Annotated in this window: 58 protein-coding genes and 1 tRNA gene (1 of these 59 running past the window's edge); 24 read left to right on the top strand and 35 right to left on the bottom strand. The window is 32.7% G+C overall.

The window, feature by feature from the left end; all coding sequences use genetic code 11:
* The 10 genes from BM053_RS00300 to BM053_RS00255 form a co-directional block, all read right to left on the bottom strand.
* Positions 1-307 carry the beginning of a hypothetical protein gene (locus tag BM053_RS00300; protein WP_091472626.1) on the bottom strand. The gene continues 362 nt to the left of window position 1, outside the view, so only the first 307 of its 669 coding nucleotides appear in the window; its start codon is at positions 305-307; the stop codon falls past the left edge of the window.
* A 31-nt stretch (positions 308-338) separates the two neighbouring features.
* Entirely contained in the window at positions 339-641 is a 303-nt protein-coding gene (locus BM053_RS00295; RefSeq protein WP_091472622.1) for an antibiotic biosynthesis monooxygenase family protein, read from the bottom strand.
* A gap of 29 nt (positions 642-670) precedes the next feature.
* Positions 671-1,444 (bottom strand): nucleoside triphosphate pyrophosphohydrolase, encoded by a 774-nt coding sequence (mazG, locus tag BM053_RS00290; protein ID WP_091472618.1) that lies wholly within the window; start codon positions 1,442-1,444, stop codon positions 671-673.
* Positions 1,445-1,629: 185 nt separating this feature from the next.
* Positions 1,630-2,169, bottom strand: coding sequence for a DUF5606 family protein (locus tag BM053_RS00285; protein ID WP_091472615.1), 540 nt, complete (start codon positions 2,167-2,169; stop codon positions 1,630-1,632).
* 66 nt (positions 2,170-2,235) lie between these two features.
* Positions 2,236-2,820 (bottom strand): peptide deformylase, encoded by a 585-nt coding sequence (gene def / locus BM053_RS00280; protein WP_091472612.1) that lies wholly within the window; start codon positions 2,818-2,820, stop codon positions 2,236-2,238.
* A gap of 224 nt (positions 2,821-3,044) precedes the next feature.
* Positions 3,045-4,535, bottom strand: coding sequence for a malate:quinone oxidoreductase (locus BM053_RS00275; RefSeq protein ID WP_091472609.1), 1,491 nt, complete (start codon positions 4,533-4,535; stop codon positions 3,045-3,047).
* 101 nt (positions 4,536-4,636) lie between these two features.
* The gene (gene ruvX, locus BM053_RS00270) at positions 4,637-5,053 is read right to left on the bottom strand and encodes a Holliday junction resolvase RuvX (protein ID WP_091472606.1); all 417 of its coding nucleotides are present in this window, start codon (positions 5,051-5,053) and stop codon (positions 4,637-4,639) included.
* A gap of 119 nt (positions 5,054-5,172) precedes the next feature.
* The gene (locus BM053_RS00265) at positions 5,173-6,753 is read right to left on the bottom strand and encodes a M56 family metallopeptidase (protein ID WP_091472604.1); all 1,581 of its coding nucleotides are present in this window, start codon (positions 6,751-6,753) and stop codon (positions 5,173-5,175) included.
* Between the two features lie 4 nt (positions 6,754-6,757).
* Entirely contained in the window at positions 6,758-7,117 is a 360-nt protein-coding gene (locus tag BM053_RS00260; protein ID WP_091472602.1) for a BlaI/MecI/CopY family transcriptional regulator, read from the bottom strand.
* 65 nt (positions 7,118-7,182) lie between these two features.
* Positions 7,183-8,427: an MDR family MFS transporter gene (locus BM053_RS00255; RefSeq protein WP_091472599.1), complete on the bottom strand. Its 1,245-nt coding sequence runs from the start codon at positions 8,425-8,427 to the stop codon at positions 7,183-7,185.
* Positions 8,428-8,513: 86 nt separating this feature from the next.
* Here BM053_RS00255 and BM053_RS00250 point away from each other — a divergent pair, with 86 nt between their 5' ends.
* From BM053_RS00250 to BM053_RS00240, 3 genes are read left to right on the top strand one after another with little or no spacing between them, the layout of a single operon-like run.
* Complete coding sequence (locus BM053_RS00250; RefSeq protein WP_091472597.1) at positions 8,514-9,113, top strand: DUF1684 domain-containing protein; 600 nt, start codon at positions 8,514-8,516, stop codon at positions 9,111-9,113.
* Positions 9,113-9,766 (top strand): TatD family hydrolase, encoded by a 654-nt coding sequence (locus BM053_RS00245; RefSeq protein WP_091472595.1) that lies wholly within the window; start codon positions 9,113-9,115, stop codon positions 9,764-9,766. Before BM053_RS00250 ends, BM053_RS00245 begins: the two co-directional genes overlap by 1 nt.
* A gap of 7 nt (positions 9,767-9,773) precedes the next feature.
* The gene (locus BM053_RS00240; RefSeq protein ID WP_091472593.1) at positions 9,774-10,484 is read left to right on the top strand and encodes a tRNA threonylcarbamoyladenosine dehydratase; all 711 of its coding nucleotides are present in this window, start codon (positions 9,774-9,776) and stop codon (positions 10,482-10,484) included.
* Positions 10,485-10,615: 131 nt separating this feature from the next.
* On the opposite strand, the gene BM053_RS00235 is transcribed toward BM053_RS00240, so the two are convergent.
* Together BM053_RS00235 and BM053_RS00230 are read right to left on the bottom strand one after the other, a co-directional pair.
* A complete protein-coding gene (locus BM053_RS00235; RefSeq protein ID WP_091472590.1) occupies positions 10,616-11,314 on the bottom strand; it encodes an Lcl C-terminal domain-containing protein in 699 nt (232 codons plus the stop codon).
* A 40-nt stretch (positions 11,315-11,354) separates the two neighbouring features.
* Entirely contained in the window at positions 11,355-12,383 is a 1,029-nt protein-coding gene (locus tag BM053_RS00230; protein ID WP_091472587.1) for a GyrI-like domain-containing protein, read from the bottom strand.
* Positions 12,384-12,710: 327 nt separating this feature from the next.
* On the opposite strand from BM053_RS00230, the gene BM053_RS00220 reads away from it, so the two are divergent.
* Positions 12,711-13,094, top strand: a complete 384-nt coding sequence (locus BM053_RS00220) for a pyrophosphohydrolase domain-containing protein (protein ID WP_091472581.1) — start codon at positions 12,711-12,713, stop codon at positions 13,092-13,094.
* A 57-nt stretch (positions 13,095-13,151) separates the two neighbouring features.
* Here BM053_RS00220 and BM053_RS00215 read toward each other — a convergent pair whose 3' ends face one another.
* Positions 13,152-14,219 (bottom strand): branched-chain amino acid aminotransferase, encoded by a 1,068-nt coding sequence (locus BM053_RS00215; protein ID WP_091472578.1) that lies wholly within the window; start codon positions 14,217-14,219, stop codon positions 13,152-13,154.
* A gap of 217 nt (positions 14,220-14,436) precedes the next feature.
* Between BM053_RS00215 and BM053_RS00210 the strand changes: the two genes are divergently transcribed.
* From BM053_RS00210 to BM053_RS00190, 5 genes are all read left to right on the top strand, one after another.
* A complete protein-coding gene (locus BM053_RS00210) occupies positions 14,437-14,937 on the top strand; it encodes a DUF4920 domain-containing protein (protein ID WP_091472575.1) in 501 nt (166 codons plus the stop codon).
* Positions 14,937-15,368, top strand: coding sequence for a hypothetical protein (locus tag BM053_RS00205; RefSeq protein ID WP_091472572.1), 432 nt, complete (start codon positions 14,937-14,939; stop codon positions 15,366-15,368). Before BM053_RS00210 ends, BM053_RS00205 begins: the two co-directional genes overlap by 1 nt.
* A 2-nt stretch (positions 15,369-15,370) precedes the next feature.
* Positions 15,371-16,036: a tRNA (5-methylaminomethyl-2-thiouridine)(34)-methyltransferase MnmC2 gene (gene mnmD, locus BM053_RS00200; protein ID WP_091472569.1), complete on the top strand. Its 666-nt coding sequence runs from the start codon at positions 15,371-15,373 to the stop codon at positions 16,034-16,036.
* 75 nt (positions 16,037-16,111) lie between these two features.
* On the top strand, positions 16,112-16,309 hold the full coding sequence (locus tag BM053_RS00195) for a hypothetical protein (protein WP_091472565.1): 198 nt from the start codon (positions 16,112-16,114) through the stop codon (positions 16,307-16,309).
* A gap of 193 nt (positions 16,310-16,502) precedes the next feature.
* Positions 16,503-16,700 carry a hypothetical protein gene (locus BM053_RS00190; protein ID WP_091472563.1) on the top strand — a complete coding sequence of 66 codons (198 nt, stop codon included), beginning with the start codon at positions 16,503-16,505 and terminating at the stop codon, positions 16,698-16,700.
* A gap of 150 nt (positions 16,701-16,850) precedes the next feature.
* Here BM053_RS00190 and BM053_RS00185 read toward each other — a convergent pair whose 3' ends face one another.
* The 15 genes from BM053_RS00185 to BM053_RS00115 all read right to left on the bottom strand — a co-directional run bounded on the left by BM053_RS00185 (position 16,851) and on the right by BM053_RS00115 (position 32,144).
* Positions 16,851-17,315, bottom strand: coding sequence for a hypothetical protein (locus tag BM053_RS00185; RefSeq protein WP_143076446.1), 465 nt, complete (start codon positions 17,313-17,315; stop codon positions 16,851-16,853).
* Positions 17,316-17,365: 50 nt separating this feature from the next.
* Positions 17,366-18,319 carry a LysR substrate-binding domain-containing protein gene (locus BM053_RS00180; protein WP_091472557.1) on the bottom strand — a complete coding sequence of 318 codons (954 nt, stop codon included), beginning with the start codon at positions 18,317-18,319 and terminating at the stop codon, positions 17,366-17,368.
* Positions 18,320-18,376: 57 nt separating this feature from the next.
* Positions 18,377-19,576, bottom strand: a complete 1,200-nt coding sequence (locus BM053_RS00175; RefSeq protein WP_091472554.1) for an LETM1-related biofilm-associated protein — start codon at positions 19,574-19,576, stop codon at positions 18,377-18,379.
* Positions 19,577-19,660: 84 nt separating this feature from the next.
* The gene (locus BM053_RS00170) at positions 19,661-20,230 is read right to left on the bottom strand and encodes a YdeI/OmpD-associated family protein (protein ID WP_091472551.1); all 570 of its coding nucleotides are present in this window, start codon (positions 20,228-20,230) and stop codon (positions 19,661-19,663) included.
* Positions 20,231-20,238: 8 nt separating this feature from the next.
* Positions 20,239-20,760: a superoxide dismutase family protein gene (locus BM053_RS00165; protein ID WP_091472549.1), complete on the bottom strand. Its 522-nt coding sequence runs from the start codon at positions 20,758-20,760 to the stop codon at positions 20,239-20,241.
* Positions 20,761-20,992: 232 nt separating this feature from the next.
* A complete protein-coding gene (locus BM053_RS00160; RefSeq protein ID WP_091472546.1) occupies positions 20,993-22,783 on the bottom strand; it encodes an acyl-CoA dehydrogenase family protein in 1,791 nt (596 codons plus the stop codon).
* Positions 22,784-22,802: 19 nt separating this feature from the next.
* Positions 22,803-23,987, bottom strand: coding sequence for an acetyl-CoA C-acyltransferase (locus BM053_RS00155; protein ID WP_091472543.1), 1,185 nt, complete (start codon positions 23,985-23,987; stop codon positions 22,803-22,805).
* A 3-nt stretch (positions 23,988-23,990) separates the two neighbouring features.
* Positions 23,991-26,381, bottom strand: a complete 2,391-nt coding sequence (locus BM053_RS00150; protein WP_091472541.1) for a 3-hydroxyacyl-CoA dehydrogenase/enoyl-CoA hydratase family protein — start codon at positions 26,379-26,381, stop codon at positions 23,991-23,993.
* A 19-nt stretch (positions 26,382-26,400) separates the two neighbouring features.
* Positions 26,401-26,859: a MarR family winged helix-turn-helix transcriptional regulator gene (locus BM053_RS00145; protein ID WP_091472539.1), complete on the bottom strand. Its 459-nt coding sequence runs from the start codon at positions 26,857-26,859 to the stop codon at positions 26,401-26,403.
* A 123-nt stretch (positions 26,860-26,982) separates the two neighbouring features.
* Entirely contained in the window at positions 26,983-27,369 is a 387-nt protein-coding gene (locus tag BM053_RS00140) for a hypothetical protein (RefSeq protein ID WP_091472536.1), read from the bottom strand.
* Positions 27,370-27,490: 121 nt separating this feature from the next.
* Positions 27,491-28,537, bottom strand: coding sequence for a proline iminopeptidase-family hydrolase (locus tag BM053_RS00135; protein WP_091472534.1), 1,047 nt, complete (start codon positions 28,535-28,537; stop codon positions 27,491-27,493).
* Positions 28,538-28,572: 35 nt separating this feature from the next.
* Positions 28,573-30,345 (bottom strand): AMP-dependent synthetase/ligase, encoded by a 1,773-nt coding sequence (locus BM053_RS00130; protein ID WP_091472530.1) that lies wholly within the window; start codon positions 30,343-30,345, stop codon positions 28,573-28,575.
* A gap of 62 nt (positions 30,346-30,407) precedes the next feature.
* Positions 30,408-30,794, bottom strand: coding sequence for a peptide-methionine (R)-S-oxide reductase MsrB (gene msrB / locus BM053_RS00125; protein ID WP_091472527.1), 387 nt, complete (start codon positions 30,792-30,794; stop codon positions 30,408-30,410).
* Positions 30,791-31,279, bottom strand: a complete 489-nt coding sequence (gene msrB, locus BM053_RS00120) for a peptide-methionine (R)-S-oxide reductase MsrB (protein ID WP_091472524.1) — start codon at positions 31,277-31,279, stop codon at positions 30,791-30,793. The genes msrB (BM053_RS00125) and msrB (BM053_RS00120) overlap by 4 nt, the downstream gene beginning before the upstream one ends.
* A gap of 10 nt (positions 31,280-31,289) precedes the next feature.
* Complete coding sequence (locus BM053_RS00115; protein ID WP_167357258.1) at positions 31,290-32,144, bottom strand: alpha/beta hydrolase; 855 nt, start codon at positions 32,142-32,144, stop codon at positions 31,290-31,292.
* A 155-nt stretch (positions 32,145-32,299) separates the two neighbouring features.
* Here BM053_RS00115 and BM053_RS00110 point away from each other — a divergent pair, with 155 nt between their 5' ends.
* The 15 genes from BM053_RS00110 to BM053_RS00040 all read left to right on the top strand — a co-directional run bounded on the left by BM053_RS00110 (position 32,300) and on the right by BM053_RS00040 (position 47,538).
* Positions 32,300-33,115, top strand: a complete 816-nt coding sequence (locus BM053_RS00110) for a M48 family metallopeptidase (protein ID WP_091472522.1) — start codon at positions 32,300-32,302, stop codon at positions 33,113-33,115.
* Between the two features lie 106 nt (positions 33,116-33,221).
* Positions 33,222-34,532 carry an MFS transporter gene (locus BM053_RS00105; protein ID WP_091472519.1) on the top strand — a complete coding sequence of 437 codons (1,311 nt, stop codon included), beginning with the start codon at positions 33,222-33,224 and terminating at the stop codon, positions 34,530-34,532.
* Positions 34,533-34,567: 35 nt separating this feature from the next.
* Entirely contained in the window at positions 34,568-35,302 is a 735-nt protein-coding gene (locus BM053_RS00100) for a hypothetical protein (protein ID WP_091472516.1), read from the top strand.
* Positions 35,303-35,499: 197 nt separating this feature from the next.
* Positions 35,500-37,950, top strand: a complete 2,451-nt coding sequence (lon, locus tag BM053_RS00095) for an endopeptidase La (protein WP_091472514.1) — start codon at positions 35,500-35,502, stop codon at positions 37,948-37,950.
* 53 nt (positions 37,951-38,003) lie between these two features.
* The gene (locus BM053_RS00090; RefSeq protein WP_091472511.1) at positions 38,004-38,561 is read left to right on the top strand and encodes a GNAT family N-acetyltransferase; all 558 of its coding nucleotides are present in this window, start codon (positions 38,004-38,006) and stop codon (positions 38,559-38,561) included.
* 85 nt (positions 38,562-38,646) lie between these two features.
* Positions 38,647-39,678: a type IX secretion system protein PorQ gene (gene porQ / locus BM053_RS00085; RefSeq protein ID WP_091472508.1), complete on the top strand. Its 1,032-nt coding sequence runs from the start codon at positions 38,647-38,649 to the stop codon at positions 39,676-39,678.
* A gap of 144 nt (positions 39,679-39,822) precedes the next feature.
* On the top strand, positions 39,823-40,503 hold the full coding sequence (gene cmk / locus BM053_RS00080; RefSeq protein WP_091473716.1) for a (d)CMP kinase: 681 nt from the start codon (positions 39,823-39,825) through the stop codon (positions 40,501-40,503).
* Between the two features lie 84 nt (positions 40,504-40,587).
* Entirely contained in the window at positions 40,588-41,841 is a 1,254-nt protein-coding gene (locus BM053_RS00075) for a nucleoside permease (RefSeq protein WP_091472506.1), read from the top strand.
* Between the two features lie 476 nt (positions 41,842-42,317).
* Complete coding sequence (rpsA, locus tag BM053_RS00070) at positions 42,318-44,108, top strand: 30S ribosomal protein S1 (RefSeq protein WP_091472504.1); 1,791 nt, start codon at positions 42,318-42,320, stop codon at positions 44,106-44,108.
* 267 nt (positions 44,109-44,375) lie between these two features.
* Positions 44,376-44,903 (top strand): isopentenyl-diphosphate Delta-isomerase, encoded by a 528-nt coding sequence (gene idi / locus BM053_RS00065; RefSeq protein ID WP_091472501.1) that lies wholly within the window; start codon positions 44,376-44,378, stop codon positions 44,901-44,903.
* 65 nt (positions 44,904-44,968) lie between these two features.
* Complete coding sequence (locus BM053_RS00060) at positions 44,969-45,379, top strand: 6-pyruvoyl trahydropterin synthase family protein (RefSeq protein WP_091472498.1); 411 nt, start codon at positions 44,969-44,971, stop codon at positions 45,377-45,379.
* On the top strand, positions 45,379-45,837 hold the full coding sequence (locus tag BM053_RS00055) for a peroxiredoxin (RefSeq protein ID WP_091472495.1): 459 nt from the start codon (positions 45,379-45,381) through the stop codon (positions 45,835-45,837). The genes BM053_RS00060 and BM053_RS00055 overlap by 1 nt, the downstream gene beginning before the upstream one ends.
* A 230-nt stretch (positions 45,838-46,067) precedes the next feature.
* Positions 46,068-47,036: a type I phosphomannose isomerase catalytic subunit gene (locus tag BM053_RS00050; protein WP_091472492.1), complete on the top strand. Its 969-nt coding sequence runs from the start codon at positions 46,068-46,070 to the stop codon at positions 47,034-47,036.
* An 82-nt stretch (positions 47,037-47,118) separates the two neighbouring features.
* The gene (locus BM053_RS00045; RefSeq protein ID WP_091472489.1) at positions 47,119-47,385 is read left to right on the top strand and encodes a hypothetical protein; all 267 of its coding nucleotides are present in this window, start codon (positions 47,119-47,121) and stop codon (positions 47,383-47,385) included.
* Between the two features lie 79 nt (positions 47,386-47,464).
* Positions 47,465-47,538, top strand: a tRNA-Thr gene (locus BM053_RS00040).
* A 172-nt stretch (positions 47,539-47,710) separates the two neighbouring features.
* Here the strand turns inward: BM053_RS00040 and BM053_RS00035 are convergent.
* The 7 genes from BM053_RS00035 to thrS form a co-directional block, all read right to left on the bottom strand.
* Positions 47,711-48,421, bottom strand: coding sequence for a DUF4369 domain-containing protein (locus BM053_RS00035; RefSeq protein WP_091472486.1), 711 nt, complete (start codon positions 48,419-48,421; stop codon positions 47,711-47,713).
* An 85-nt stretch (positions 48,422-48,506) separates the two neighbouring features.
* A complete protein-coding gene (locus tag BM053_RS00030; protein WP_091472483.1) occupies positions 48,507-50,366 on the bottom strand; it encodes a M61 family metallopeptidase in 1,860 nt (619 codons plus the stop codon).
* Between the two features lie 189 nt (positions 50,367-50,555).
* Positions 50,556-53,474, bottom strand: a complete 2,919-nt coding sequence (locus BM053_RS00025; protein WP_091472480.1) for a M16 family metallopeptidase — start codon at positions 53,472-53,474, stop codon at positions 50,556-50,558.
* A 271-nt stretch (positions 53,475-53,745) separates the two neighbouring features.
* Positions 53,746-54,090 carry a 50S ribosomal protein L20 gene (gene rplT, locus BM053_RS00020; RefSeq protein WP_091472477.1) on the bottom strand — a complete coding sequence of 115 codons (345 nt, stop codon included), beginning with the start codon at positions 54,088-54,090 and terminating at the stop codon, positions 53,746-53,748.
* A gap of 133 nt (positions 54,091-54,223) precedes the next feature.
* Entirely contained in the window at positions 54,224-54,421 is a 198-nt protein-coding gene (gene rpmI / locus BM053_RS00015) for a 50S ribosomal protein L35 (protein ID WP_022827375.1), read from the bottom strand.
* A 79-nt stretch (positions 54,422-54,500) separates the two neighbouring features.
* Positions 54,501-55,049 carry a translation initiation factor IF-3 gene (infC, locus tag BM053_RS00010; RefSeq protein ID WP_071948519.1) on the bottom strand — a complete coding sequence of 183 codons (549 nt, stop codon included), beginning with the start codon at positions 55,047-55,049 and terminating at the stop codon, positions 54,501-54,503.
* Between the two features lie 22 nt (positions 55,050-55,071).
* Positions 55,072-57,018, bottom strand: coding sequence for a threonine--tRNA ligase (gene thrS / locus BM053_RS00005; protein WP_091472473.1), 1,947 nt, complete (start codon positions 57,016-57,018; stop codon positions 55,072-55,074).
* Between the last annotated feature and the right edge of the window lie 653 nt (positions 57,019-57,671).

The raw sequence follows: 57,671 nt of genomic DNA, 5'->3' as shown, positions 1-57,671 counted from the left end.
CTCCGCCTTTAATTTTAGCGTTTTTATTTAGCTTATCAGCAAGCATTTTTCCAGGATTCAAATCACTTATTGGCGCGTTAAATTTGTTCGGTTTTTCTATCTGCGGAGCATCGTAAATTTTAGAAGGTTTTTTAAATTTTGTGATTTCAAATGGTTTCGAGATAGAATATTGTGGTGTTGTATTTGAAGTGTTCGGAATAGTCATATCAACTCTAGGAATTCCAGTAGACGGAATAGAAGAACCTTCCTGAGCAAAACTATTTGCAGAGAAAATAATACCAAAAACGAATACATAAAATAACTTCATTACATTTATTTATCAAAAATTATTCCAATTATTAAAGCTCAAAACTATATTCTCTTTCTACCAAAGCTATTCTTGTCGTATAGGATTTGTACCAAGAATTGATGCCTTTTTTCTGAGCTTCTAAATGGGCCGTGTTTTGTTTCCATTTTTTTATCGATTCTAAATCTTTCCAGTAAGAAACTGTAATGCCAATTTCATTACTAGCCGATTCGACACCTAAAAAACCATCTTGCTTTTTAGCTAATGATTCCATTAGTTCAGCCATTTCGTTATAACCTTCTAGGTTTTCAGTTTTTACTGATGTAAAAATTACTGCGTAATATGGTGGTTTCATAATTTTAAAAATCAATATCAATGTAAAACCTACAATTTCTTTGCTTCTTCCCAGAAAATATCCATTTCGGCCAATGTCATTTCAGATAAATTTTTTCCTAATTCACCAGCTTTACTTTCTAAATACTGAAAACGTTTTATAAATTTTTTATTGGTTCTTTCTAAAGCATCTTCTGGATTAATGTTCAGAAAACGAGCATAATTTATCATAGAAAATAAAACATCGCCAAATTCTGACTCCATTTTGTCTTGATTTCCAGCTTCGACTTCAACCTGTAATTCTTGTAATTCCTCTTGTACTTTATCCCAAACCTGATGCAGTTCTTCCCAATCGAAACCAACTCCTTTTACTTTATCTTGAATTCTTGAAGCTTTAACTAATGCAGGCAAACTTTTGGGAACACCTTCCAGAACTGATTTTTTTCCTTCTTTTAGCTTTAGTTTTTCCCAATTTCGTTTTACTTCTTCTTCATCAGCAACTACAACATCTCCATAAATGTGTGGATGGCGGTGTATGAGTTTTTCGCAAATATCATTGGCAACATCACCCATATCAAAACTATTGGTTTCGCTTCCTATTTTGGCATAAAAAACAATATGCAACAACAAATCTCCCAACTCATTTTTAACTTCGTTTAGGTCATTGTCTAAAATAGCATCACCCAACTCATAGGTTTCTTCGATAGTTAAATGACGTAAAGTTTGTATGGTTTGCTTCTTGTCCCAAGGGCATTTTTCACGCAATTCGTCCATTACATCGAGTAATCGATTGAAAGCGTCGAGTTGTTGTTGGCGGTTATTCATATTTTTTAATTCAAAATTCGTTGTTCGAAATTCGTTGTTCAAAATTTAAAAAGGTTGAATTGTGAATAACGAATTTTAAATTTTGAACAACCAACAATATTACTGAAATAATCATTTTCTGTAAAAATAACAAATCCTGCAAATGAAACTCAAATGCAGGACTTATAATTATGTTAAAAATCAACTTATTTCTTTGTTGACTTCGTCGCTTTTTGTGCTGGAGCTTTTTTGGCAGCAGCCATTCCTGCATTTTTAGGAGCAACTGTTTTAGGTGTTTTTGCTGGTTTAGCTTCGGTAGAAACGACTACTTTTTCTGATTTTTCTTCAGTTGCAGCAGATTCTTCAGAAGAAACTAATCCTCTAGCTTGCAAAATATTGTACCAGTTTAATACTTTTTTAATATCTGAAGCATACACTCTTTCTTGATCGTAATCTGGAAGAACTTCTAAGAAATAAGCTGATAATTGTGCTTTATCATCTTTAAAAGCTGGTGTTGGTCCGTTATTTTCTTTTTTAGCAATGTTTCTCATTACATCAACCAACGGCTTTTCGTCGCTAGTAGTGTACATCGAAACTTCCGATAATAAACTTACGTTACTACGTAAACCTACTGTTATTCTTTTTCCGTCGATAAAAGATTCGGCAACAAAACCAGTTCTTGTTTGCACTTTTAGAGAGTATAATCCTGGTTTTCCAGAAATCGCTAATATTTTTTCTAAATTCATTTTTATTATTTAATCGTTGAATCGTTAATTTGTAAAAATCGAAATTAATAAATTATTTATTAAAACCTATCTTTTTTTTGTTACTAATTTCATTCTATAATCAGGATGTGCTTTGCCTTCCATGATATTTTGTAATTTCTTTTTGATGAGTTGCTTCTTGAATACCGAAATTTTATCGGTAAACAAAATCCCTTCAATATGATCGTATTCGTGCTGAATAACTCTAGCAATCAATCCGTTATATTCTTCGGTTTTCTTGTTAAAGTTCTCGTCGTAATATTCAATTGTGATATTTGGATTTCGGTAAACATCTTCACGAACATCAGGAATACTAAGGCAACCTTCGTTAAAACTCCATAATTCACCTTCTTCCTTAAGCATTTTTGCATTAATGAAAGTTTTTTTGAAACCTTTTAATGTTTCTGCTTCTTCTTTAGAAATATCGTCGCTATCGCTAAACGGATCTGTATCTACAATAAACAAACGAATGGGAAGCCCAACTTGTGGCGCAGCCAATCCCACACCGCAAGCATTGTACATCGTTTCGTACATCGTTGCAATGGTTTCTTCTAAATTAGTGTAATCTTTGGTAATCTCCTCGCATACTTTACGTAAAACGGGGTCACCGTAACCTACAATTGGTAAAATCATTCTTAATGTATTATATAAAGTGCAAAAGTAAATAATTTAAAATGATAGTCATAAAACTTAACAGAATAAAACACAAATTTCACGAATTTTCACAAATCATTATGATTTTTAAATGTTTTTTTGAACCATAAAAGGCATATAAGTTCATTTAAGCTAGATTTTTAATCTGTGTAAATTAGTGTAATTTGTGTTAAATGTATGGTGTAGAATTCTATTTTTTTAAACTAAACTTTCAATTTTAGAACTTCGTTTGTTTTTGCTCTAATTTGGTCACACAAAACAGGATTTTCGTTTAATGATTGTCCGTACGAAGGAATCATTTCTTTGAGTTTAGTTTGCCAAAGTGTTGTTTTTACTTCTTCTGGGAAACATTTCGTAATTAAATCTATCATGATTTGAGCCGCTGTTGATGCGCCCGGCGAAGCACCAAGTAAAACCGCTAACGAACCATCATGAGCTGTAACGACTTCGGTACCAAATTCGAGAACTCCATGACCGTCTTTGTCTTTTTTAATAACCTGAACACGTTGTCCTGCGTTTTCGAGAACCCAATCTTCTTTTTTAGCAGAAGGAACATATTCTTTTAGTGCTTTTAGTCTGTCGTCTGAAGATTGAATGACTTGTTCAATAAGGTATTTTGTGAGCGGAATATTTTTTGCTCCAGCACCAAGCATTGGTTTTATATTGCTAAATTCTATCGATTTTATCAAATCAAAATAAGAACCATTTTTTAAAAATTTTGTCGAAAATCCGGCATAAGGTCCAAATAACAACGCTTTTTTGCCATCAATCATGCGAGTATCAATATGAGGAACGGACATAGGTGGCGCGCCAACCGATGCTTTTCCGTACACTTTTGCACTGTGCTTTTTTATGACATCTGGATTGGTACATTTTAGCCATTGTCCGCTTACTGGGAAACCGCCAAAGCCTTCTCCTTCTGGAATATTAGCTTTTTCTAACAATAATAACGAGCCACCACCAGCACCAATAAATACAAATGGTGTGTATATTTTTTTCTTTTCGCCAGTTGTAATATCTTTTACTTTTATTCTCCAACGACCATCATCACGCTTTTTTAAATCATAAACATCATGATGAAAATGCATTGTAACGCCTTCTAATGATTCTAAATACTTGAATATATTTCTGGTTAATGTACCAAAATTGACATCAGTTCCCAACTTTATCGATGTGGCAGCAATTTTGTCTTTGCTGTTTCTGTTTTCCATAACAAGCGGCGCCCATTCTTTGATTTTTTCGATATTATCGGAGAATTCCATAGTTTTAAACAGATGAAATTGTTGCAGAGCTTCGAATCTTTTTCTTAGATAATCGACATTTTCGTCGCCCCAAACAAAACTCATGTGTGGCACACTTTTGATAAAGTTTTCTGGATTTTGAAGTAATCCTTTTTCGACAAGATATGTCCAAAGTTGACGAGAAACTTCAAATGCTTCCGATATTTTTACAGCCTTTTTAGTTTCTATAGTTCCGTCTTCGAGTTCTGGAGTGTAGTTTAGTTCGCAAAAAGCGGCGTGACCAGTTCCTGCGTTGTTCCAAGCGTCAGAACTTTCGGCAGCAGCAATATCTAAACGTTCAAATATTTCTATTTTTAGTTTTGGGTTTAACTCTTTGAGCAACAATCCTAGTGTAGCACTCATGATTCCTGCACCAATTAGAACAATATCGGATTCTATTTTTTGTCTGGCCATTAAAAATATAAATTACGAATTATGAATTACGAATTACTCGAATGTACTTTTTTATTGAAATTGATTTTTGACATTGACTTTTGCTATTGCCATTGATTTTTCTAAAACATTTTACGAGTTAAATAATCCTGAAGCATTATGGTTGCTGAAATCTCGTCGACTAATGCTTTGTTTTGACGTTGTTTCTTTTTGAGTCCGCTATCTATCATGGTTTGAAATGCCATTTTTGATGTAAAACGTTCATCGACTCTTTCTATTGCCATATCAGGAAAATTCTTTTTGAATTTGGTAACAAAACCTTCAATAATTTCGGTGCTTTGTGATGGTTCGCCGTTCATTTGTTTAGGTTCACCTATGAGTACTTTTTCTACTTTTTCTTTAGCAAAATAGTCTTTTAGAAATGCTATCGATGTTTCTGAAGCAATTGTAGTAAGTCCTGACGCGATGATTTGCATTTCGTCGGTAATGGCGATTCCTGTGCGTTTTTGTCCGTAATCGATGGCGAGAATTCTTGGCATTTTTTTTACAAAAATAGTTTATTTACAGATTTGTTTAAAATATTAATGAGTATTAAAATAAAAATTATTTTAATACTCATTACTTCATTCAATTCTTAATTATCTCTTTTTTGAGAAATTTAATCTTTATGAGATTTATGAATTCTCTCTTGATAAGCTTCCATTTCTTCTTCGAATTTTTCCATTTTAGATTCAAATTTTTCCATTTCTTTTTCAAAAGCAGTCATATCTGGCTCGTAGGCTTCCATTTCTTTTTCGTAAGCTTTCATATTATTTTCATATTCTTTTATCTCTTCAGTATTCCAAGCTTGTTCAAACTTTTCCATTTTTTCTTCAAATTTTCGCCATGCTTTTTTATCATTAGGATCATTTGGAGCCTTTACATTTGGTGGTGTAGGAAAAGTAGGCGGAGTAGGTGGTTTAGGCATATTTACCATTTTTGTTATTGGCGGAGTTGGTGGTGTTGGTGGAGTAGGCGGTTCAGGAATTGACAATTCTTGATTTAAATTGTCCAGTTCGGCTAATTCACCTAAACTAACTTTAGTATTGTCATTTGCGTCTATTTCTTTACGTAAGACAATTGGTTTAATTGGTGTGTCACCAGAATATAGTAAACTACCTGTTTTACCACTTTTATCTTTGAATGCAATTTTAATGGCTGTAATTTCACCTTGAGAATTTCTTTTAAGATCAGAATAATTAACTTCAACACCGATTTTTTTCATTGACTGAACATCGGTTTTAATTTCATCATCTGGAGTATCTTTCGTCCAAGTCATTTCTGAGACTTGTTTTGTGCCTGAAGATCTATCTTTATGATGTGTTATTTTTTCTTGTGCAATAACTTTTACCTGAAAGAAAATTACAAAGGCAATTAATGCTGGAATTACGAGAGCGTATTTCCAAACGTTTTTCTGTTTTGATTGATTTTTGTTTAACATAACAATTCGTTTTTTGATTAATGATTGATAAAATGAGTTGGTAATCGACAAGCAGTTGTGATCAGTAACTACTTTTAAAAGCGTCATTTGATACGCTTTTTTATCTTCAATATTTTTTATTGCTTTTTGGTCAGCAATATATTCTAGGTTTTGAATTATGGCTTTTTTGTACAACCAAACAAATGGATTGAACCAAAAAAGAGTACAAAATACTTTTGCGATTAAAACATCTAACGAATGTTTCTCTTTACTATGTACTTTTTCGTGATTTAATATATTTTCTAATTCTGAATTGGAGTATTTTGTTGAATTGAAAACAATGTACTTAAAGAACGAAAATGGATTTATATTTTCATCGATATCAACCATTGCAAATGGTTTGTTTACAGTTATTTTTTTGTTTTTTATTAAGCTGAAAAATGAAACTAATTCGGAAGTTATTTTTAATATCAAAATGATTGAAATCAAAATGTAAATAACTAGTAATATGTTGTACCAATCTATTGACTTATCAATTACAGTATTAATGTTGGTGTTTTTTATTGATGGTAAATTTGTTGCAATTAATTTTGGAGCTTCAATAATTACTATTTTTTTTATAAAAAATAACGGAATTAATACTGATGTGAATAAGCCCGATAACAAAAACCAACGGTTACTATTGAAAAATGTTTCTTTTTGAACCAAAAAATAATAGGCCAAATAAAAAATGTCAATTAGTAAGTTTGCTTTTAATAAGTAAATAAAAATGGCCTCCATAATATTACTTTTTTTGTTCGATAATAGCTAATATTTCACGTAATTCGTCGGCAGATATTTTGTTTTCTTCAGCAAAAAATGAAACCATATTCTTGTATGAACTGTCAAAATAGTTGTCTATTGCAGTATTCATAAAACGTTTTCTGTAGTCTTCAATACTTATAACAGGAAAATATTGATGTGTGTTTCCGTAAGCATTATAAGACACAAATCCTTTTTCTTCTAAGTTTCTTATAATGGTTGAAAGTGTGTTATAATGAGGCTTTTCTTCAGTAATTTCTGCTAATACTTCTTTTACAAAAGCTTTTTTTAGCTTCCATAAAATGTGCATTACTTCTTCTTCTTTATTAGTTAGTTTTTGCATGTTCGATATTTTACACACCAAACTTACAACTGTTTTTTTAGTTACACAACTATTTTTATAGTTATTTAACTATTTTTTAAGTTTATCACATGTGATTTACTTTCACTTTGAACCAATTTATAAACCCAAATTCCTAAAAGTGTGCCAATTAATCCTAAGGTTCCCATGAAAAACCAGTTGGCCTGATAGCTATATTTTTCAACTATTGAAAACCCGATTTTTGGACTTAATATTTGAGCGAAACTATAGGTCATCGTAAAAATCGCCATATATCTTCCTTGTTGGTGTTTGGGCGCTCGACTCATTGCAAATCCGTTCGAAAAAGGAAACGAAAACATCTCGGCAAATGTCATAAATAACATCATAATTAATAAAATTCCTGCCCATGTGTTTATGAGTAGTAAAAACAAGCTAATTGCCATTAGAAAACAACCAAATGTGATTACTTTTATTTTATCAATTTTCTTTCTTTCAATGTAATTTACCAAAGGCATTTCAATAAAAAACACTAAAACTCCGTTGAAAGTAAGTAATAATCCTGTTTGAAATTCAGTAAGACCAAACTGATGTTTATGATAAATTTGAATGGTATTGAAAAGTTGAAAAAACATAACTCCTACGATTAGTGTAGAAGTTAGAAATATCCAAAATATTTTATCTCTAAAAACCGATTGGGTTAGCACTTCTCCCGGATGTTCTTTGTCTAAATAAGTAGATTTTTTCTTTTCTTTTACCATAAGCCAAAATATTAATATGGCTAAAATACAGGTTAATCCGTCTATCCAAAATAAACTTTGATAGCCCAAACTAACAATAATTAATCCGCCAATTGCTGGTCCAGCAGCAAAACCAAGATTGATAGCAAGTCGTACTAAAGTTAGTGACTTTGTTCTGTTTTCTGGTTTAGAATAAGCTGCAATAGAAACAAACATTGCTGGCCTAAACATATCAGAAACCACCATAATTAGAAACATTCCCACACACAATCCTTCAAAACTTTTAATATATTGTAAACAAATGAGTAATATTCCGCTTGTAAAAAGACTAAAAAGCATTATTCGATAAAAACCCATTTTATCGGATAATTTTCCACCAAGCCAAGAACCAAGCATCGAACCTGCTCCGAAAAAGACCATAATTGTTCCAACTTTTGATAACGAAAAATGCAAATCTTCGTGTAAATATTTAGACAAAAATGGTAAAACCATTGTTCCAGCTCTATTAATAAAAGTAATTAACGTGAGTATCCAAATCTCTCTCGAAAATCCTCTGAAATTATCAATGTAGCGGCTAAAAATTTTTTGAAACATAAATTGGAAGTATAATTTTCAAAGTTACAAAATTGCAACTTTGTAGCTTTGCAACTTTTAAACTATTTTTGCATAAAATTCTTCCAATGAAAAAATATTTCTCAATTATTACTATTCTGTTTTTTGCAATTTCTTCTGCTCAAGAGAAAAAAGCAGAAACTTCTCAAGATTTTCAAAATAATTTGAATAAAGAATATGCTAATAAAACTGAAAGTCCACTTACGGAAGAAGATTTCAAGGTTTTTAAAACATTAGATTTTTATCCGATAAATGAAAAATTTACTATCGAAGCAAAGTTCGTAAGAACTCAAAACGAGAAAGTTTTCGAAATGAAAACATCGACAACAAGGCTTCCTAAATATATAAAATACGGAGAATTATCATTTATTATTGATGGTAAAAACTTTAAATTAAATGTTTATCAAAACATCGATTTATCTAAAAAAGAAGGATACGAAGATTATTTATTCTTACCATTTTCAGATTTAACTTGTGGCAAGGAAAGTTATCTTGGCGGAAGATATATCGATATGCGCTTTCCAAAATCGGAAACTGTAATTATCGATTTTAACAAAGCGTACAATCCGTATTGTGCCTACAATCACAAATATTCTTGTCCAATTGTTCCTCTAGAAAATGATTTGAAAATTGAGATTTTGGCAGGTGTAAAAAAGTTTCACGACTAATGCAATTCATCAATTTACATACACACAAATTTACTAATGACGCAAACGTGTTGGAAATTGTCAATCAATATCCACAAGAATTTGATGATAAAATTCCGTTTTATTCTATAGGAATTCATCCTTGGTATATTAATGAAAGTAGGGTAGAAGCCGATTTGCAAATTATTGAAGAAAAATTACAACTGCAAAATTGTTTGGCTCTTGGGGAATGTGGATTAGATAAAAGAATTGAAATTTCGATGGAAATTCAGACGCAAGTCTTCGAAAAGCAATTAAGATTAGCCATAAAATATAAAAAACCTGTAATTTTGCATTGCGTTTCGGCTTATCAGGAAATTATTGAAATAAAAAAACGATTGAAAGTTGATGTTCCAATGATTATTCACGGATTTTCTAAAAATTTGCCAATATCAAAATCACTTTTAGACAACGGATTTTATCTTTCGTTTGGGAAATATTTATTGCTAAATCCAGAATTAGAAGCCATTTTTAAATCAGTTCCTAACGATAAATTTTTCTTAGAAACAGATACAATCGAGGAAACTCTGGAAGAAGTGTACGAATTAGCAGCAAAATACAAAAACATTAAAGTTTCGGAATTACAGGAACTAGTTACAAATAATTTTGAAACGGTTTTTCAAATAAAAAAATAAATATATTATGGCAGAATGGACAGAAAGAGCAGAACTTTTATTTAAAAAAGAAGGTTTAAATAAATTACAAAATGCAAATGTTTTAGTTGTAGGATTAGGTGGTGTAGGTTCATTTGCAGCCGAATTTTTAGTTCGTGCTGGCGTAGGAAAAATGACCATTGTAGATGGTGATGTCGTCGATATTACCAATATAAACCGTCAGTTGCCAGCTTTACATTCTACAGTTGGGCAACCAAAAATAACTATTGTTGGTGATAGATTGATGGATATAAATCCTGAATTAAAACTAACCAGAGTTCAGGAATTTCTTTCTCCAGAAAGAGCTTTCGAAATTGTTACTGATGAGTTCGATTATGTTCTAGACTGTATAGATAGTGTTACGCCAAAACTAAATTTGATTATTGCAGCCAAGCGCAAACGTGTAAAAATAATTTCATCAATGGGCGCTGGTGGAAAAATGGAAGCTGCAAAAGTAAAAGTTTCTTGCATTACCCAAGCTACAAATTGTATGTTGGCAAAAACTATCAGAAAAAGATTAAAAGCGGTAAAAATCGATAAACTTAAAGTAGTTTCTTCGTCAGAAATACAAGATGAAACCAGCCTAAAAATGACTGATGGTTCTAATTACAAAAAATCATTTTACGGTACAAATAGTTATATGCCAGGACTTTTCGGGCTACATGCTGCAGAAACTGTAATTAGATATTTGTTGAAGTAAAAAAATACAATTTTAAACGGCTCTGTGATTGTCTTCGATATCACAGTGTCTATTTTTTTGTGGTTGTGAAGTCAGAGACATTCACAAAACAGTTCTAAAAAATTATACTCTTAGCAGATTTGCAGTTTTTATTAGAAATTTCTAACAGCTCTAACCATATGGTAAAAGCTTTTAAAACCAACTTCAAAGTCAAGCTGTAAGCCATTTTCAAAACTTTGAACCCATGCTTTATCTATATCTGTTGATGATTGAGTTGACGACCAGTAGTATGCAGAAAAATATATTGAACTCCCTATATGTACAGTAGTATTGTTTTTAAAATCTCCAAAGCCATTCAGATCTAGATTTTGGTACATTAGATTTAATTCATCTTTACTTGGTAGATACCAGTCGGAATAACCATTTAATATTAAAAAATCACAAACACTAGCGGCAGTATCAAGTTGTGAGCAATTAGTTACAACAGCTGAAGTATTTGCTTGTCCAAAGCCAATTGATGAGTTTTCTGAAGCTGAGATATCTAAAGTTTCACAGCCCCAATGCATTACTTCAGAGCCTTGATAGGATTGATTTATTTCAGAGGAAATCAATCCTGTACCATTTGATGTATTCAAATAAAAAATAATTCCACCTTGATAATGTAGACCATATAATGAATTTAATAAAGAGTTATTACTTAAATATATTTGATATGGAGTTTCTCCATTATCTAATCTTTGTTGAAGAGTTACTTCTGCGGGAGTATCATTAATGATTTTTTTATCATCGTTGTCAGTACAAGACAGGATAAAGCTTATAAAAAAAAACATTAAAATTTTTAGTTTATTCATCTAGGAGCTATTATTTAGGGTATTTAAAAATTGTTACAATTTAAGGATTCGAAGAATTCTTAATATTACTTTCAATAACAGTATTTACAGTATCTTTTTTTACAGGTTCCACTCTTATAGCAATTTTTATGGGTCTTACAGGAATATAAATTTCGGTAACCCATTTTGCTGCCGATTTTTCGGTTGAGTTATTTATAGGTATAATTTCGAAAATTTTATTACGATCACTTCGCTCTAATTTGTTTTTAGACATAAAGTCATATATTTGGGTTAAAGCCTCTTTTTTGTGAAGGTAATTTCCCGTAAGGGTTGCTTTTACTGCCTGAAAAGGATTGGTTTGTCCTGTGTGAATATCACTTCCCGCCGATGTGAAAACTTTATGCTTAGTCGGAATCGCAACAGAAACAACGATTTTATTTGCCAAACTATCTACCGAATGATAAACAATAAATGGTGCTCCATTGCTAGGCGTATTTGTAATTTTCAGCAACTCATTAAGTTTGGGAAGAATGTTTTTAATTTTTGCAGGCAATTCCTCTACTTTGCAACTCATAACTCGTTGTATATAAAAAACGGTGTCACGATTTACAAAACCATCAACTTTTACAGAAAAAGTATTAATTTCGGTAGTAAGAATAGTATTTAAGATTGTCAGTCCATTCTCGAATTTTTCAGCAAAATTATTGTGAGTCCCACGGTTTATAATACTTAAAAATTTATCTTTAAAACTCAATTTCCCGCAGGTGGTCCAAGTAACTATTGTTTTTTTAGATAAAGTATCTTTGAAAGTAAGCTTCAGTTCGGCAGGAACTTCATTTATAATAATGTTTTGCAAAATGGTTTCTCCATCAATTTTCTGAATAGATTTTACTTTTGTATTTTCTCTTTTCCAAGGATTTATAGTTTCCCAGTTTTTAGAATCTGATACATAATTAAAAACTATTTCTTTAGAAACATCTATTTGTTTGCTTTTCGTGACCGTATAATTCCCGTCTTTTGTGGCAACAAAAACAGAGATTGTAATGGAAATTAATAAAAGCAACAAGAAAATATATTTTGCAATTTTCATGTAGGAATGAATAAAATTTTTGTTAAAAATATAAAAAAATATTCAAAAAATGTCAGATTTTAACTATTCTTTCATTAATGATTTAATTATAAATAAAAAACTAATAAATAATATAAACCCAACCAATATCCACAAACTGCCTTTGTAATACTGTTTGTGAATTTTTAAATCTTTTCGGTAAGCGAAAATCATGATTATTATAAAGCTAATTGCAAAAATGGCTGCAAAAAGTAATTGTCCAGAACTAAACATAAATATTTTTTTGTAAAAATAATCAATTGTGATTTCATTTTAATAATTTGCAGCTTAAATTAATTAAGATAAAAAATGCAAAAACAAATAAAATCCGTTCATGAGTTTCATTCTGCTTTTGGGCTAGGAATAAACACAAATCCTACTGGAGATTTAGGCGAAAACAAAAACTTACTTCGTTATAATTTGATGAAAGAAGAAAACGAGGAATATCTCGAAGCAGTTGCTAATAATGACATTGTAGAAATTGCCGATGCACTTGGCGATATGCTTTATATCCTTTGTGGAACGATTATAGAGCACGGTTTACAGAGTAAAATGGAAGCTGTTTTCGACGAAATTCAGCGTAGTAATATGAGTAAATTGGGTCATGACGGGAAACCTATTTATCGTGAAGACGGAAAAGTACTAAAAGGACCAAATTATTTTAAACCAAATTTTGAAGAAATCCTTAAGTAGTAAGCAAAAAAAAGGCAGAAGTAAAACTTCCGCCTTTTTTGTATTTATATAAGAAATCTAAACTTTAACAGTCCAACCAAAAGTGTCTTCTGCTAGTTTGTGCTGAATATTAGTTAGTTTCTCTTTTAATTCTAAAGCGATTGAGTTTTCTGTTTTTGGTAATTCGTAGTAAACATCTTGGTAAGAAAATCCTACAATTGGGTTTACAACTGCGGCAGTTCCTGCTCCAAAAATTTCTTTTAGCGAACCATTTTTAGCAGCTTCTACAATTTCTGAAACTAAAACTGGCTGAACAGCTACGTTTATTCCTTCGCGTTTGGCTAAATCTATTAAACTTTTTCGAGTCACACCGTCCAGAATACGTTCGCTAGTTGGCGCAGTATATAAGGTGTCATTTATTCTAAAAAACACATTCATTGTTCCAGCTTCTTCAAGCGTGGTGTGTGTTGCATCGTCAGTCCAGATAATTTGCTGAAAACCTTGATCGTTAGCTAATTTTGTTGGATAAAATTGTGCCGAATAGTTTCCTGCCGCTTTTGCAGCACCAATTCCGCCATTTGCAGCGCGACTATAATGCTCGGCAATGATAACTTTTACTTCACCAGAATAATAAGATTTTGCTGGCGAAAGAATAATCATAAATCTATATTGTGTAGATGGTTGCGCAATAACACCAGTGCCAATCGCAATCATAAACGGACGTATATATAATGTATTTCCTAAACCTTTTTTAACCCATTCTTTTTCGATTTTTAAAATTTCTTTTAATCCATCAATAAAGATATGCTCGGGAACTTCTGGCATTGCCATTCTTGTCGCCGATTTGTTAAAACGATCTAGATTTTCGTCAGGTCTAAACAACCAAATATCATCATTATCGTCTTTATAGGCTTTCATTCCTTCAAAAATGGCTTGACCATAATGAAAAACTTTGGCAGAAGGATCTAACAAAAATGGTTCGTATGGTTTTATAGTTGGTCTTTCCCATTTTCCGTCTTTAAAATCGCACATAAGCATGTGATCTGTAAAAACATTACCAAAAGCTAGATTTTCAAAATCTACCTGATTAATCTTTGAAGAAGCTACTTTCACTACATCGATTTCGCTTTGAATATCTAAACCCATTACAGAAAATTATTTTTGGCTAATTTAGTAAAAAACAAAGTGTTTTGTAAAAGTTAAGGTAAATATTTAACCTCGAGACATCAATTTTTATTTTAAAACAATTCCCACAAATAATTGTTTGAGTTTTTAGTAATAAATTTAGTTTATTGTTAAACTAAATTTACTAAGTTGTGATTTTCTTGTTAGATTTGTACTTTAATAATTAATATTCAAAAAAATGAAAAAGATACAGATAATCCCTTTTTTAATGATACTTTTTTTAAGTTTCAATACTAACGCTCAAGTATCATCCAAAAAGAAATCTATTGATATAAAGGATTATGTTTTATTTGGTGAAAAATTTTCGTCTACAAAAGTGTATTCGAACAAGCAAATGCTAAAAAAATATGAATCTTTGAAAAAAGGAGATACAATTAAAGCTCAATTTAGGTCAGATATCAAAGAAGTTTGCAAGAAAAAAGGCTGTTGGATGTCTATGGATTTAGCCGATAGCAAAGAATCCTTCGTACGATTTAAAGATTACGGTTTTTTCGTTCCGTTGAATGCAGACAAACAAAATGCGATTGTTAACGGAATTGCTTATATTGATGTTGTTTCGGTTGATGAATTAAGACATTATGCAAAAGATGGTGGGAAATCTCAAGAAGAAATTAATGAAATTACAAAACCTAAAATTACCTATGCATTTCAAGCAACTGGAGTTTTAATCAAAAAATAATGAAAAAATATTTAATATTATTTTTAGCTTCGATAGTCTTATTTTCTTGTAATAAAAAACAAGAAAAGTGTGAAAAACCTTCGTCAGAAAAAAAGTTCGATATGTACGAAATGTCAGAAATGGCAGTGCTTATGGAGCAAATGTATGTAGATAACGAACGATTAAAACAGAGGATTATAAAAGGTGATACGATAGGAGAATTTCCGAGTCATTTCTTGAAAATTCACAGTTCGGTAATGACTGATAAGCAAGAAAACGACACTTTTTTTAAACAACACGCTTCAGAATTTATACAAGCTCAAGAAGAAATTTATAAAGACACTAAAAATGCAAAAGCACATTTTAATGCAAGTATCGATGCTTGTGTAAAATGTCACGAAGTAAAATGTGGCGGTCCGATTGTGAGAATTAAGAAATTGTATATTAAGTAGTTTTGAAAAGAGAAATCATAAAAACCCTTGACGGTTCTACAACCATTCACTTGCCCGATTGGGACGAATGTTACCATTCTAAAAATGGCGCCATACAAGAAGCGTATCATGTTTTTATTAAAAACGGACTTTCGTTAGTCGAAGAAAAAACGGTTTCTATTTTAGAGATTGGTTTCGGAACTGGTTTGAATGCTTTTATCACTTTATTAGAAGCTCAAAAGAATAATTTAAACATCGATTATACTGGTGTAGAAGCTTATCCTGTGGCAAAAGAAGAAGCGCTAGAAATGAATTATTTACAAGAATTAAAGGCAGAAGAATTCGAAATCGAATACAAAAAAATGCACGATTGCCCTTGGGAAGAAAAACACGTTTTTAATGCCCATTTTTCGTTAAGAAAGCGAAAACAATTTTTTCAGGATATTCAGGACAAAAACGCTTTCGATTTAATTTATTTTGATGCTTTTGGCTATAGAGTGCAACCAGAATTGTGGAGCACCGAAATTTTTAAGAATATGTTTGAATCCCTTAAAGATAACGGAATCTTAGTAACTTATGCTGCTCGCGGCGTCGTAAAGCGATCTATGCAAGAAGTTGGATTTACTGTTAAAAAAGTAGCGGGACCACCAGGAAAACGTGAAATGATGATAAGTTTTAAAAAAAATTAATACTTTATTGTGATTTTTTACATTTTATATTTGTAAATTCGAGTATCACAATACCACAATTTTAAATTATATACTATGTCAAAATTAATGGTTAATTATGCAAAATCAATTTTGGAAAGAGTTAGTTTTGATCCTATTTTGTTTTGTAAAGAATTAGAAAAAGCTGTAAAAACATTATTGCCTTTCGAACTTGAAGAACTAACAGTTTGGTTTTTCAACTTCACAAAAGAGAAACCCGAACTAAGGCAATGCGCAATTTATTTGAACGTATAATCATCTCAAGAGAAGCTATTTAGCTTCTCTTTTTTTGTTTTTTGTTTTTCAAATTGTAGTACTTTTATTTGATTAAAATCCCTGAAAATGCATTTCGTCGATTATTTTCTGCTTTTTATCGATGGTTTGAATTCTTTTTGTTACATTTATAATAGGTTATTAAACTATATTACTCATTTTAATCCTACCTATTATGTCTAGAATGATTTACGATTACACCAAAGATGTTTTAGAAAAAGTTAGTTTTGATGCTAAACTTTTTATGAGAGAACTAAAAAAAGCGGTTAAGAATTTGCTCCCTTATGAGATTGAGCACCTGAAAAAATGGTTGCAATATTTCACCAACGAAAAACCCGAACTAAGGCAATTTTTATACATTGTTAGCGAATAATCACCCCAAATACCATATAAACTAAAAGGAGCCGAGAGGCTCCTTTTTTGTTTTGTTGCGTGGATTGTGGTGTGGTGGTTGTCTAAATTTATCATGGAAGATTGTAAGTACAAACCTAGGAATGTTACAAACGGCTGTTAGCTATAGAATTTATAAATCATTTTTAATATAATTAATCAAATTTAAAATATCTTCGAAATGAATAAAATCAAAAATGACATTTTCCATACCATTTATGTTTACATCAAGAATAAATTCGTCATAATATGCTGGTCTTTTAGGTTCATTGTTTCTAAATGTGAATCTATTTCCATGACTAACTGCATTTCTTAGATGTCTTAGAAATTCAAATTCAGGAGTTTGTTTGTCATATCCATTATCTTTTATTGAATCATGAATTAATGAAATCATTGCCATCATTGGAATTTTCATAAATTCAACATTATTCATTTTTTCCTTAAAGAATTTCGAGTAAGTATCGTCTACATAATATTTTTTTTCATTTCGTATCTGTTTTTTTGTTCCAAACCTGACTGATGAACCAGATTCCATCCAAGTTTCCGAAGCTTTTCTTGTTTTAGGATCAAGTAAAAAACCTAATGATATACTTGTCATTACAAAGTTTGTTTCTAACTTTTCTATAAGTTCTTTTACTTCGTTTTTTGTCATAATTTTGTGCCTAACTTCTGAATAGGACTTATAATTTCTACATTCTGAAAAGCAATTGCTCCTCGTAAAACACCAGAAACAACGCCTCTTAGTGCATCAATAATATGAATTTTGAGTTCGTTTTTAGGAAAAATTAAACTTATCTCGCGAGCTGGTTTTGGTTCTACAAAATGTTTTAGTTTTACTTTGTCTTTTTCTTTCAAATCTAATGTATGCAAATAGGGAAGTAGTGTAATTCCCAATCCTTCATCAGCTAGTTTTATTAGGGTTTCGAAGCTTCCGCTTTCTATTTTAAATTTCGAATCGCTATTTATAGCTGTGTTTTTGCAAAGATTAAGAATTCCGTCTCTAAAACAATGTCCGTCTTGTAGCAATAAAATCTCATCAATATCTAAATCGCTTACTTCAATTTCTTTTTTAGAAGAAAGAGAATGATATTCGGGCACATAAACCATAAATGGCTCGTAGTACAAAACGATTTCTTTTATTTTTTCTTCATTTAGCGGAGTCGCTGCAATCGCTGCATCAAGCTGACCATTGTTGAGTTTTTTTATAATTTCGGAAGTATTCAGCTCTTCGATTATTAGTTTTACTTTTGGATATTTTTTGATAAAATTATTCAGAAACATAGGCAAAAGTGTTGGCATTATAGTAGGAATTATTCCAACACGAAATTCACCGCCAATAAATCCTTTTTGAATGTCAACAATATCTTGCATTCTATCGGCTTCATTGACAATATTTTTGGCTTGAGCTACAATTTTTTGACCAACATCAGTAAGTTGAATGGGTTTTTTGCTTCTGTCAAAAATTAAAATAGACAATTCTTCTTCTACTTTTTGTATTTGCATACTTAATGTAGGTTGTGTTACGAAACATTTTTCGGCAGCAAGTGTAAAATTTTTGTGTTCGGCTACAGCCAAAACATATTGCAATTGGGTGATTGTCATTAGATAGTTATTTGTGATACAAATATAAATAACTATAATTTAAAATGATAGTAAATTTTATTCTTTTTCTAGATTTTCGTTAAATGCAGATGGTAATAATTGTGGGATAAATTTAATTAGAATTGGTAATAATAAACTTCCTCCCGGAACTAAAAAAATGGTTAGTGATGGGATTGTTTTGCAAATATCTAACAATTGGTTTCTAACTTTTTTCTTTTCTTCTGGGCTTAAATCTCTTTTTGTAGATTGCGAAAGAAGCTTCATAAGTTCTTTGCTTTGAGATATTTCTAAAATGAGTCTGTTTTTATTTCTAGAAATTAAGGTGTGAACATTTTGAGTCGTTTGATCATAAAAATGTTTTACAGGATTCGAAAAACTAAAATATGGTATTTTGTCTTTATTTGTTGATAGAAATAAATTCATATCGAAAATACTTTTTTCTACAAATGAATTTGAAATAACTAGTTTTTTTGCTAATTGAAAAAGGAAATTTCGTTCAGAATTTTCTATTTTGGCATCATTCCACATGGCCATTCCCGCCATATCAATGAGGTAATATTTCTCGTAATCATCAGTAAAATAGGATAAATCTAAACTTTCTAGAGAAACAATTTCTAATTTGTTAAACTTGGTATATCTAACGGAAGATTCAAAAAGTTTGTGAAGTAAATCGTCGTATTTTGTTTTTACTTCTTTGGTTTTTAAAGCCAATGAAACAATATTTACGATAATTTCCTCTGATTTTTTTAAATATTTTTCAGGAATATTACCTTCATTTAAATATTTTCGGAAAGCTAAAACATCAATAAATATAAGTGCATTGGTCAGGATATTAGAAAAATTTTTGCTAATAATATTCTCATTGGTTTGAATTCTGGAGTTTATTATTTTTTCGAGTTTACTAGAATTAGAATCTTGAGGTAATAATTTACTTAATAAATTAGATTCTTTTGGGTGTAAATTTTTATAAAAAGTAACACATTCATATATAAATTCTGAATGATTACGATTGTTTTTTACTAATTGATAAATTCCGAATAGTGTATTTAATAAGGCAATTTTAGAAAGTTCTTCGTTTGTTAAACCTTTTGTTTCAATGTTTTTATTTGTAACAAAATGTGTTGTATAACCAACTAGAAAACCTGTTTCTCTTGTGTTTTCGTAAAATTTTTCGTAATTATTTATTACAGTTTGATTCTGATTGTTTTGTTCTGTAAAAAATTTTTCAACCCAACTTGGTGCCGAAGGATTTATCATAATTTCATTTAAAAATACAAATCTATGACATTTTATATTAACATAATTATTTCTTAAAATTATCCTTTTGTAAAGGAGTAATAATTATTGTCTTGATTTTATATTTGCTTCGCAAAGTTTTATGATTTCAGATATTCTATTTGTGCGAGTTTCTTCTCTTTTGGCTTGGTTTAGCCAATAAAGGAAACTTTTTCGATAAGTAAAACTGAAATTTGTATAATTATCGAAAGCGATTTTATTGTTGTTAAATGCTTTTTGCAAATCTTCGGGTAGTATTAAATCTTCAACGTTATCGAGAGCAGTCCATGAGCCATTTTGTTTTCCAATTTCAATTTTAATTAAACCACTTTCGTGCATTAAATTATTGGCAATTAGTTTTTCGACATAAGTTTTATTGAGCTTGCTCCAAACGCTTTTGTCTTTTCTTGGTGTAAAAGTTTGTTTTCGTCGTTCGTCATCTAGTTTTCGAACGGTCGAATCTATCCAGCCATAACAAATGGCGACTTGTACAGCCTCTTCCCAACGCATACTTTCGAATTGGCTGTCGACTTTATAGAAAATTAATTCAATCCCAATTGAAGAATGGTGGTTTTCGTGTAACCATTTTCTCCACTCTTGGGAATTTTTGAAGTAGTGAATTTCTTTTTCTTTCAATGAAAATATTATTTGATAATTGCAGAACAAGCTATTCTTGCTCCCGCATTTCCAGCTGGTTGCGATGTGAAGTCATCAGTTCCTTTGTGAACGATTAGTCCTTTGCCAAGTATGTTTTTGGTTTCGTCCTCGCAACCAATGCACCATTCTGGAGTAGAAAATTTTACAGTTGCATTTCCGTTTGCATCAGCAGTAAAATTACCAATATCTCCTTTGTGATGTTCGGCAGAACCCCATTTTCCGTGTTTTTTGAATGTAGGATTCCAGTGTCCTCCGGCGGAACTTCCATCAGCAGCGGAACAATCGGATTTTTCGTGAATGTGAATGGCGTGTTCTCCTGGTGTAAGTCCACTCATATTAGCAATCATTGTTACAGTTCCGTTTTTTTCGATAAAATTTGCAGTTCCAGAAACGGTACTTTCACTTTTTGAAGAAAAAGTTATGTTTACTTCGTTTTTATTTCCTGCCGAGCTTTTACAAGCGATTATAATTAATAGAAGTGAACACGATAATATGAGTAACTTTTTCATAGGATTTTTTATTTATGTTATAAAATTACGGCTAAATTCTTAGCAAATAGCATTTGCGTTAGGGATTGAAGTGGAAATCCTTTTTTTGAGGCTTTTCGCCGATAAAAAAGATTGCAACGGAAAGCCCGACCCTTGTGGTAACGCCCAAAATATTATTTCAAAATTACAAATAAAAAAGCCACAATAACAAAATAGTTAGTGTGACTTTTTTAAATCAATTAAAAGAATTTATTTAGAAGCAGTATTCGTTTTCTGCAACTAATTTGGTTGTAATTGTTTCTCTTAAACCTACAACATTTGGCATGTTTGTATATTTAGTAAAACGACGTAATCCCATAAGCATCATGCGTTGTTCGTCGCCTTCGGCAAAAGAAATTACGCTTTCTTTTCCTTTTTGAGTTACGATATCTACGGCTTGGTACAAATATAATTTTGCCATGGCAATTTGCTCTTTTACCTTGTCTTCGCCGACTGATTTGGCTAATTTTTCAGTTCTAAGGATAGTACTTTCAGCCATATAAATTTCGATAAGAATATCAGAAGCGGCCATTAATAATTGTTGGTGTGCGTCTAAATCTGGGCCGTATTTTTGAACTGCGCCACCAGCAACCATAAGGAATGCTTTTTTCAATTTGCCAATCATTTCTTTTTCTTCGGCAAACAATTCAGAATAATCAGGAGTTTCAAATGATGGAATTCCCATTAATTCTTCTTGTACTTTTGATGCTGGTCCAAGTAAATCAATATGACCTTTCATGGCTTTTTTGATTAACATTCCAACAGAAAGCATTCTGTTTATTTCGTTAGTTCCTTCGTAAATACGAGCAATACGGGCATCTCTCCAAGCACTTTCCATAGGTGTGTCTTCTGAGAATCCCATTCCACCAAAAATTTGAATTCCTTCATCGGCACAAGACTGTACATCTTCAGAAACTGCTACTTTTAGGATAGAACATTCTATTGCAAATTCTTCAACACCTTTTAGTTCTGCTTCTTGGTGCGATGCTCCTTCGGCTTCACGAGCAGCAATTCTGTCTTCGATGCCTTTTGCAGCACGATAAGAAGCACTTTCTCCAGCGTAACAATTGGTTGCCATTTCTGCTAATTTAGAACGAATTGCTCCAAAACTAGAAATTGGTGTGTTAAACTGAATTCTTTCGTTAGCATATTTTACTGAACCAGAAATAACTCTACGTTGTGCATCTAGACAAGCTGCTGCTAGTTTGATACGTCCAACATTTAAAGCATTCATAGCTATTTTGAATCCGTTTTCTCTTTCAGATAACATATTTTCAACAGGAACTTTGGTTTCATTGAAGAAAACCTGACGAGTAGAAGAGGCGCGAATACCTAATTTGTGCTCTTCTTCGTTCATTGTAATTCCGTTTTCTGGATCATTTTCAACAATAAAACCAGTAATGTTTTTATCAGTACCAATTCTTGCAAAAACTATAAATACTGAGCAAAATCCTGCGTTAGAAATCCACATTTTTTGTCCAGTGATCGAATAGTATTTTCCATCTTCTGATAAAACTGCTTTGGTTTTTCCAGAATTAGCATCACTTCCTGCTCCTGGTTCTGTTAAGCAATAAGCACCAAACCATTCGCCTGAGGCTAATTTTGGTACATATTTTTTCTTTTGTTCGTCGCTTCCATAAAGAGTTATTGGCATCGTTCCAATTCCTGTGTGTGCTCCAAAAGCAGTAGAAAATGAACCCGTTGCACCCGAAATATAATCGCAAACTAGCATTGTAGATACAAATCCCATTCCTAATCCGCCATATTCTTCAGGAACAGCAACTCCTAAAAGTCCTAATTCACCAGCTTTACGCATACTTTCTTCGGTAAATGCATAATCTTTTTTCTCAAAACGATCTTTATTTGCCCACAATTGTTTGTCTGTAAATTCTTTAACCATATCACGCATCATGATTTGCTCTTCTGAGAAATCTTCTGGTGTAAATACGTTTTCACATTTTGTTTCTTTTACTAAAAACTGTCCACCTCTTGTTATGTCTTCCATCACAATATATTTTTTATCGTTAATTTAATAATTCGTAAATTCCTGCAGTTCCTTGACCAGTTCCTACACACATAGAAACGATTCCGTACTTGCTTTTTCTTAATCTCATTTCTTCAAAAAGTTGAACTGAAAGTTTTGCTCCAGTACACCCTAATGGATGACCTAATGCTATAGCTCCACCATTTACATTGATAATATCAGGATTCAAATTAAGCTCACGAGTAACTGCTAATGCTTGAGATGCAAACGCTTCGTTCAATTCAATTAAATCGATATCATTTAAAGTTAATCCCGCTTGTTTCAACGCTTTTGGGATTGCTTTTACTGGACCAATTCCCATAATTCTTGGTTCAACACCTGCAGAAGCGAAGTTTACTAATCTTGCGATTGGTTCAAGGTTTAATTCTTTTACCATTTCTTCGCTCATTACCAATACAAAAGCTGCACCATCACTCATTTGTGAAGAGTTTCCAGCAGTTACGCTTCCATCGGCAGCAAATACAGGTTTTAAATTTGCTAAAGCTTCCAAAGAAGTTCCAGCTCTTGGGCCTTCATCTTTGTTTACAACATAAGATTTTGTTTCTTTTTTACCATTTTCATTGATAAAAGTTTGCTCTACTGTAATAGGAACAATTTGTTTGTCAAATTTACCTTCAGCTTGTGCTTTCAAAGCTTTATTATGTGATTGAAAAGCAAATTCATCTTGGTCTGCACGAGAAATATTAAATTGTTTTGCCACCGCTTCCGATGTTAATCCCATTCCCCAATAGTAGTCCTCATTTCCTGCTTTTGCAACAGCATAATCCGGAGTTGGTTTGTAACCACCCATTGGAATAAAACTCATGCTTTCGGCTCCACCAGCAATGATACAATGTGCCATTCCTGATTGGATTTTGGCAGTTGCCATACCAATAGTTTCTATTCCTGAAGCACAATATCTATTGACAGTTACACCCGGAACATCTTCAATTTTTAATCCCATTAATGAAATTAAACGACCTACATTTAGACCTTGTTCTGCTTCTGGCATGGCATTTCCAACCATAACATCGTCAATACGAGTTTTGTCGAAATTTGGCAATTCATTCATCATAAATTCGATGGTTTCTGCTGCCAATTCATCAGGACGTTTAAATCTAAAAACTCCTTTTGGTGCTTTACCAACGGCAGTTCTATACGCTTTTACTATATATGCTGTTTTCATCTTTTAGTTTCTTAGTGGTTTCCCTTTGGTTAACATAAACTGTATTCTTTCTAACGTTTTTCTTTCAGTACAAAGTGATAAGAAAGCTTCACGTTCTATATCTAATAAATATTGCTCAGATACTAATGTAGCTTCAGATAAATCGCCTCCAGCCATAACATAAGCTAGTTTATTAGCGATTTTCAAATCGTGTTCTGAGATGTATTTTCCAGCAACCATTTGATTGGTTCCTACCAAGAACATTCCCAAAGCTTGTTTTCCTAGAACTTTTACATCAGTTCTACGGATTGGTTGTGTATAACCAGCTTCCGCCATTAATAAAGCATGTTTTTTAGCTTCTGCAATTTGACGGTCTTTATTTACCACCACAATATCTTTACCGTGTTGTAAAAGTCCAGTATCAAAAGCTTCGTAAGCCGAAGTCGATACTTTTGCCATAGCAATGGTCATGAAGTATTCTTGTAAAACATTCAATTCCACATCGTTTTTGCGGAATAAATCTGATGCGCGCAACGCCAATTCTTTCGAACCTCCACCGCCAGGAATAACCCCAACACCAAATTCAACTAATCCCATATAGGTTTCTGCAGCGGCAACCACTTTATCAGCATGTAAGCTCATTTCGCAACCACCACCAAAAGTCATTCCGTGAGGAGCAACTACTACTGGGATTCCAGAATAACGCACACGCATCATTGTGTCTTGGAACATTTTGATGGCCATATTCAACTCATCATATTCTTGCTCCACTGCCATCATGAATATCATTCCGATATTGGCACCAACAGAGAAATTCGCTGCTTGGTTTCCAATAACCAAACCTTGGTATTCTTTTTCAGATAAATCAATTGCTTTATTGATAGCTTGTAAAACATCACCACCAATAGTATTCATTTTAGATTGGAATTCTAAGTTCAAGATTCCGTCTCCCAAATCTTGAATAATTGCCCCACTATTGCTCCATACTTTTTTGCTTTCGCGAATGTTGTTCAAGATGATAAAACTGTCTTGACCAGGAACTTTAGTTTGTGATTTGGTTGGAATATTGTAGAAATAAGTAGCTCCTTCTTTTATAGAATAAAAACTTTTATTTCCAGAAGCAATCATTTCAGAAACCCAAGCTGCAGGCTCTTGACCTTCGGCTTTCATAATTTCAATTCCTTTTTCAACACCAATAGCATCCCAAATTTCGAATGGACCATTTTCCCATCCAAAACCAGCTTTCATGGCATCGTCTATTTTGTATAATTCATCAGAGATTTCAGGAATTCTGTTCGAAACGTAAGCAAACATTCCAGAGAAACTTTTTCTGTAGAACTCACCTGCTTTGTCTTTTCCTTTTACCAAAACTTTAAAACGATCAATAGGTTTATCAATTGTTTTGGTTAATTCTAAAGTAGTAAAAGAAGCTCTTTTTGCAGGACGATATTCTAAAGTATCCAAATCTAATGAAAGAATGTCTTTTCCTTCTTTTTTGTAGAAACCTTGACCAGTTTTGCTTCCCAGCCATTTGTTTTCCATCATTTTATTGACGAAATCTGGTAACTTGAACAATTCGTGTTGTTCGTCATTTGGGCAGTTTTCGTAGATCCCGTTGGCAACATGTACCAAAGTGTCTAATCCAACGACATCGACAGTTCTGAAAGTAGCCGATTTTGGTCGACCAATAACCGGGCCTGTCAATTTATCTACTTCTTCAATAGTTAATCCCAATTCTTTTACCAAGTGGAATAAACTTTGAATTCCGTAAATACCAATACGGTTTCCGATAAAGGCTGGAGTATCTTTGGCAACAACCGAAGTTTTACCCAAGAATTTCTCTCCGTATATTGTTAAGAAATCCAATACTTCTTTTGAAGTTTGTGGACCAGGAATAATTTCGAATAATTTTAAGTAACGCGCTGGGTTAAAAAAGTGAGTACCGCAGAAATGCTTTTGGAAATCTTCGCTACGTCCTTCGCTCATAAAGTGAATTGGAATACCAGAAGTGTTTGATGTTACCAAAGTTCCTGGTTTTCTGAATTTTTCAATTTGCTCAAAAACCAATTTTTTGATGTCCAAACGCTCCACAACCACTTCGATGATCCAATCTACATTGGCAATTTTAGCCATATCATCCGTAGTATTTCCAGTGGTGATTCGGCTGGCGAATTTTTGACTGTAAATAGGAGAGGGCTTCGATTTTAATGAGTTGGCCAAATGCTCGTTTACAATTCTGTTTCTTACAATTTTGCTTTCTAAAGTGAGACCTTTTTTTGCTTCAATATCTGTTAAAGCATTCGGTACAATGTCTAAAAGTAAAACTTCTACACCAATGTTGGCAAAATGGCAAGCAATTCCTGAACCCATAATTCCGGATCCAATGACTGCAACTTTTTTAATAATACGCTTCATTTTTTTAATTTTCGGTTTGCTACGCCAGTTCGCTGGCGCTCGTGTGATTGAATATTCTTTTCTCTTGTATTAATTCGTTTATGATCTCGGAAACTTCCATAAAATTTTGAAGTTGCTCGACAGATACATTTTGTCTTACGGCTTCATTAAATTTTAATACGGTATTTTTAGATAATTCTCTTTTTTCTTTTCCAAATTCGGTTAAATATATAAGAACACCTCGACCATCGTTTGGGTTTGGTTTTCTGTATATTAACCCTTTTTCTTCCATCGATTTTAGCGTTCTGGTAAGGCTTGTGGCTTCCATTCCCATTTTTGGACCTAGCGTTGTAGATGGTGTTCCGCCTTCTTTATCGATACTTAACAATGCAAACCCAGTTGCCATGGTACCATCGAATTTTGCAGCTTCTTCATTATACATTCTGGCAACAGCTTGCCAAGTTGCGCGAAGTACATAATCGATTGTTTTGTCTTTCATTTTAGTTAATTGAAAATCAAAGATAATAAAAAAATACTATGCATGCATAATAAATTTAAATTATTTTATGTTAAAAAAAAACTCCTCTAATTTAGAGGAGTTTTAAGAATGTATTTTCGAGGGTTATTTTAACTTACTGTTTACAAACGCGATAGATGCACCTACACAAGCACACATTATAATTGAAATAAATACTCCTATTGCAATTATTTTATAATCTGGTATCGCCATAGATTCGCTTCCAAAAAAACCAGAAGTTAATCCCATAAATATTCCTATTACTGCTCCAGCTTTAAGTCCAGTCACAACATTTGAAATTGCTGCCCATTGTGCAAAAATGTAGGAAATAAAGAATCCTACTGTAAAACAGCCTAGCGTAATCATTATCATATTCATGGTTTCTCCGCTTGGAAAAGTGTCTTTAAAAATGATTCCGTAAAAGAGCCATCCTAAGAGCCAGTCTACAATTCCTCCGACAATTCCTCCAATAATAAAGTTTTTTACATTCATAATTTAGTTTTTAATTGGTTATCTAATAAAAGTATTAAAAAATAAAGTAGTTATTTAAAATAATTGTTAAAATTGTTAACTATTCTTAATTGAAATTGTTGATAATTAATATGTTAGTGATTTATTTCTTGAAATCACCACTATCTACATCTCTTAAAAACTGAATTACGCCAGAAAAATAGTTTTTTTGATCATCATATTGAGACAGATGACTTCCATTTGAACAAAATAAGAAACGTCCGTTTTGTACTTCGTTAGCAATCCATTTCATGTGTTCAGGATCCATGGTATCGTATTTTGCACCAATGGTTAGAGTAGGAACAGTTAAGGTTTTGAGTTTCGATTTGATGTCCCAATTTTTTAGCGTAGCGTTTCCGGTGATTCCAAATTCACTCGGACCTTGCATAAATACATACACATTTGAATTTATATGTTTGAATGCTCTGTTGATAGATTCTGGCCATTCGTTTAACGGTTTTCTCAGAATATGCTCGGTATAATAATATTTGAAGAGTAATTCAGTGTATTTTGGATTGGTATAATCTTTATTTTTTTCGAATGTTTTAATTTGATTGAAAACTTCGGGCGGAAGTTGCGGCCCAAGTACTTCTTCGGCATATTTGTTATATTCGGGTGCGCTGGCCATCATATTTGAAATGATGAGACCTTTTAGATTTTTTTGATATTTTAAGGCATATTCCATAGCGAGAATTCCTCCCCATGATTGCCCTAGTAAGTAAAAATTAGTGTTGTCTAGTTTTAATGCTTTTCGGACTTGTTCTACTTCTTCTACAAAACGTTCGTTTGTCCACAAGCGGTTGTCATTTGGTTGGTCGCTGTAATAAGAACCAAGCTGGTCGTAATAAATGTATTCGATACTTTGATTTGGGAAATAACCATCAAAACTTTCGAAACATTCGTGTGTTAATCCTGGTCCGCCATGAAGTAAAAGTACTTTTATGGTTGGATTATTCCCTACGGTTTTTGTCCAAACTTTAAATTTTCCAACTGGTGTTGATATAGGAATCATTTTTATTCCGCCAGTAAATTGATCGTCTCGTTTGGAGAAATCAAGATAATTTGCTTTTACAGAATCATCTTGATTGTTTTTGCAATTATTGAATAAAAAGATAATAAATACTGATAATAGGAAGGTTTTTATTTTCATAAATAGGAGTATTTATTATCTTTTTATTTGAAATATTAGTTATAAATTTTCTCGTACAATCCGTGGTATTTCTCTAAAACCACTTTTCGTTTAAGTTTTAATGTTGGTGTAAGATGACCAGCAGGAATTGTCCATAAATCTGGTGTAAGCTCAAAACGTTTTATTTTTTCCCAATTACCAAATTTTTCGTTTAATAAATCAACTTCTTGCTGAATACGTTCGATAACTTTTGGGTTTGCAATTATTTCTTCATTTGTACTTCCCAATGGTACATTGTGTAATGTTGCCCATTCTTTTACAAATTCGAAATTTGGTTGAATGAAGGCTGCAGGCATTTTTTGTCCATCACCAATTACCATAATTTGCTCGATAAAACGAGATTGTTTCATTGTGTTTTCTAACAATTGTGGTGCAATATATTTTCCGCCAGAGGTTTTAAACATTTCTTTCTTGCGATCGGTAATTCTTAGAAATCCTTCGCTATCAAATTCTCCAATGTCGCCCGTATGAAAATAACCATCTTTGAGAACTTCTTTTGTTTGAACATCATCTTTATAATAGCCCATCATGACGTTTGGTCCTTTGCAAAGTATTTCTCCGTCTTCAGCAATTTTCACTTCAACATAATCTATTACTTTTCCGACAGTTCCTACTTTGAAACCTTTGTTTCGCATATCGTTTACGGATATTACTGGAGAAGTTTCGGTTAGTCCGTAACCTTCCATAACGGGAATTCCTGCTGCTGCAAAAACTTTAGTTAGTCTTGGTTGTAAAGCAGCGCTTCCAGAAACCATAAGGTCTAAATTTCCGCCTAAGCCTTCTTTCCATTTACTAAAAATTAGTTTTCTTGCGATTTTTAGTTGAAATTCATACCAAAAACCGTTGGCTCCGTAAGGTTCATATTTCAACCCTAAATCGATTGCCCAAAAGAAAAGTTTCTTTTTTATTCCTGTAAGTGCTGTTCCTTTTGCATAAATACTGTCATACACTTTTTCTAAAAGTCTAGGAACGACTGACATTACTGTTGGTTTTACTTCTTTTAGATTATCACTAATTTTATCGATAGATTCTCCGAAATAAATTGATACTCCATAATACTGGTATAAATACAGTATCATTCGTTCGAAAATATGACATATTGGTAAAAAGCTTAATGCTTTACTATTTGTAGCATCAAAAGGAATCCTGTTAGAACTATCTAAAGCATTCGAAACTATATTTTGGTGCGAAAGCATCACACCTTTTGGTTTTCCTGTTGTACCTGAAGTGTATATTATGGTAGCTAAATCTGTAGTTTGAACGTCATCTTTCCTGTCCTCAACTTCGTTTTGATTCGTTTTGTCTTCACCAAGTTTAAGTAGTTCTTTCCAGCTTTTGCAACCTTCAATATCATTAAAAGAAAAAACTTCTTTAAGATTTGGAACATTATTTTTAATCAGATTTACTTTTCGAAGTACTTCTGCATCGGAAACAAAACAATATTTTGCTTCACAATGGTTTAAAATATATTGATAATCATCTTCTGAAATAGTAGGATATATTGGGACATTTTGAGCACCAGTTTGCAAAACACCAATATCCATAATATTCCATTCGGTTCTATTATTAGTTGATATTACAGCAATTTTATCATTTTTTTGAATGCCCATTCGAAGCAATGCCCTCGAAATGGTATTTGCTTTGTCTATATATTCTTGTGTAGAAGTTTTTACCCAAACGCCATTTTGCTTTGTGACTAAAGCATCGGGCAAATTTTGTTTATCTAACTGGTAATAAGGGAAGTCGAATAATCTTGTAATCTTGGTCATTCTAAATAGGTGGTTAATTTTTATGCAAATTAATAAAAAATACCTAGAATTACAATTTTTGATTATTTAAAGTCGATAGAAAGCGAATTTACGCAATATCTGATTCCAGTTTTTGTAGGTCCATCATCGAAAACATGACCTAAATGTCCGCCACAATTGACACATACAATTTCGGTTCGAATCATACCATGCGTATTGTCTTTTATATATCGTACTTTTTCTGGAATGGATTCGTCAAAAGATGGCCAACCACAATGCGCGTCGAATTTTGAATTACTTTCAAACAATGGTTCTTTGCATCCGCCACAAACATAAGTTCCGTTTTCGGCGTGTAAATTATAGGTTCCAGAATGCGGATATTCTGTTCCTTTTTCTCGAAGGATTCTATATCTTTCTTCACCAAGTTCTATTTTCCATTGGGCTTCGGTTTTTTCTATTGGATATTTCATTTTTTCTTTTTTGGAATAAATAGTATAGAAACTGAATTAGTGCAAAAACGCTTTCCTGTTGTTTCTGATGGACCGTCATCAAAAACATGACCTAAATGTCCGTTACAATTGGAACACATTACTTCAGTTCTTTGCATACCAAAAGTGGAATCATCTTTATAAATAACACTTCCTTTGATTGCTTGGTCAAATGATGGCCAACCACATTCTGAATTAAATTTTGCATCGGAAGTAAACAAAGGATTCTTGCAAGCTACACAAGCATAATATCCTTTTTCGAAATGATTCCAATATTTTCCTGAAAAAGAAGCTTCGGTTCCTTTATTTCTTAAAACTTGATACTGTTCTGGAGTAAGTTCAGTTTTCCATTGTGCATCGGTTTTAGATATTTTATTTTTAGGACTTACTTTTTCTGTTTTCTTTTCTTGGCTATGACAAGAAGCTAAACTTAAAATAAAGGCTAACAAAAAGATTGTTTTTTTCATTTTTAATATTTTAATTGTGGATAAAATCAAGTGCTTTGTTAATGACATTTGTATCTCCAAGAATTTTTCTGTGCCCTAATTTTTGTGTAACATACATTTCTCCGTTCGGAAGATGTTTAAATACATTTTTTCCACAAAAAATAGGAACTTCATAATCGTTTTCGTCATGAATAACTAGTGTTGGTATATTTACTTGTTTTGCTGCAAGATGTGCGGCGTAGTTTTCCATAGGTTCTCCAAATCGTTTTTCAAAAAGTTGACTCATTTTAGAGGCCACGATTGGCTTTAGTTCTAATTTTTTGACATATTCAGTAAGAATGTCTTCAATTTTATCACCACTTCCTATCACTACTAATTTTTTTAGTTGCAATCCTTGTTTTACTGAATTTAATAATGCCATTCCTCCTAAAGAATGTCCGATAGCAAATTCGAAAGGACCATGTAATTTTTCTAATTCTAGTATTGATGCAATAAATTCAGGCATCAAGGTTGTTTTTGTTCCAGATTTTCCGTGTGCTGGTGCATCAAAACTTATGGTAGAATAACCTAATTTGATTAATTCATCTGCAAACTTTACCAATTGCGTTCCACGACCACACCAACCATGTACTAATAATACTTTTTTTGGGCTATTTCCGTAATGATAAACGACTATTTTTTTATTAATTTTTGGTATGAAAACAGTTTCTTGTTTCGTATTCTTATCCATAGCCAATTCTCTATTTGGCGTTTTGTGTTTTATAGGTGTTGTAAATATCATAGAAGCCAATTTTGTAACCAAATCAACAGAGAAAAACTGAGTGATTTTAACGGTGTATAAAATTGATTTACGTATTTGCGTATCTTTTGGTTTTTTTGCTTTCAAAATATATCATTTTTAATATAGTGCAATTTAAGTTTTTAATTTTTTTTGGTATGAAAATTGAATCATAAATTAATCATAAAAATACTTTGTGAAATTTATGGTCGCAATTAAGAAAAATGGATTAATTTTACTACAACAATCAAATTAAAATAAGAATGAAAAAAGTTTTAATAATTTCAGCAATAGGAGTGTTGGTAACTGCTTGTGCTACAAATCCATTTACAGGGAAAAGTACAATGGCTTTAGTGCCGGATAGCGAAATTTTTCCATCGGCATTTCAGCAATATGGTCAGTTCTTAGCAGAAAACAAAGTAATTTCAGGAACTAAAGATGCCCAAAGAGTAGAAAATGTAGGAACTAAAATAAAAGTTGCCGCCGAAAGATGGCTAACTGCCAACGGAAAACCAACATATTTAGTAAATTATCAATGGGAATATAAGTTAGTTGATAGCAAAGAAGTAAATGCTTGGTGTATGCCAGGAGGAAAAATTGTAGTTTATACAGGTATTTTGCCCATTATGAAAGACGATGCAGGAATGGCAGCCGTTATGGGACATGAAGTAGCACATGCATTAGCAAATCATGGACAACAACGTATGAGTGCAGGAATGTTGCAACAACTTGGTGGTGTTGGTGTGGCGGTCGCTACAGGAAATAAAAGCCCAGAAACACAACAAATGATAATGCAAGCTTATGGTGTGGGAAGTCAAGTAGGAGGAATGCTGCCGTTTAGTCGTAATCACGAAAGTGAAGCGGATATGATTGGTCTGACACTAATGGCAATTGCAGGTTATAATCCAGATAATGCAGTCTTAATTTGGGAACGCATGTCTGCTTTAGCAGGAGGAAGCGCACCGCCAGAAATTATGAGTACACACCCATCAAACGAAACACGTATTGCTAGTTTAAAAGCATTATTGCCACAAGCAAAAGCCGAAGCAGCAAAATTTGGAGTTACTTCATTTAAGTAAAATAAAATAAAAATATTTAGAAGTCATTTCGATTGAAGTGGCTTTTTTTTTTAGTTATATTTGAAAAATATATTCCAAATCGATTCAGAACTAACAAATAAAATATATGGAAATACTTAAAAAAGGAGATAAAAAGTTATTAAATGCTTGGGCGTTTTACGATTGGGCAAACTCGGTATATAGCTTGGTCATTGCTTCGGCTATTTTTCCTATTTTTTATGAATTAATTTTCAAAAACAGAGGCAATAATGTAGTTTTTATTTTTGGTTATCAAATTAAAGACACCGCAATGATCACTTTTGTTACGGCATTAGCTTTTCTAATAGTTGCGTTTATTTCGCCTTTTTTATCAGGAATTGCAGATTACGTAGGAAACAAGAAAGCGTTTATGAGGTTCTTTTGTTATCTAGGCGGTTTGTCTTGTATTTCTTTATATTGGTTTAATTTAGAAAGTTTATTTTTAAGTTACACCGCTTATTTATTAGGATTAATAGGTTTCTGGGCGAGTTTGGTTTTTTATAATTCGTACTTACCAGATATTGCTTACCCTGAGCAACAAGATAAGGTTAGTGCAAGAGGATTTTCGATGGGATATATAGGAAGCACGATATTGCTAATCATAAATCTTGCGATGGTTATGTCTGCAATAAACGATGCGGAAAGATTAGAATGTATGAAATACTCCTTTATAATGGTAGGTGTTTGGTGGATAGGTTTCAGTCATGTAACCTATTATTATTTACCCAAAGGAGCATCAACAGGTCATAAAGTGACAAAAGCAGTCCTTTTTGATGGATTTAAAGAATTAAAATTAGTTTGGAAGCAATTACAACAAAATATTACCTTAAAAAGATATTTGTCAAGCTATTTCGTTTTCATCATGGCGGTACAAACCGTAATGTTAGTAGCTACTTATTTTGGTGCTACCGAAATAAATTGGACAACACCAAGTCAGAAAACTACAGGATTAATCATTAGTATATTAGTTATTCAATTGGTTGCTGTTTTAGGCGCTTTTCTTACTTCGAGAGCATCAGGGAAATTCGGAAACATTAACACCCTAATATTTCTAAATGCTTTTTGGGCGATACTTTGCGTGTTTGCTTATTTTGTTACAGAACCTAATGAGTTTTATATCGTAGCAGGTTTTGTAGGATTGGTTATGGGAGGAATACAATCGTTGGCTCGTTCTACTTACTCAAAATTATTGCCAGAAACGGAAGATACAGCCTCGTATTTCAGTTTTTATGATGTGACCGAAAAAATAGGAATCGTCATCGGAATGTCTATTTACGGAATCATAGATCAAGTTACTGGTTCTATGAGAAATTCGATAGTATTTTTAGCTATTTTCTTTATAATAGGAGTGATTTTACTATTAAGAATTCCGAAAAATTATTTGTTAAGCAAGAATTAATATTATATTTGTCAAAAAAAACTAATACCTACAAAATGAATAAACTAAAAAATATTTGGGCGTTTATATTGTTATTTTCAGCAGTAATTTTCACTTCTTGTACTGTAGAACCTTATGAAGGACCAATGCCTAGTTCGGGAGATTCAACAAATAATGGTGGAAATGGAAATTCATCTACTACTGATTATTGGCCTTCAGCTATTAATAATCAATGGGTTTTTAGTTTAAATGGAGTTAATCAAGCGCCACTTAAAATGGTTTCTGTAGATGTTATTGGAGGAAATAGCTACTATACATTTAATTCTCAATCTAACGGAGGAGCAAGTCAAGTAACGAGGTTAAGAAAATCAAATGGAGATTATTATTTGAAAAGTGAAGATGTTATAGTTGCAGCTCAAGGAGGAATGCCAGGCTCTACATCAACCGGTACTGAAAGAATACTTTTAAAAGATTACTTAGCTGTAGGTGGAACTTGGACTGCGGACTATGTTCAGACTACAACATATACTGATCCAATATATCCAGTTGTAACTACTGATTTTAATATAGTTTCAACTATTTTAGAAAAAGGGTCAACTTTAAATGTCAATGGTCAAACTTTTAATGATGTAATTAAAGTAAAAGTAGTACAGAATATTACATTTTCCGGACAGAGCTCCGTCTCAACATCTTATTATTGGTATGCTAAAAATGTTGGGCCTATTAAAATTGAAACAACATCAGGAACAACAACTTATATTCAAGATTTAGTTTCATATATTTTGAATTAATCAAAAGCATTTTATAGAACAGATACAATCCCGAAGCAATTCGGGATTTTTTTATGGCACAATCCTTGACTTATTAGAATGAATTTGATGTAAATAATTTTGTTATTTATTGATTTTCAGCTAAATGATAGTTTATTATGTAATAACTTTGCATAGTAAGCGTTCCATGTTTAATGACAAAATGACCTAAATACAATATGTCTCAACAAAAAATAATTACCATTGACAATTTGTCACTACAAGAATTCGATTCTGAAGCAGATTTAATCCCACTTCTCACGCCAGAAGACGAGGAAGAAATGAATAATGAAGAATTACCATCAGAATTGTTAATTCTTCCGCTTCGAAATACCGTACTTTTTCCAGGAGTAGTCATTCCCATTACAGCAGGAAGAGATAAATCAATAAAACTAATTGATGCTGCCAATTCTGGTGATAAAATTATTGGAGTTGTATCTCAAAAAAATGAAGAAGACGAAGATCCAACCGAAAACGATATTAATAAAGTAGGAACAGTTGCTAGAATTCTTCGTGTTTTAAAAATGCCTGACGGAAATGTAACCGTAATTCTACAAGGAAAAAAACGTTTCGAAATAGATAAAGTAACGGCTACAGAACCTTACATGAAAGCTTCTATTAAAGAAGTTAAAGAAGAAAGACCAACAAAAAAAGACAAAGAATTTTCGGCAATAATCGAATCTGTTCGTGATTTGGCGATACAAATTATTACTGAAAGCCCAAATATTCCAACTGAAGCTACTTTTGCAATCAAAAACATTGAAAGCAATTCGTTTCTTGTCAATTTTGTTTCTTCTAATATGAATCTTACAGTTACTGAGAAACAAGATTTATTAGAAATAAATAACCTAAAAGAAAGAGCTTTAGCAACTTTGAAATTTATGAATTTAGAGTTTCAGAAATTGGAACTTAAAAATGACATACAATCTAAAGTGCGTTTCGATTTAGACCAGCAGCAACGTGAATATTTCTTACATCAGCAAATGAAAACCATTCAAGAAGAATTGGGTGGAGTTTCGCAAGAAGAAGAAATAGAAGAGTTGCGTACAAAATCTAAAACTAAGATTTGGGACGAGAAAACGCAAAAGCATTTTGATAAAGAACTGTCAAAAATGCAACGTTCTAACCCACAATCACCAGATTTTGGCATTCAAAGAAATTATTTAGAATTGTTTTTAGATTTACCTTGGGGAAAATATTCTAAAGATAAATTCGATTTAAAAAAAGCAGAAAAAATCCTCGACAGAGACCATTTTGGTTTAGAAGATGTCAAAAAAAGAATGATAGAACATCTTGCAGTGCTAAAATTGCGAAATGATATGAAATCTCCAATTCTATGTCTTACAGGACCTCCGGGAGTTGGAAAAACATCTATCGGAAAATCTATTGCCGAAGCTTTAGGAAGAGAATATGTGCGAGTTTCTCTGGGTGGTTTGCGTGATGAAGCCGAAATTCGAGGACATCGTAAAACCTATATTGGCGCGATGCCGGGAAGAATCCTTCAAAGTTTAAAAAAGGCAGGAACATCAAACCCAGTTTTTGTTTTAGATGAAATAGATAAATTGTCAACAAGCAATCAAGGTGATCCATCATCGGCCTTATTAGAAGTTTTAGATCCTGAGCAAAACGGCGAATTCTATGATAATTTCTTAGAAATGGGTTACGATTTATCGAAAGTCATGTTTATTGCCACTTCAAACAATATGGCAACCATACAACCTGCGTTGAAAGATAGAATGGAAATCATCAAAATGTCTGGTTATACGATCGAAGAAAAAGTTGAAATCGCCAAACAACATTTGTTCCCAAAGCAATTAGCAGTTCATGGGCTAACATCAAAACATTTACAAATTGGTAAAAAACAATTAGAAAAAATAGTAGAAGGTTACACACGTGAGTCAGGTGTTCGTGGACTAGAAAATAAAATTGCACAAGTAATCCGAAATGCTGCCAAATGCGTGGCTATGGAAGAAGAATATAACATAAAAGTTACCGATGAGGATATTGTCAAAATCCTAGGAGTTCCAAGATTAGAAAGAGATAAATCAGAAAATAACGATGTAGCAGGAGTAGTTACAGGATTGGCTTGGACATCAGTTGGAGGCGATATTTTATTTATAGAATCCTTAATTTCTCCGGGAAAAGGAACCATGACTATTACTGGAAATCTAGGAACAGTCATGAAAGAATCGGCAACAATTGCTTTAGAATATATTAAAGCTAATGCTGAACTATTAGGACTGAACTCTGAAATGTTAGCGAAATATAACATTCACTTGCACGTTCCGGAAGGCGCAACGCCAAAAGATGGACCAAGTGCCGGTATTGCAATGCTAACGTCTTTGGTTTCGGTATTTACACAGAAAAAAATCAAGAAAAGTTTGGCTATGACTGGCGAAATCACTTTGCGTGGAAAAGTATTACCAGTTGGTGGAATCAAAGAGAAAATTCTAGCGGCAAAACGTGCCAATATCAAAGAAATTATTTTGTGTCACGAAAACAAAAGCGATATCGACGAAATAAAAGCTGAATATCTTACTGGTTTAACCTTTCATTATGTGAAGGAAATGAGCGAGGTTTTAGCTATTGCGATTACAAAAGATAAGGTAAAAAACGCTAAAACATTATAAACAATAGTTGAAGGTTTGAAAGTCATAATATCAAAAGTAGAAATTAACCCAAAATGAATAAAACAAATTTAAAAACTGAAAGACTCATTTTACGACCAATTTCAGAAAATGATATTGAGAATATTCACAAATTGCATTGTTTGGATGAAACTGATAGGTTTAATACGTCTGGGATTCCAAGTAATATTAATGAAACAAAAAATATTGTTGAAAAATGGATTTTTGAAAATAATTTAGACAACAATAAGAGTTTTACTTTTGCAGTCGAATTAAATGAAGAAAAAGAATTTATTGGGTTAATTGGAATAAATCTGGGAAAAGAAAAATATCGAAACGCCGAAGTTTGGTTTAAATATGACTACAATTATTGGAATAGAGGATTTGCAACGGAAAGTTTAAAAAAGATAATAAAATTTGGTTTTCAAACTTTGAAACTTCACAGAATTGAAGCGGGTTGTGCAATCGAAAATATTGGATCAATAAGTGTTTTAGAAAAAGTTGGAATGTTGAGAGAAGCACATACAAGAAAATTATTGCCATTAAGAACGGGTTGGTCTGATAATTACGGTTATGCAATTTTAGCATCAGATTTAATAGATTCCTTAGTATAAAAAAATAGTATTCAATAAACGGGATAGTCAGAAAAAATAATATCTTCGCTTCTGCGTTATATAGTTTTCAAAACGCCAAAAATAAATGCAAAAAAAACACCTAATTCTCTTATTATTTACAATCTATACTTCGACTTATAGTCAAATAGGAGGGCAAGGCGTATATCAATTTCTAAACCTAATTTCCTCGCCACGACAAGCCGCATTAGGAGGAAAAACGATTACAAATTACGATTACGATGTCAATCAACCATTATTTAATCCAGCGAGTATAAATACCGAAATGGACGGACGTTTAGCTGTAAACTACGGAAACTATTTTGGCGATGTGACCTACGGAACAGGAGCTTTTGCTTATACATATGACAGACATGTACAAACATTACACGGCGGGATTACCTATATAAATTACGGAAAATTTGATGGCCGAGATGAGTACGGAGCAGCAACAGGACAATTTACAGGAAGCGAAATAGCACTATCATTAGGTTACGCTTATAATGTTCCTTGGACAAAATTATATCTCGGTGGAAACGCAAAATTCATTTCGTCAACACTCGAAAGTTATAACTCATTTGGCGTCGCTGCCGATTTAGCTGCTTTATATGTCGATGACAAAAACGATATAAATTACGGACTCGTAGTTCGAAATTTCGGAACACAAATCACAAGCTACGACGGGACAAAAGAAAAATTACCGTTCGAAGTCATTGCAGGAATCTCACAAGAACTAGAAAACGTACCCGTTCGCTGGCACTTAACGCTAGAAAATCTGCAACATTGGAACGTTTCCTTTGCCAATCCAGCCAGAAGCCAACAAACTATCGACGGAGAAGCAATCGAAGAAAAAGTAGGATTTCTAGGAAACACCTTTAGGCACGTCATATTTGGCGCCGAAATTTTTCCGAAAAAAGCTTTTAGTTTGCGATTAAGTTATAATTTCCGTCGTGCCGCCGAACTCAAAATCCTAGAACAACGAACATTCTCAGGAATATCGGCAGGATTCGGAATCCGTTTCCGAAAATTCCGCTTCGATTATTCCTACTCACGATACACATTAGCCGCCAATACAAGCTTATTCGGACTAACTATCAATTTGTATAACAACGAAAAATAATTTTTTTTTGAAGCAGAAACAAAAGGTGTTTTAGGAAACAATATTCCCGCTATCCGTTACAATCCACGCAAAAAAAACGTGGGATTTTCACTACTATCGGGGCTAAATACAAACTTTTCGGCTTCTATTAAACATTTTAAAAAATTGAAAAAAATAACCATTGCCATCGACGGATTTTCCTCAACAGGAAAAAGCACATTAGCCAAACAATTAGCTAAAGAGTTAGGCTATATATATGTAGATACTGGCGCGATGTATCGTGCCGTAACCTATTATGCAATGCAAAATAACTACATCAATCACGAGGAATTTAATCAGCAAGCACTAATAAACGATTTGTCTAAAATTACACTTACATTTCAGTTTAATCCAAATCTAGGCTTTGCCGAAATGTATCTAAATGATGTTAATGTCGAAAATGAAATTCGCACCATCGAAGTGTCTCGTTTTGTAAGTAAAGTCGCTGAAGTATCGCAAGTAAGAGCTAAACTAGTAGAGCAGCAACAAGAAATGGGCAAAAACAAAGGCATCGTGATGGACGGTCGTGATATAGGAACCGTAGTTTTTCCAGAGGCAGAGCTCAAAATATTCATGACAGCCAGCGCACAAACACGTGCCCAACGCCGTTATGACGAAATGGTCGAAAAAGGGCAGCCAGTTTCCTACGAAACTGTGTTAGAAAATGTCCAACAACGAGATTATATAGATACCCATCGTGAGGATTCCCCACTTGTTATGGCCGATGATGCTATCGAAATAGACAATTCTCATTTGTCTAGAGAAGAACAATTTCAGGTTGTCCTTGATTTGGTTAATAATATTTAGAAAAATTTATTTGTAAAGTTATTTTTTATGTTAGTTTTACGATTCTAAAAAAAAAAATACTTAACCGAATTTAAAAACTAAAAAATGAACATAAAAAATAGATTAACAATCATGAGTTTTCTCCAGTTTTTTGTTTGGGGAGCTTGGTTAATTACGGTTGGAAACTATTGGTTTGCTACAAAACAATGGAGCGGAGCAGAGTTTGGAGCTATATTTTCTACTTTAGGACTTTCTTCTATTCTTATGCCAGCACTTACTGGTATTATAGCCGATAAATGGATAAATGCCGAAAAATTATACGGAATACTTCACATTTTAGGTGGTTTAGCGATTGCTTATTTACCTCAAGTTGAGAATCCAACTAGTTTTTATTGGGTTATTTTTGCCGCTATGATGTGTTATATGCCAACGATTTCATTATCTAATTCGGTAGCATACAATATTCTTAAAGACAATAAATATGACGTCGTAAAAGTTTTTCCACCAATTAGAGTTTGGGGAACAATAGGTTTTATTGCTGCGATGTGGTTAACAAATTTATCAGGAAATAAAGCATCTGTAAATATGTTTTACATTTCTGCTTTTGCTGCAATGGTTTTAGGAATTTACTCATTCACATTGCCTAAATGTCCACCGCAAAAATTAATCTCTGAAAGCGATTCATTTCTTAAAAAATTAGGATTAGATGCATTCAAGTTATTTGGAACATACAAAATGGCATTGTTTTTTATTTTCTCTATGTTTTTAGGAGGTGCTTTGCAATTAACTAATATGTACGGAGATACTTATTTATCGGAATTTGCTAAAGTTCCTCAATATGCCGATTCATTCGTAGTTAAATATTCGACTATAATTATGTCGATTTCTCAAATATCTGAAACCTTGTTTATTCTTGCCATTCCGTTTTTCTTAAAGCGTTTTGGTATCAAACAAGTGATGTTAATTAGTATGTTGGCTTGGGTTTTGCGTTTCGGATTATTTGCTTACGGAAATCCAACAGATGGTTTGTGGATGATTATTATGTCTTGTGTTGTGTACGGAATGGCATTCGATTTCTTTAATATTTCAGGTTCATTATTTGTAGAAACTACAACCGATTCTAAAATGCGTTCTTCGGCTCAAGGATTATTTATGATGATGTCTAATGGTTTTGGTGCTTTTTTTGGCGGAATAATTAGCGGATTTGTAATTGATAAATATTTTACAATTAACGGACAAAGAGATTGGCACAACATTTGGCTTGCTTTCGCAGGATATGCTCTTGTAGTTGCTATAGCTTTCGCAGTTTTATTTAAGCACAAACACAACCCAAAAGATGTGGAAAGTATTGTGCACTAAGATTATTTAAAATAAAATATAATTCAAACCTTTCAGTTTTCAAACACTGAAAGGTTTTTTGCTTTCTGAAAAAGTGTAATGTCTCATTCTACACCTGACAGGTTTTTAAAACCTGTCAGGTGTAGAATGAGACCGATTTTTCGTTACTTAAGAAAAACTAACAAGCTGTATAGCCCCGATAGAGCCAAATATCCTTTTTGTTTTGTCATGCTGTCCCGATAGCTATCGGGATTGTCGAAGCATAAAACAAAAAGATATAGGCGAAAGCGGGAGAATGTTTCCTAAAAAGCGAACAGTTTCTTGCTCCTAATAATAAGTTGGTCAACTATTTGCAATTAAATAAAAAAATAGTACTTTTGCAGTCCAAAATGCAGAGTAGGGTTTCGTTTGGAAATTAAAAATTTATATGTAAAACACTTTTGTTTTTCTATCGCGTAAAGAAACCCACGAAAAACAAAATACAAATTTTTATCAGCATGTCTGAAACATTAAAATCACAAGAACAGTTTTTAGCAGATTTTAACTGGCACAATTATTCTGAAGGAATAGATCCAGTTGATGCAGCAAACTTAAGAGAATTCGAAGAATTAGTAGCAAAAACATTTATCGCAACGGATCAAGAGGAAGTTGTAGAAGGTGTAGTTGTTAGAATTACTGACAGAGACGTTATCGTTGATATCAACGCTAAATCTGAAGGTGTTATTTCTTTGAACGAATTCCGTTACAATCCATCACTTAAAGTAGGTGATAAAGTTGAAGTTTTAATCGACATTCGTGAAGACAAAACTGGACAACTTGTTTTATCTCACAGAAAAGCTCGTACTATCAAAGCATGGGATAGAGTAATTTCTGCAAATGAAACTGGAGAAATTGTAAACGGTTTTGTTAAATGTAGAACTAAAGGTGGTATGATCGTTGACGTTTTTGGTATTGAAGCTTTCTTACCAGGATCTCAAATCGATGTGAAACCAATTAGAGATTACGATCAGTATGTAAACAAAATGATGGAATTTAAAGTTGTGAAAATCAACCACGAATTCAAGAATGTTGTTGTTTCTCATAAAGCGCTTATCGAAGCGGATATCGAAGTTCAGAAAAAAGAAATCATCGGTCAATTACAAAAAGGACAAGTATTAGAAGGTGTTGTTAAAAACATTACTTCTTATGGTGTGTTTATTGATTTAGGTGGAGTTGATGGATTAATTCACATTACTGACCTTTCTTGGTCTAGAATTAACCATCCAAGTGAAGTTCTTGAATTAGATCAAAAATTAAATGTTGTAATCCTTGATTTCGATGATGAGAAAACAAGAATTCAATTAGGATTAAAACAATTAAACGCTCACCCATGGGATGCTCTAGATGCTAACTTAGCAATTGGAGACAAAGTAAAAGGTAAAGTAGTTGTAATCGCTGATTACGGTGCATTTATCGAAGTTGCTGAAGGTGTTGAAGGTTTAATTCACGTTTCTGAAATGTCATGGTCTACGCACTTGCGTTCTGCTCAAGATTTCGTAAAAGTTGGTGATATCGTTGAAGGTGTTATCTTAACTCTTGACAGAAGCGAACGTAAAATGTCTCTTGGTATCAAGCAAATGACGCAAGATCCATGGACAGATATTACTTCTAAATACCCAGTAGGTTCTAAACATACAGGTACAGTTAGAAACTTTACAAACTTCGGAATTTTCGTAGAATTAGAAGAAGGAATCGACGGATTGGTTTATATTTCAGATTTATCTTGGACTAAAAAAATCAAGCATCCATCAGAATTTATCACTGTAGGTGAAAAATTAGACATCGTAGTTCTAGAACTTGATGTAGATGCTCGTAAACTATCTTTAGGTCACAAACAAACTACTGCAAATCCTTGGGACAAACATGAAGCTGCTTTTGCTGTTGGAACTATCCATAACGGTGAAATCGCTGAAATCGTTGAAAAAGGTGCTACTGTAGATTTTGGAGATGATGTTGTTGCTTTTATTCCTACACGTCACCTTGAAAAAGAAGATGGTAAGAAATTGAAAAAAGGCGATACTGCTGACTTCAAAGTTATCGAATTCAATAAAGAATTTAAAAGAGTTGTAGCTTCACATACTGCTATTTTCCGTGAGGAAGAAGAGAAAAATGTGAAAACAGCTTCAGATAACAATTCTAACTCTAACACATCTTCATCTAACAACAATGCAGCTGCTGCAACGTTAGGAGATAATAATGATGTATTGGCTGCTTTGAAAGCTAAAATGGAAAAATCAGAGAAAAAATAATTTTCTAGTTTTTTTGAATATAGAAAGTCCCGAGTAATCGGGACTTTTTTTGTGAGTTATTTTCCCAGAACTGTCATTCCGACGAAGGAGGAATCTCATCAAGTTATTTGGATTATGAGATTCCTCTTTCGTCGGAATGACAAAAAGATGCTTTTATTTTGCGGTAAAATAATTCCAAATATCAAACACTAGTTAAACTTATCATAAACTCAAAATCCTTTATAAAATCCCTTCTTTTTTTGTATTTTTACAACGCAATAAAAAAGTATGACAGAAGAAAAGGTAATCTTAGTAAACGAAAAAGATGAGGTAATCGGGCTAATGCCAAAACTCGAAGCACACGAAAAAGCAGTTTTGCATCGTGCTTTTTCCGTTTTTGTGCTAAATAGCAAGAACGAAATCATGTTGCAACAACGTGCACACCACAAGTATCATTCTCCGTTATTATGGACAAATACCTGTTGCAGTCACCAGCGAGAAGACGAAACAAATATTCAGGCAGGAACACGTCGTTTGCAAGAAGAAATGGGTTTTGTAACCCAACTAAAAGAATTATTCCATTTTATATACAAAGCACCTTTCGATAATGGACTTACGGAGCATGAGCTAGATCACGTTATGATAGGTTATTATAACGAAGAACCAATCATAAATAACGATGAGGTAGAAAGTTGGAAATGGATGAGTATCGAAAACATTAAAAAGGATATGAATCTAAATCCAGATATTTATACCGTTTGGTTCAAAATCATTTTCGACGAATTTTACCATTACCTAGAAGATCATAAACTATAGAGATTAAAAGGTATTAGGTTTCGCAGTAAGAAATCTAAAATCTAAAGTCTAAAATCTAAAATTGAATGAAAGTAACCATAAGCAGAAAAGCACATTTTAATGCAGCTCATCGTTTGTATCGAAAAGATTGGACTTTCGAAAAAAATGATGCCGTTTTCGGAAAATGCAACAATCCAAATTTTCACGGACATAATTACGACCTAACCGTAAGTGTTACGGGCGAAATAGACCCAGAAACAGGTTATGTAATGGATGTAAAATTGCTTTCAGAGATCATAAAAGAAGAGATAGAAGATAAATTTGACCACAAGAACTTAAATCTCGACGTGTCAGAATTTGAAGATTTAAATCCAACTGCCGAAAATATAGTAGTCGTGATTTGGAATAAAATTCGAAAAAAAATCAACCCAGAAATGGATTTAGAAGTAATATTATACGAAACACCACGCAATTTTGTAACCTACAAAGGAGAATAATGGAAATACTAAAAGTAGGAGATAAAATGCCCATATTTGGAGCAAAAGACCAAGACGGAAACGATTTTTATATTGAATCTGTACTGTACAAAAAAATATTAGTAATATATTTTTACCCAAAAGACGAAACACCAGGTTGCACAAGACAAGCCTGTTCGTTTAGAGATGAATATGAAGACATAAAAAATGCGGGAGCCGAAGTCATCGGGATAAGTGGTGACAGTACAAAATCGCACAAAAAATTCGCGCAAAATCACAAATTGCCCTATATTCTATTGTCAGACAGCGACAAAAGTATCCGAAAACTTTTTGGGGTACCTAGTGTCATGTTAGGACTAATTCCGGGAAGAGTAACCTATGTAATAGATATAAAAGGCATCGTAAAAATGGTTTACAACAGCATGGACGCTAGCCAACACATACCCAAATCGCTCGAAGCAATCCAAAAACTAAAATAAATATTTTTTAGTAGTGTAATTGCTTGAGCTTTCTAGGTAATCCTATTTCCTGCTGTCATTGCGAACGAAGTTCACTGAACTCCAATTGAAATTAATGTTAAGTGAAGTAATCTTTTTTCGTAGAAAAACCTCAAAAAAGTATTTTCACTCCCGAAAATTCGGGATATCAGTCCCGAATTTTCGGGATAATTGAATAATTTTTTGCATTTTTGCACAATAATATTATAAATATGAGTACAAATTGGTACCCGCTTGTTTTCGAACCCATTCTAAAAGATAGAATTTGGGGAGGTATCAAGTTACAATCAATTCTCGGAAAAAAAATTAGCTCACAAACAACAGGCGAAAGTTGGGAAATATCAACAGTTTCAGGAGATGTGAGTGTCATTAAAAATGGTTTCCTAGAAGGAAAAACACTAAACGAATTGCTAGAAAAATATCCTGAAGAAATATTAGGAAAAAAAGTTTACGAGCAATTTGGCAAACAATTCCCTTTGTTATTTAAATTTCTAGATGCTCGTGAAGACTTATCAATACAACTACATCCCAATGATGAGTTAGCAAAAAAACGCCACAATTCCTTCGGAAAAACCGAAATGTGGTATGTTATGCAAGCCGATGAAGGAGCTAGAGTAATCTTAGGATTTAAAGAAGGATCCTCATCAGATGAATATTTACAACATTTAGAAAATAAAACATTGACCACAATTCTAGAAGAAATTCCAGTTAAAAAAGGAGATGTGTTTTTTCTTGAAACAGGTACAATTCATGCCATAGGAGCAGGGATTGTTATAGCTGAGATTCAGCAAACCTCAGACATTACCTATCGAGTTTACGATTGGGACAGGTTAGATGCAAATGGAAATGCAAGAGAGCTACATATAAGTATGGCTCTTGAAGCTATAAACTACAATAAAGTTGAAGTAAAGAAAAAGTACAATAAAACAACTAACACTTCAAATGAAGCGGTAAATTGCCCTTATTTCACGACTAATTTTATTCCGCTCGATGGAGAAATGACTTTTAAAGAAAATTCAAACTCATTTAAGGTATTTATGTGTATTGAAGGTGAATTCGATTTGGTTTACAACAAAGAAAAACAATCATTCAAAAAAGGAGAAACAGTACTACTTCCGGCAGTAATTACGGATTATATTTTGGTTGGAAAAGCATCTGTATTAGAAATTTACATTTCATAGTCTATATTATAAAGATTATGCGTACTTTTGCACCCGAATTATAACATTCAATAGAATAATAAAATTTCAAAAATAAAATAAAATGGCAAACGTTAAGAATTTAAAAAAAGACATCAACTACGTATTAGGAGATATTATTGAAGCAGTTTACTTGTACGAAATGACAACTACAGGAAAACCTACAGATGCTACAAACGGTTTAATCGATCAAGCTATTGCAGCTTTTGATGCTTTAATTGTAAAAGTAAACGCAAAAAACGTTGAAAACAAAAAAGCACACTTCAAACAAATCAATGTAGAATTGGAACAAGTTGCAAATCAAATGGTTGAAAAAATCAACGCATTATAGTTAAAAATAATTGCAAAAAAGTGCTAATTTATTTTGGAAATTAGAATTTCAGAATTATATTTGCACCAGAATTAAAGTCGCCAGCGTAGCTCAGTTGGCTAGAGCAGCTGATTTGTAATCAGCAGGTCGTGGGTTCGAGTCCCTCCGCCGGCTCTTTTTGTAAAAACCATCACATTTACTTGTGATGGTTTTTTTGTTTTTAAACCTTCGTGTTCAACTTCAATATTTTTTAATTTAACCACAAAATACACAAAGAAAAAAGGCACAAAGTTCACAAACTATATTATGTGAACTTTGTGCCTTTTTATAAAGGTTCAGAAAAAAACTACTCTTGCTTTTTTCTTTCAGCTAGATAATCATTCAATTTCTTTCCGTATTTAGATTTTGCTACTTTAGGTGACATCGATTTTGCAATTGTATCTAGATATTTAATATTAATATCATAAATATCAGTCAAAACGATATAAGGTGCCACTTCGTAATTCGCATTTGTTAAGGCAAAGTTTCCAGCATATAAATACCTACGTTTTAAAAGAGCATCTTGTTTTTTAGTGTTTTCTTCTGAGATATCTTTTTTTGCTTTTAGTGCTAATAATTCATCTTTTAGATAATCTAATTGTTGGTCATTAAATTTAGAAATAATGTCTTTGTATTGCTCATAAAGTTCTTGGTTTTTTGAACCAGTGATTTTAGCTTTGGCTAAGAAAAATTCTAAATCAGTATCAATATTCATTTTTCCAGGTTCTGCAAAGAACAACAGATTATTATCGATTGAATTTGAAACACCACGATCAACATATAGATATAACATTTCTGGCGAATCTAGTTTTATTGTACTTTCGAAAGTAGATTTTCCGTTTATAATAATACTGTCAAGAACAACCAGTGTAGAGTCTTGTACTCTCTGAATGTATAATTTCCCTTTTTTAAGACCTTTTATATTCCCTGTGATTTCTAAGGTGTTTTCCGATTTTTTTTCGTCACCACAAGAAGTAAGCATTGTGATAGATAATAGTGCAATAATTATTTTGTTCATCATATTTTAATTTGCCGCAAAATAATAAAAAAATCCTCAATTTGCAGTACAAAATGAGGATTTATATTATTTATAATTTCAGTTATTAACCTTTTAACCAAGCATTTTTAATAGTATTTTTACTTGCATCAGTGGCTTGTAATCCTTCTGCTTCATCATAAGGTAATTTTACTGTACCTTTTAGTTCACTTTCTTTTCCGTCTCGCTTTATTTTTACAGTAATAGCGTCGTTTTCTTTCCAATTTTGGCTTACCATGATTAAGTCGTAGATATTGTCTAGATTATAATTTGTATCATTTACTGATTTTAGAATATCACCATTTTTTATTCCTAAAGTAGCATAAAATGATGGTAATTCGATCGAAGGAAGTACCATTATTTCTTTTGTTTCCTGATTTACGGTAATATAAGGCACTTGTCCTTTTAAGAATACATTTCCTGGAATTTTACGTTTAGATTGTGTTACGCCAACTTTTGCGAAATATTTATCGTAAGGAATAGGAGTAGGACCACTTACATAAGTTTCTAAAAATATTTTTACTTCAGGATAAGTAAATGAAACTATTTTGTCGAATAATTCCTCATCATTAAACGGTTTTGTTACACCATATTCGTTAGTCAATTTTTGCATTAAATCTAAAATTCCTCTTTCGCCATTGCTGTTTTCTCTTATAATAATATCCAAACACATACCAATTAATGCTCCTTTTTCATATACATTTAAGTATTGGTCTTTGTATGGTTTGTCTAAAACATTTGAACTCATGGTTGTAAATGGCATGGTGTCGTTCATTGCTGAAGCATTGCTTACCTTCTCTGACATACGATTGTAAAAATCTTCTTCCGAGATTAATCCTTGATTTACTTGAAATAAATTTGCAAAATATTCGGTTACACCTTCATACATCCACAAATGTTTAGACATTTTAGGTGCATTAAAATCAAAATACTGAATTTCTTTAGAGTGAACTCCAAGTGGTGTTACAATATGAAAAAATTCGTGGGAAACCACATCTTTAAGCTGTTCTGCCATGGCTTCTTTTGGCATCATTTCTGGCATGACAACTGTTGTTGATGTTGGGTGTTCTAATGCTCCAAAACCTTTTGCATCAGCTTTTTTCATGTCAGATAAATACAATAAAACAGCATATTTTTTAGTGCTATTTATGGCACCTAGAAACTTCTTTTGTGCACGCATCATGGTTTCCATTGCTGGAGCAATATCGGCTACTTTATAAGCTCCGTTTGGCGAGTAAAGACTGATTAAGATTTCCATATCATCAACCTTAAAAGTTGCGTAATCGGGCTTAGAATACATGATTGGGTGTTCTACTAAATCCGCATAACGGTAAGATTTATAGACATCTTGTGTGCTGCTCGCATCTGTATCAGTCATAGAAGTTGCTCCAAATAAGGTTGCAGCATGCGAAATAGTTGTAGTGTATGGAACTTCTAATTTATCTGAAAAATAACCTACAAATCCGTGTGTGTTTAGCATAAAATTTTCAGGCGAAATGTTTGTTCCTGCTGGTGAGAATACATCTCCACCACCAAAATCGCCACCACCAGTTTCGGTATCATAAGTGTCATTTACCCAATAGGTTACTTTTTGTAGTTTTTTAGCGTTGGTAATTTTCCAAGAATTTTCATCAATTTTTGTTAAAACTAATTCATTTCCTTTGGCATCAAAAGCCTTTACATTTTCGATATATTTTCCGTAATTATCTGTAGAGTAAGTTCCAGGAACTGTTTTTGGAATACTAAAAGTTACTATATCGAGATTAGTTGGCGTTGGCAATAATGTTACCATTACTTTATCATCTTTGATAGTATTTAAATCGATAGAAACATTAACTTCAGGATTTACAGTCGTTGAGCTTGTTTGTCCTGTTTTGCAACCTAGTATTACACTCGCAAAAGCAAGTGTATAAATTATTTTTTTCATTAATTTCTAATTTGAAAGTTTCTTATATAAGTCTATAAAAGTAAAAAAAAGTTACGTTTAAATAGTATTATTTAACAATTTCATTGTTTCAATTAGATTTTTGACTTAAATAATAAACAAAAATCCCAACCTTTCGATTGGGATTTTTTTATAAAATAAGATTAAATTATATTGATAAAACAGTTCTCATTAATAATTAAAAACTTCTTCTAATGTAACTTCTTCAATTGTTCCTAATTTTTTTAAGGCTTCAAAATCTAAACTTTCTTTTTTACCAATAATAGCAGTATTGTATTTTTTGGTTTTTACTTCTTTATTAAAGAAATCAGTAGTGTTTTCTAGAGTAAGATTCTGAATATTTTTGTAGATATCGCTTCGGTTATCATAATCGAAACCTAGTTTTTTGAGCGCTAATTGGGTAAAGAAAATATTTGTTTTACCTATTCTTGCAGAAGCAATTTGCTTTAAACTGGACTCTTTTGCGTTGTTAAATTGTCTTTCTATTTTTGGCATTTCGTTTAGTAAAACCGAAATAGCATCAACCGCTTGTGGTAATTTGTTGGCTTGCGTACCAATAGAAACTTGCATATAATCGCTTAGAATTTTGTTGGCAGGCATTCTGTAAATGGCATTTGCAGAATAAGCAAGCGATTTAGATTCTCTAATTTCTTGAAAAACGATAGATGATAATCCAGAACCAAAGTAGTTATTAAAAACATTTACCGTTCCTGAATTGGCAAAATTGTATTTTTCGCCTTTTGCAACTCTAGTCATTTCGGTTTGCACCATGTCATAATTTGCAAAATATACTTTGTCTTGTGTTACAGGTTCTGCATATTCTTTTGCTATAGGAATGGCTTTGTTTGCATTTAGATTATGATTTTTTTCTAACGAAGCAAGAATTGGTTTCAAATCGTTTCCGTAAAAGAAAATTTGATGTTCGTAATTGTTGATGTCTTTTAGCAAATCCGTCAATTCCGAAGCTTTCATTTCTTTTAGCTCTTTTTCAGAAACAATATCTCTAAAACGAGAATTAGCCCCATATTTCGCATAATTTGTCAATGCGTTCATGATGTTTTCTTTGCGTTTTTTGGCATTGCTTCGAGTGTTCAAAAGTGTAGTAACCGTTGTATTATATACTTCTTGGTCTGGTTTTACATTTTTTAATAAGTTTTCTAGTAAGGCAACTCCTTTTGGTAAATTACTTTCTAAACCAGAAAGATAAATATAGCTTAAATCGTTTCCGGCACTTACCGAATAGCTAACTCCAATTTTGTAAAACTCTTTTTTAATATCTTCAACACTCATCGTATCAGTTCCTAGATAATCTAACATTTCGATAGCCAACGGTGTTTTTTTGTTGTTATCAGAACCCATATTAAAAATATAATACAGCTTAGCAATCTCATTAGTTTTATTTTTCACAAAACTAACTGTTGTATTTTTTAGCTTTTTAGTTTGAATTTCTTTTTTGAAATCGACAAAAACAGGTGCTAAATCTCCAGAATTTATTTTAGAAAATGTTTTGTAAAATTCTGATTGCGCCTCTCTGTTTAGTTGAATAGGAGTGATGCCAGGATTAGAAACACGAACTAATTTATCATTTACACCTTTGGTTTTGTATACCGCAACATAGTTGTTTTTGTAAAAATCATTGGCAAATTGTACTACATCAGCTTTAGTAATTTTCGATGCTTCGTCAGTTTCTGCAATAATATCGCTCCAGTTTCTACCTTGTATAAATGATTGGTAAATTGTAGTTGCCAAGCCATCTCCAGTTTCAAAAGTTTTCATAACATCTAGCTTCATATTATTAATGATAGCTGGAATCATCATTTCGTCGAAGTTTCCTTTTTTTACTTTGTCAATTTCGGTAAGTAACATTTTTTCGCCATCTTCTAATGTTTGTCCATCTTTTGCGGATAAAGTTAAAGCTTGGTAACCATAATCGTTGAAAGCGGTTGAAAATGCACCAGCACTTAACGCCAATTGTTTTTGATTGATATTACTATCGATTAGACCAACGTCACCAGAATTTGATAAAATGCTAGAAGTGATATCAGATAACAAAGCTTCTTTTGTACCAGCTCCTGCAGTTCTCCAAGCAAGCATTAATCGTTCTGCGGTTGGACTTTTTACTTCGCTTCTTACGATTGATGTCATTGGTTTTTCAGCTACTAATTTGAATTTTGGAAGTTCCTTATACTTCATTGTTCCAAAATAAGTATCAACCATTTTGATGGTTTTGTCAAACTCTAAATCACCAACTAAAACAACTGCCATATTATTAGGAACATAATAAGTGTCGAAATAATTATGAATTGCCACCATAGATGGATTTTTTAGGTGTTCTGATTTTCCAATCGTTGTTTGCTGTCCGTAAGGTGTTGTTGGAAACAAATCTTTCATTAATTGGGAATTTACTAAACGCCCGTCGTTGTCTTGTGCACGGTTGTATTCTTCGTAAACTGCTTCTAATTCTGTGTGAAAAAGACGTAGAACCAATTCTGAGAAACGTTCTTTTTCGACAATCATCCATTTTTCTAGTTCGTTTGCTGGAATATTGTTTTTGTAAACGGTTTCGTTTAGCCAAGTGTGGGCATTGGTTCCTTTTGCTCCTAATGAAGAGATAAGTTTGTCATATTCATTTGCCACCGAATATTTTGATGCTTCTTGCGAAACTTCATCGATACGTTTGTATAATGCTTTTTTCTTTTCTGGATCAGTTTCTGCTTTGTGTTGTTCGTATAAATCGGAAATTTGTGCTATTAGTTCTTTCTCGATTTCCCAATTTTGAGTTCCGATTTTGCTAGTTCCCTTAAAAACCATGTGCTCTAAATAGTGAGCCAATCCAGTATTATCGGCGGGATCATTATTAGAACCTGTTCTTACTGGAATATAAGTTTGAATTCTTGGTTCGTCTTTATTTTGTGCTAAATATACTTTTAGTCCGTTTTGTAATGTGTAAACTCGAACGCCAGTTTTGTCATTTTTTACTACTTCGTAAGAGTAACCTTGGGAGTCTTTCTTTTTTTCGGTAGTGATTTTTTGTGCATTCATTGTAGAGATACCTAGCATTAAGCAAGTGGTTAAGATTATTATTTTCATTTGTTTTTTGTTTGTCTCAAAAATAGGAAAACGATATAGTAATTTTCTGAAAGTTATGTTAAAAATGCGGTTGGATTTTTAGATCGATTTTGCGTTAGGGATTGTAGTGGAAATCCTTTTTTGAGGTTTTTCTCCGAAAAAAAGATTGCAACGGAAAGCCCGACCCTTGTGGTAACGCCAAAAAAAACTGATGTATAAAAACAAAAAATCCCAATCTTTCGACTGGGATTTTCTTATAGTAAGTAATATAAATTTATTGTTGATAAAACGTTTATTTTACTTTGTTAAGTATTGCTTTGAAAGCTACTGGGTGATTCATAGCTAAATCTGCAAGAACTTTACGGTTCAATTCGATATCATGCTTTTTCATTTTCCCCATGAATTGTGAATAAGACATTCCTTCCAATCTTGCTCCAGCGTTGATACGTTGAATCCATAATGCACGGAAATTTCTCTTATTTACTTTTCTATCACGGTAAGCGTAGCACATTGCTTTCTCCACCGCATTTTTTGCAACTGTCCAAACGTTTTTACGACGACCAAAGAAACCTTTGGCTTGCTTCATTATCTTTTTTCTTCTTGCTCTTTTAGCAACTGAATTTACTGATCTTGGCATAATTTTAATGTTTTTTTGTAGTAAGGCGACCTGAATTAAATCGAAGGTACTTAATGGCCCACTCCAAGGTTATTTTTAAATAATTTTAACCTAAAGAATTATTTTTGGTTAATTGACAATTGGAAATTGTCGATTAGATAATTCTTAATTGTTGTTTGATGCTTTTCATATCTGTTTTGTGAACTAACGCTGAGTGTGTCAAAGCTAATTTACGTTTTTTAGATTTTTTAGTCAAAATATGACTTTTAAAAGCGTGTTTTCTTTTAATCTTTCCAGAACCAGTAACTTTAAATCGTTTCTTGGCACTAGATTTGGTTTTCATTTTAGGCATTTTTCCTAGATTTTTAATTTATTCTTACTTACTATCTTTTTGCTATAAATTCTAAAGCTTTCACTTGAGAAGGAATAACTTATTTTTTCTTTTTCGGAGCAATAAACATAATCATTCTTTTTCCTTCTAGAACTGGCATAGCTTCTACTTTACCGTGCTCTTCAAGATCTGTTGCTAGTCTTAATAATAAGATTTGCCCTTGATCTTTATAGATAATAGAACGACCTTTAAAGAATACAAATGCTTTTAGTTTAGAACCTTCTTTAAGGAACTTTTCGGCATTTTTTCTTTTAAATTCGTAATCATGCTCATCTGTTTGAGGGCCAAAACGAATTTCTTTAACTACAATTTGAGTAGATTTAGCTTTTAGCTCTTTTTCACGTTTCTTCTGCATGTAAACGAACTTTTTATAGTCCATAATCTTACACACAGGCGGTTCTGCGTTTGGAGAAATTTCAACTAAATCCAATTCTAATTGATCGGCAAGTTTCATTGCTTCAGAAGTTTTTATAACTCCTGGCTCAACATTTTCTCCTACAAGACGTACTTCTGGAACACGAATAAAGTTGTTTATTCTGTGTTCGTCTTTTTTTTCTACTCGAGGCTGGTAACCTCTACTGTTTCTAATTGCTATGGCTCTTAATTTTTAGTTAAACTTCAAATGTTTTTAATGTTTTGCTTATTTCATCGTTTACAATTCTAGCAAATTCTTCTATTGTAACCGTAATATTTCCTTTTCCTTCTTGTCCGTGACGACGTATAGAAATGGTGTTATTCTTCTCTTCTTCCTCGCCTACAATCAGCATAAACGGGGTTTTTTGCATTTCTGCATCTCTAATTTTTCTTCCAATCGACTCATTTCTGTTGTCAATTAGGGCGCGAATTTCGTGATTTTCTAGCAGATTTAAAACTTTTTTCGCATATATTTCATATTTATCACTCAAACACAAGATTGTAGCTTGTTCTGGCATTAGCCAAAGTGGGAAATTTCCTGCTGTATGCTCTAGTAAAATTGCTATAAATCTTTCCATCGAACCAAAAGGCGCTCGGTGAATCATTACTGGTCTGTGTAATTGGTCGTCAGAGCCTTTGTATGTCAATTCGAAACGCTCAGGTAAGTTATAATCTACCTGAATTGTTCCCAATTGCCAGCTTCTGCCTAAAGCGTCTTTAACCATAAAGTCTAGCTTAGGACCATAAAAAGCCGCTTCGCCATATTCTATAACTGTATTTAAATTTTTATCACGAGCAGCATTGATAATCGCATTTTCTGCTTTTTCCCAATTTTCGTCGCTACCTATATACTTATCCCTATTTTCTTTATCACGTAATGATATTTGCGCTGTAAAATTTTCAAAACCTAAAGAACCAAATACATATAATACAAGGTCGATTACTTTTTTGAATTCCTCATCTAACTGATCTGGTGTACAAAATATATGTGCATCATCTTGAGTAAATCCACGAACACGAGTTAAACCGTGCAATTCGCCACTTTGTTCGTATCTATATACAGTTCCAAATTCTGCATAACGTTTTGGTAAATCCTTATATGACCAAGGTCTTACATTATATATTTCACAGTGGTGAGGACAGTTCATAGGTTTCAACAAAAACTCTTCACCTTCAGCTGGAGTTGAAATGGGTTGAAAACTATCTGCTCCGTATTTTGCATAATGTCCAGAAGTAACATACAATTCTTTCTGACCAATATGAGGTGTAACCACTTGCTCGTAACCACCTTTTTTCTGAGCTTTTTTCAAAAATTGTTCCAATCGATCTCTCAAAGCAGCACCTTTAGGTAACCACAATGGCAAACCTTGACCTACTTTTTGAGAAAAAGCGAATAATTCTAATTCTTTACCTAGTTTCCTATGATCACGACGTTTTGCTTCTTCAAGCAACTCTAAATAATCAGTCAAATCCTTTTGCTTAGGAAACGAAGTTCCGTAAACGCGAGTCAATTGTTTATTTTTCTCATCACCACGCCAGTAAGCACCAGCAATGCTCATGATTTTTACAGCTTTAATAATTCCAGTATTGGGAATATGTCCACCACGACACAAATCGGTAAAAGTAGCATGATCACAAAAAGTAATCGTACCATCTTCCAAATTCGAAATTAGTTCGGTCTTATATTCATTGTCCTTATATAATGCTAAAGCATCTGCTTTCGAAACAGGGTGTAATTTAAATTCATGCTTTTCTTTCGAAATCTCTAGAATACGATTCTCAATATTTTTGAAATCAGCTTCTACAATTTTAGTATTGCCAAAATCTACATCATAATAAAAACCATTGTCAATCGCAGGGCCAAGAGTTAATTTCAGGCCAGGATACATTTCCTCCAAAACTTGTGCCATTACATGCGAAGTCGAATGCCAAAAAGCTTTCTTTCCTTCCTTATCATTCCAAGTATATAAAATAAGTGAACCGTCCGTCGTTAATTCCGTCGAAGTTTCTACTGTATTGTTATTAAAAGCCGCCGAAATCACGTTTCTAGCCAAACCTTCACTAATACTCTTAGCGACATCCATAGGAGTTACGCCATTCTCAAACTCTTTAACCGAACCATCAGGTAATGTAATCTTAATCATCATTATAATTTTGTGAATGCAAATATAGCAGTTTCGCAAAAAACATACAATATATATAAGGTATGTTTTCTGTTTTTTATTTTTTGGGCGTGGCCCTTCGCAAAAGCTTCGGGTCGGGCTATCCGTTCCAAGTCCTCGTCTCGTCCCGAAAGACGAGACTGTGGGCTTTCCACTACTATCCCTCACGCAGAGAACATCATGTTCAATATTGGTTATTCAACATTCAACCTTTCAAAATTCCTCACAAACTAAATAAATCCGCGTAATCCGCGTTCCAAAAAGCCAATATAATATATAAGGAGCAAGTCTTGCATGTTCTTATTTGCCTTATAGGGTTGAAATAAATTGGGTGATAGGGGCTTTGTGAGAAACAACTAAAAAAACTTTTCATTCTAACTTCCAGAAAACCAAAGCACTAAAAAATACTTTCAAAAAAGATTAAAAAAGCACTTGTGAGATTGAAAAGAAGTGTTACTTTTGCACCCGCATTGGCAGAGAAGTTCATCGAAATATATTGAAAAAAGGGTCTAAAAAAATAAAACGAAAATTTTTATAAAAAGATTTGGAAAACGATAAAAAGCGATTACCTTTGCAGCCCGCAAGAGAGTAAGTTCATTGAAAGACTGGTTGAGAAACGATAAGAAAACGGAAAA

It is taken from the genome of Flavobacterium swingsii, assembly GCF_900111965.1.
GTDB classification, from domain to species: Bacteria; Bacteroidota; Bacteroidia; order Flavobacteriales; family Flavobacteriaceae; genus Flavobacterium; species Flavobacterium swingsii.
Note: the sequence above shows the minus strand (reverse complement) of the source record. Positions and strands in the feature narration are given on the sequence as shown.

Coding starts and splice junctions, on each gene's coding strand:
- BM053_RS00135 (WP_091472534.1), bottom strand. CDS start 28,537: ATGAAAATAAAAACCTTCCTATTATCAGTATTTATTATCTTTTTATTC.
- BM053_RS00105 (WP_091472519.1), top strand. CDS start 33,222: ATGGAAATACTTAAAAAAGGAGATAAAAAGTTATTAAATGCTTGGGCG.
- BM053_RS00235 (WP_091472590.1), bottom strand. CDS start 11,314: ATGAATAAACTAAAAATTTTAATGTTTTTTTTTATAAGCTTTATCCTG.
- BM053_RS00230 (WP_091472587.1), bottom strand. CDS start 12,383: ATGAAAATTGCAAAATATATTTTCTTGTTGCTTTTATTAATTTCCATT.
- BM053_RS00075 (WP_091472506.1), top strand. CDS start 40,588: ATGAACATAAAAAATAGATTAACAATCATGAGTTTTCTCCAGTTTTTT.
- porQ (WP_091472508.1), top strand. CDS start 38,647: ATGCAAAAAAAACACCTAATTCTCTTATTATTTACAATCTATACTTCG.
- BM053_RS00160 (WP_091472546.1), bottom strand. CDS start 22,783: ATGGAAGACATAACAAGAGGTGGACAGTTTTTAGTAAAAGAAACAAAA.
- rpmI (WP_022827375.1), bottom strand. CDS start 54,421: ATGCCTAAAATGAAAACCAAATCTAGTGCCAAGAAACGATTTAAAGTT.
- BM053_RS00030 (WP_091472483.1), bottom strand. CDS start 50,366: ATGAAAAAAATAATTTATACACTTGCTTTTGCGAGTGTAATACTAGGT.
- BM053_RS00025 (WP_091472480.1), bottom strand. CDS start 53,474: ATGAAAATAATAATCTTAACCACTTGCTTAATGCTAGGTATCTCTACA.
- BM053_RS00210 (WP_091472575.1), top strand. CDS start 14,437: ATGAAAAAGATACAGATAATCCCTTTTTTAATGATACTTTTTTTAAGT.
- BM053_RS00150 (WP_091472541.1), bottom strand. CDS start 26,381: ATGAAGCGTATTATTAAAAAAGTTGCAGTCATTGGATCCGGAATTATG.
- rplT (WP_091472477.1), bottom strand. CDS start 54,090: ATGCCAAGATCAGTAAATTCAGTTGCTAAAAGAGCAAGAAGAAAAAAG.
- BM053_RS00180 (WP_091472557.1), bottom strand. CDS start 18,319: ATGACAATCACCCAATTGCAATATGTTTTGGCTGTAGCCGAACACAAA.
- BM053_RS00175 (WP_091472554.1), bottom strand. CDS start 19,576: ATGATAAATCCTTCGGCACCAAGTTGGGTTGAAAAATTTTTTACAGAA.
- BM053_RS00140 (WP_091472536.1), bottom strand. CDS start 27,369: ATGAATGTAAAAAACTTTATTATTGGAGGAATTGTCGGAGGAATTGTA.
- BM053_RS00220 (WP_091472581.1), top strand. CDS start 12,711: ATGCAAAAACAAATAAAATCCGTTCATGAGTTTCATTCTGCTTTTGGG.
- ruvX (WP_091472606.1), bottom strand. CDS start 5,053: ATGCCAAGAATTCTCGCCATCGATTACGGACAAAAACGCACAGGAATC.
- BM053_RS00055 (WP_091472495.1), top strand. CDS start 45,379: ATGGAAATACTAAAAGTAGGAGATAAAATGCCCATATTTGGAGCAAAA.
- BM053_RS00255 (WP_091472599.1), bottom strand. CDS start 8,427: ATGTTTCAAAAAATTTTTAGCCGCTACATTGATAATTTCAGAGGATTT.
- BM053_RS00050 (WP_091472492.1), top strand. CDS start 46,068: ATGAGTACAAATTGGTACCCGCTTGTTTTCGAACCCATTCTAAAAGAT.
- thrS (WP_091472473.1), bottom strand. CDS start 57,018: ATGATTAAGATTACATTACCTGATGGTTCGGTTAAAGAGTTTGAGAAT.
- BM053_RS00185 (WP_143076446.1), bottom strand. CDS start 17,315: ATGACAAGTATATCATTAGGTTTTTTACTTGATCCTAAAACAAGAAAA.
- idi (WP_091472501.1), top strand. CDS start 44,376: ATGACAGAAGAAAAGGTAATCTTAGTAAACGAAAAAGATGAGGTAATC.
- def (WP_091472612.1), bottom strand. CDS start 2,820: ATGATTTTACCAATTGTAGGTTACGGTGACCCCGTTTTACGTAAAGTA.
- lon (WP_091472514.1), top strand. CDS start 35,500: ATGTCTCAACAAAAAATAATTACCATTGACAATTTGTCACTACAAGAA.
- BM053_RS00100 (WP_091472516.1), top strand. CDS start 34,568: ATGAATAAACTAAAAAATATTTGGGCGTTTATATTGTTATTTTCAGCA.
- BM053_RS00190 (WP_091472563.1), top strand. CDS start 16,503: ATGTCTAGAATGATTTACGATTACACCAAAGATGTTTTAGAAAAAGTT.
- BM053_RS00110 (WP_091472522.1), top strand. CDS start 32,300: ATGAAAAAAGTTTTAATAATTTCAGCAATAGGAGTGTTGGTAACTGCT.
- BM053_RS00215 (WP_091472578.1), bottom strand. CDS start 14,219: ATGGGTTTAGATATTCAAAGCGAAATCGATGTAGTGAAAGTAGCTTCT.
- BM053_RS00265 (WP_091472604.1), bottom strand. CDS start 6,753: ATGGAGGCCATTTTTATTTACTTATTAAAAGCAAACTTACTAATTGAC.
- BM053_RS00035 (WP_091472486.1), bottom strand. CDS start 48,421: ATGAACAAAATAATTATTGCACTATTATCTATCACAATGCTTACTTCT.
- BM053_RS00090 (WP_091472511.1), top strand. CDS start 38,004: ATGAATAAAACAAATTTAAAAACTGAAAGACTCATTTTACGACCAATT.
- BM053_RS00250 (WP_091472597.1), top strand. CDS start 8,514: ATGAAAAAATATTTCTCAATTATTACTATTCTGTTTTTTGCAATTTCT.
- msrB (WP_091472527.1), bottom strand. CDS start 30,794: ATGAAATATCCAATAGAAAAAACCGAAGCCCAATGGAAAATAGAACTT.
- BM053_RS00045 (WP_091472489.1), top strand. CDS start 47,119: ATGGCAAACGTTAAGAATTTAAAAAAAGACATCAACTACGTATTAGGA.
- BM053_RS00205 (WP_091472572.1), top strand. CDS start 14,937: ATGAAAAAATATTTAATATTATTTTTAGCTTCGATAGTCTTATTTTCT.
- BM053_RS00165 (WP_091472549.1), bottom strand. CDS start 20,760: ATGAAAAAGTTACTCATATTATCGTGTTCACTTCTATTAATTATAATC.
- BM053_RS00245 (WP_091472595.1), top strand. CDS start 9,113: ATGCAATTCATCAATTTACATACACACAAATTTACTAATGACGCAAAC.
- mazG (WP_091472618.1), bottom strand. CDS start 1,444: ATGAATAACCGCCAACAACAACTCGACGCTTTCAATCGATTACTCGAT.
- BM053_RS00295 (WP_091472622.1), bottom strand. CDS start 641: ATGAAACCACCATATTACGCAGTAATTTTTACATCAGTAAAAACTGAA.
- BM053_RS00145 (WP_091472539.1), bottom strand. CDS start 26,859: ATGAAAGACAAAACAATCGATTATGTACTTCGCGCAACTTGGCAAGCT.
- BM053_RS00195 (WP_091472565.1), top strand. CDS start 16,112: ATGTCAAAATTAATGGTTAATTATGCAAAATCAATTTTGGAAAGAGTT.
- BM053_RS00275 (WP_091472609.1), bottom strand. CDS start 4,535: ATGGCCAGACAAAAAATAGAATCCGATATTGTTCTAATTGGTGCAGGA.
- BM053_RS00285 (WP_091472615.1), bottom strand. CDS start 2,169: ATGAATTTAGAAAAAATATTAGCGATTTCTGGAAAACCAGGATTATAC.
- BM053_RS00260 (WP_091472602.1), bottom strand. CDS start 7,117: ATGCAAAAACTAACTAATAAAGAAGAAGAAGTAATGCACATTTTATGG.
- msrB (WP_091472524.1), bottom strand. CDS start 31,279: ATGAAAAAAACAATCTTTTTGTTAGCCTTTATTTTAAGTTTAGCTTCT.
- BM053_RS00240 (WP_091472593.1), top strand. CDS start 9,774: ATGGCAGAATGGACAGAAAGAGCAGAACTTTTATTTAAAAAAGAAGGT.
- BM053_RS00130 (WP_091472530.1), bottom strand. CDS start 30,345: ATGACCAAGATTACAAGATTATTCGACTTCCCTTATTACCAGTTAGAT.
- BM053_RS00155 (WP_091472543.1), bottom strand. CDS start 23,987: ATGAAAACAGCATATATAGTAAAAGCGTATAGAACTGCCGTTGGTAAA.
- BM053_RS00060 (WP_091472498.1), top strand. CDS start 44,969: ATGAAAGTAACCATAAGCAGAAAAGCACATTTTAATGCAGCTCATCGT.
- rpsA (WP_091472504.1), top strand. CDS start 42,318: ATGTCTGAAACATTAAAATCACAAGAACAGTTTTTAGCAGATTTTAAC.